This is a genomic window from Amycolatopsis sp. NPDC023774 (assembly GCF_040639695.1).
Lineage (GTDB): Bacteria > Actinomycetota > Actinomycetes > Mycobacteriales > Pseudonocardiaceae > Amycolatopsis.
The window spans coordinates 55,185-100,698 of sequence record NZ_JBFAAJ010000027.1; the positions used below are offsets into that span (position 1 = coordinate 55,185).

At 70.4% G+C, this 45,514-nt stretch carries 41 protein-coding genes (1 of these 41 running past the window's edge); 15 read left to right on the forward strand and 26 right to left on the reverse strand.

What is annotated here, in order from left to right:
* On the forward strand, positions 1 to 1,545 hold the 3' portion of the coding sequence (locus tag AB0F91_RS36650; RefSeq protein WP_360605232.1) for a prolyl oligopeptidase family serine peptidase. Its footprint begins 465 nt before the window's first position; the window shows 1,545 of its 2,010 coding nt (coding positions 466-2,010); its start codon lies beyond the left edge, outside the window; the stop codon is at positions 1,543 to 1,545.
* A 31-nt stretch (positions 1,546 to 1,576) separates the two neighbouring features.
* On the opposite strand, the gene AB0F91_RS36655 is transcribed toward AB0F91_RS36650, so the two are convergent.
* Together AB0F91_RS36655 and AB0F91_RS36660 are read right to left on the reverse strand one after the other, a co-directional pair.
* Positions 1,577 to 1,702 carry a hypothetical protein gene (locus AB0F91_RS36655; RefSeq protein ID WP_360605234.1) on the reverse strand — a complete coding sequence of 42 codons (126 nt, stop codon included), beginning with the start codon at positions 1,700 to 1,702 and terminating at the stop codon, positions 1,577 to 1,579.
* Complete coding sequence (locus AB0F91_RS36660; RefSeq protein ID WP_360605236.1) at positions 1,699 to 1,932, reverse strand: hypothetical protein; 234 nt, start codon at positions 1,930 to 1,932, stop codon at positions 1,699 to 1,701. The genes AB0F91_RS36655 and AB0F91_RS36660 overlap by 4 nt, the downstream gene beginning before the upstream one ends.
* Before the next feature lie 70 nt (positions 1,933 to 2,002).
* On the opposite strand from AB0F91_RS36660, the gene AB0F91_RS36665 reads away from it, so the two are divergent.
* A complete protein-coding gene (locus AB0F91_RS36665; protein WP_360605239.1) occupies positions 2,003 to 2,647 on the forward strand; it encodes a TetR family transcriptional regulator C-terminal domain-containing protein in 645 nt (214 codons plus the stop codon).
* Here the strand turns inward: AB0F91_RS36665 and AB0F91_RS36670 are convergent.
* The 4 genes from AB0F91_RS36670 to AB0F91_RS36685 form a co-directional block, all read right to left on the reverse strand.
* Positions 2,613 to 3,347 carry a ferritin-like domain-containing protein gene (locus AB0F91_RS36670; RefSeq protein WP_360605313.1) on the reverse strand — a complete coding sequence of 245 codons (735 nt, stop codon included), beginning with the start codon at positions 3,345 to 3,347 and terminating at the stop codon, positions 2,613 to 2,615. The genes AB0F91_RS36665 and AB0F91_RS36670 overlap by 35 nt on opposite strands.
* Before the next feature lie 326 nt (positions 3,348 to 3,673).
* The gene (locus AB0F91_RS36675; RefSeq protein ID WP_360605241.1) at positions 3,674 to 6,493 is read right to left on the reverse strand and encodes a vitamin B12-dependent ribonucleotide reductase; all 2,820 of its coding nucleotides are present in this window, start codon (positions 6,491 to 6,493) and stop codon (positions 3,674 to 3,676) included.
* 39 nt (positions 6,494 to 6,532) lie between these two features.
* Positions 6,533 to 7,024 (reverse strand): transcriptional regulator NrdR, encoded by a 492-nt coding sequence (gene nrdR / locus AB0F91_RS36680; protein ID WP_360605243.1) that lies wholly within the window; start codon positions 7,022 to 7,024, stop codon positions 6,533 to 6,535.
* A 309-nt stretch (positions 7,025 to 7,333) separates the two neighbouring features.
* Complete coding sequence (locus AB0F91_RS36685; RefSeq protein WP_360605245.1) at positions 7,334 to 7,837, reverse strand: LysM peptidoglycan-binding domain-containing protein; 504 nt, start codon at positions 7,835 to 7,837, stop codon at positions 7,334 to 7,336.
* Between the two features lie 349 nt (positions 7,838 to 8,186).
* Here AB0F91_RS36685 and lexA point away from each other — a divergent pair, with 349 nt between their 5' ends.
* Positions 8,187 to 8,903 carry a transcriptional repressor LexA gene (gene lexA, locus AB0F91_RS36690; RefSeq protein WP_360605247.1) on the forward strand — a complete coding sequence of 239 codons (717 nt, stop codon included), beginning with the start codon at positions 8,187 to 8,189 and terminating at the stop codon, positions 8,901 to 8,903.
* A 270-nt stretch (positions 8,904 to 9,173) separates the two neighbouring features.
* Here lexA and AB0F91_RS36695 read toward each other — a convergent pair whose 3' ends face one another.
* From AB0F91_RS36695 to AB0F91_RS36705, 3 genes are read right to left on the reverse strand one after another with little or no spacing between them, the layout of a single operon-like run.
* On the reverse strand, positions 9,174 to 10,199 hold the full coding sequence (locus tag AB0F91_RS36695; protein WP_360605249.1) for a hypothetical protein: 1,026 nt from the start codon (positions 10,197 to 10,199) through the stop codon (positions 9,174 to 9,176).
* 53 nt (positions 10,200 to 10,252) lie between these two features.
* Positions 10,253 to 11,686, reverse strand: a complete 1,434-nt coding sequence (hflX, locus tag AB0F91_RS36700; protein ID WP_360605251.1) for a GTPase HflX — start codon at positions 11,684 to 11,686, stop codon at positions 10,253 to 10,255.
* A 42-nt stretch (positions 11,687 to 11,728) separates the two neighbouring features.
* Positions 11,729 to 12,232, reverse strand: coding sequence for a helix-turn-helix domain-containing protein (locus AB0F91_RS36705; RefSeq protein WP_360605253.1), 504 nt, complete (start codon positions 12,230 to 12,232; stop codon positions 11,729 to 11,731).
* Between the two features lie 63 nt (positions 12,233 to 12,295).
* On the opposite strand from AB0F91_RS36705, the gene AB0F91_RS36710 reads away from it, so the two are divergent.
* Complete coding sequence (locus AB0F91_RS36710; protein ID WP_360605255.1) at positions 12,296 to 13,549, forward strand: MFS transporter; 1,254 nt, start codon at positions 12,296 to 12,298, stop codon at positions 13,547 to 13,549.
* Positions 13,550 to 13,558: 9 nt separating this feature from the next.
* The gene (gene valS, locus AB0F91_RS36715; RefSeq protein WP_360605257.1) at positions 13,559 to 16,087 is read left to right on the forward strand and encodes a valine--tRNA ligase; all 2,529 of its coding nucleotides are present in this window, start codon (positions 13,559 to 13,561) and stop codon (positions 16,085 to 16,087) included.
* Positions 16,088 to 16,145: 58 nt separating this feature from the next.
* On the opposite strand, the gene dapF is transcribed toward valS, so the two are convergent.
* Complete coding sequence (dapF, locus tag AB0F91_RS36720) at positions 16,146 to 16,973, reverse strand: diaminopimelate epimerase (protein WP_360605259.1); 828 nt, start codon at positions 16,971 to 16,973, stop codon at positions 16,146 to 16,148.
* A 10-nt stretch (positions 16,974 to 16,983) separates the two neighbouring features.
* Positions 16,984 to 17,904 carry a tRNA (adenosine(37)-N6)-dimethylallyltransferase MiaA gene (gene miaA, locus AB0F91_RS36725; RefSeq protein ID WP_360605261.1) on the reverse strand — a complete coding sequence of 307 codons (921 nt, stop codon included), beginning with the start codon at positions 17,902 to 17,904 and terminating at the stop codon, positions 16,984 to 16,986.
* A 217-nt stretch (positions 17,905 to 18,121) separates the two neighbouring features.
* On the opposite strand from miaA, the gene AB0F91_RS36730 reads away from it, so the two are divergent.
* Positions 18,122 to 19,435, forward strand: a complete 1,314-nt coding sequence (locus AB0F91_RS36730; protein ID WP_360605263.1) for a DUF349 domain-containing protein — start codon at positions 18,122 to 18,124, stop codon at positions 19,433 to 19,435.
* Positions 19,436 to 19,834: 399 nt separating this feature from the next.
* Here the strand turns inward: AB0F91_RS36730 and AB0F91_RS36735 are convergent, their stop codons facing one another.
* From AB0F91_RS36735 to miaB, 3 genes are all read right to left on the reverse strand, one after another.
* A complete protein-coding gene (locus tag AB0F91_RS36735; RefSeq protein WP_360605265.1) occupies positions 19,835 to 20,167 on the reverse strand; it encodes a hypothetical protein in 333 nt (110 codons plus the stop codon).
* Positions 20,168 to 20,301: 134 nt separating this feature from the next.
* On the reverse strand, positions 20,302 to 20,778 hold the full coding sequence (locus tag AB0F91_RS36740; protein ID WP_360605267.1) for a hypothetical protein: 477 nt from the start codon (positions 20,776 to 20,778) through the stop codon (positions 20,302 to 20,304).
* Positions 20,775 to 22,268, reverse strand: a complete 1,494-nt coding sequence (gene miaB / locus AB0F91_RS36745) for a tRNA (N6-isopentenyl adenosine(37)-C2)-methylthiotransferase MiaB (protein ID WP_360605269.1) — start codon at positions 22,266 to 22,268, stop codon at positions 20,775 to 20,777. The genes AB0F91_RS36740 and miaB overlap by 4 nt, the downstream gene beginning before the upstream one ends.
* Before the next feature lie 365 nt (positions 22,269 to 22,633).
* On the opposite strand from miaB, the gene AB0F91_RS36750 reads away from it, so the two are divergent.
* The gene (locus AB0F91_RS36750; RefSeq protein WP_360605271.1) at positions 22,634 to 23,563 is read left to right on the forward strand and encodes a TAXI family TRAP transporter solute-binding subunit; all 930 of its coding nucleotides are present in this window, start codon (positions 22,634 to 22,636) and stop codon (positions 23,561 to 23,563) included.
* On the opposite strand, the gene AB0F91_RS36755 is transcribed toward AB0F91_RS36750, so the two are convergent.
* On the reverse strand, positions 23,560 to 24,957 hold the full coding sequence (locus AB0F91_RS36755; RefSeq protein ID WP_360605273.1) for a HAMP domain-containing sensor histidine kinase: 1,398 nt from the start codon (positions 24,955 to 24,957) through the stop codon (positions 23,560 to 23,562). The genes AB0F91_RS36750 and AB0F91_RS36755 overlap by 4 nt on opposite strands.
* Positions 24,958 to 24,960: 3 nt before the next feature.
* Positions 24,961 to 25,629: a response regulator transcription factor gene (locus tag AB0F91_RS36760; protein WP_220238098.1), complete on the reverse strand. Its 669-nt coding sequence runs from the start codon at positions 25,627 to 25,629 to the stop codon at positions 24,961 to 24,963.
* 344 nt (positions 25,630 to 25,973) lie between these two features.
* Here AB0F91_RS36760 and AB0F91_RS36765 point away from each other — a divergent pair, with 344 nt between their 5' ends.
* The 5 genes from AB0F91_RS36765 to AB0F91_RS36785 all read left to right on the forward strand — a co-directional run bounded on the left by AB0F91_RS36765 (position 25,974) and on the right by AB0F91_RS36785 (position 30,120).
* Positions 25,974 to 26,702 carry an amino acid ABC transporter ATP-binding protein gene (locus AB0F91_RS36765; RefSeq protein WP_360605315.1) on the forward strand — a complete coding sequence of 243 codons (729 nt, stop codon included), beginning with the start codon at positions 25,974 to 25,976 and terminating at the stop codon, positions 26,700 to 26,702.
* A gap of 79 nt (positions 26,703 to 26,781) precedes the next feature.
* Positions 26,782 to 27,696: a glutamate ABC transporter substrate-binding protein gene (locus AB0F91_RS36770; protein WP_360605275.1), complete on the forward strand. Its 915-nt coding sequence runs from the start codon at positions 26,782 to 26,784 to the stop codon at positions 27,694 to 27,696.
* A gap of 84 nt (positions 27,697 to 27,780) precedes the next feature.
* Complete coding sequence (locus tag AB0F91_RS36775; protein WP_360605277.1) at positions 27,781 to 28,428, forward strand: amino acid ABC transporter permease; 648 nt, start codon at positions 27,781 to 27,783, stop codon at positions 28,426 to 28,428.
* On the forward strand, positions 28,425 to 29,318 hold the full coding sequence (locus tag AB0F91_RS36780; RefSeq protein ID WP_360605279.1) for an amino acid ABC transporter permease: 894 nt from the start codon (positions 28,425 to 28,427) through the stop codon (positions 29,316 to 29,318). The genes AB0F91_RS36775 and AB0F91_RS36780 overlap by 4 nt, the downstream gene beginning before the upstream one ends.
* A gap of 130 nt (positions 29,319 to 29,448) precedes the next feature.
* Complete coding sequence (locus tag AB0F91_RS36785; RefSeq protein ID WP_360605281.1) at positions 29,449 to 30,120, forward strand: class I SAM-dependent methyltransferase; 672 nt, start codon at positions 29,449 to 29,451, stop codon at positions 30,118 to 30,120.
* A 69-nt stretch (positions 30,121 to 30,189) separates the two neighbouring features.
* Here the strand turns inward: AB0F91_RS36785 and AB0F91_RS36790 are convergent, their stop codons facing one another.
* The 6 genes from AB0F91_RS36790 to AB0F91_RS36815 all read right to left on the reverse strand — a co-directional run bounded on the left by AB0F91_RS36790 (position 30,190) and on the right by AB0F91_RS36815 (position 36,524).
* Positions 30,190 to 30,972, reverse strand: a complete 783-nt coding sequence (locus AB0F91_RS36790) for a DUF4037 domain-containing protein (protein ID WP_360605283.1) — start codon at positions 30,970 to 30,972, stop codon at positions 30,190 to 30,192.
* 78 nt (positions 30,973 to 31,050) lie between these two features.
* The gene (locus tag AB0F91_RS36795) at positions 31,051 to 32,160 is read right to left on the reverse strand and encodes an amidohydrolase family protein (RefSeq protein ID WP_360605285.1); all 1,110 of its coding nucleotides are present in this window, start codon (positions 32,158 to 32,160) and stop codon (positions 31,051 to 31,053) included.
* Positions 32,161 to 32,682: 522 nt separating this feature from the next.
* The gene (locus AB0F91_RS36800) at positions 32,683 to 33,429 is read right to left on the reverse strand and encodes a succinate dehydrogenase/fumarate reductase iron-sulfur subunit (protein ID WP_360605287.1); all 747 of its coding nucleotides are present in this window, start codon (positions 33,427 to 33,429) and stop codon (positions 32,683 to 32,685) included.
* Positions 33,426 to 35,345, reverse strand: coding sequence for a fumarate reductase/succinate dehydrogenase flavoprotein subunit (locus AB0F91_RS36805; RefSeq protein WP_360605289.1), 1,920 nt, complete (start codon positions 35,343 to 35,345; stop codon positions 33,426 to 33,428). The genes AB0F91_RS36800 and AB0F91_RS36805 overlap by 4 nt, the downstream gene beginning before the upstream one ends.
* Before the next feature lie 64 nt (positions 35,346 to 35,409).
* Complete coding sequence (locus AB0F91_RS36810; RefSeq protein WP_360605291.1) at positions 35,410 to 36,240, reverse strand: hypothetical protein; 831 nt, start codon at positions 36,238 to 36,240, stop codon at positions 35,410 to 35,412.
* Positions 36,237 to 36,524, reverse strand: a complete 288-nt coding sequence (locus AB0F91_RS36815; protein WP_326569655.1) for a hypothetical protein — start codon at positions 36,522 to 36,524, stop codon at positions 36,237 to 36,239. Before AB0F91_RS36815 ends, AB0F91_RS36810 begins: the two co-directional genes overlap by 4 nt.
* A gap of 366 nt (positions 36,525 to 36,890) precedes the next feature.
* On the opposite strand from AB0F91_RS36815, the gene AB0F91_RS36820 reads away from it, so the two are divergent.
* The 3 genes from AB0F91_RS36820 to eda all read left to right on the forward strand — a co-directional run bounded on the left by AB0F91_RS36820 (position 36,891) and on the right by eda (position 40,857).
* Positions 36,891 to 38,117, forward strand: coding sequence for a cytochrome P450 (locus tag AB0F91_RS36820; protein ID WP_360605294.1), 1,227 nt, complete (start codon positions 36,891 to 36,893; stop codon positions 38,115 to 38,117).
* A 191-nt stretch (positions 38,118 to 38,308) separates the two neighbouring features.
* Positions 38,309 to 40,234, forward strand: a complete 1,926-nt coding sequence (gene edd, locus AB0F91_RS36825) for a phosphogluconate dehydratase (RefSeq protein WP_360605295.1) — start codon at positions 38,309 to 38,311, stop codon at positions 40,232 to 40,234.
* A complete protein-coding gene (gene eda, locus AB0F91_RS36830) occupies positions 40,231 to 40,857 on the forward strand; it encodes a bifunctional 4-hydroxy-2-oxoglutarate aldolase/2-dehydro-3-deoxy-phosphogluconate aldolase (protein ID WP_360605297.1) in 627 nt (208 codons plus the stop codon). The genes edd and eda overlap by 4 nt, the downstream gene beginning before the upstream one ends.
* A gap of 151 nt (positions 40,858 to 41,008) precedes the next feature.
* Here eda and AB0F91_RS36835 read toward each other — a convergent pair whose 3' ends face one another.
* From AB0F91_RS36835 to AB0F91_RS36850, 4 genes are all read right to left on the reverse strand, one after another.
* Entirely contained in the window at positions 41,009 to 41,536 is a 528-nt protein-coding gene (locus AB0F91_RS36835) for a regulatory protein RecX (protein ID WP_360605317.1), read from the reverse strand.
* 308 nt (positions 41,537 to 41,844) lie between these two features.
* Positions 41,845 to 42,894: a recombinase RecA gene (gene recA / locus AB0F91_RS36840; RefSeq protein WP_360605299.1), complete on the reverse strand. Its 1,050-nt coding sequence runs from the start codon at positions 42,892 to 42,894 to the stop codon at positions 41,845 to 41,847.
* Between the two features lie 244 nt (positions 42,895 to 43,138).
* A complete protein-coding gene (locus AB0F91_RS36845) occupies positions 43,139 to 43,333 on the reverse strand; it encodes a DUF3046 domain-containing protein (RefSeq protein ID WP_360605301.1) in 195 nt (64 codons plus the stop codon).
* 75 nt (positions 43,334 to 43,408) lie between these two features.
* Positions 43,409 to 45,253 (reverse strand): Hsp70 family protein, encoded by a 1,845-nt coding sequence (locus tag AB0F91_RS36850; RefSeq protein ID WP_360605303.1) that lies wholly within the window; start codon positions 45,251 to 45,253, stop codon positions 43,409 to 43,411.
* Positions 45,254 to 45,514: the final 261 nt, after the last annotated feature.

Consider the following 45,514-nt stretch of genomic DNA (forward strand, 5'->3'; position numbering starts at 1 on the left):
TACTTCCTGGCCGAGGCGAAGAACCGCGTCGGCTGGATCGACGAGGACCGCGTGTACGTGGGCACCGACTTCGGCCCGGACACGCTCACTACGTCCGGCTACCCGCGGCTGACGAAGGAATGGCGCCGCGGCACGCCGCTCGAATCGGCGGAACTGGTGTTCGAGGGCAAGCCCGACGACGTCGCTGTGGTCGCGTTCCACGACCCGACCGAAGGGTTCGAGCGCGACTTCGTGCACCGCTCGATCGACTTCTACCGCACCGAGGTGTTCCTGCGGACACCGTCCGGAATGGAGAAGCTCGACCTGCCCGACGACGTGGAGCTGTCGGTGGAGCGCGAGTGGCTGTACGTGCAGCCCCGAACGCCGTGGACCGTCGGAGCCACGGTGCACCCGGCCGGCGCGCTGCTCGTGATCGGGTTCGACGCGTTCCTGGCGGGCGAGCGCGACTTCACCGCCCTGTTCACGCCGGACGCGCACACCTCGCTCGAGTACTACACGTTCACCCGCAACCACGTGCTGCTCGCGAAGCTGCGTGACGTGAAGACGGAACTGGTCGCGCTCACCCCCGGCCCCGACGGCTGGACGGAGGCGCCGCTGGGCGGGGCGCCGGAGTTCGGCAGCGCGGACATCGTGGGCACCGACCCGGACGAGAGCGACGAGTACCTCGTGGACTCGTCGAGCTACCTGCAGCCGTCGACCCTGAGCCGGGGCGAGGTGGGCGGTGAGATCGAGGTGCTCAAGCAGGCGCCGGGGTTCTTCGACGCGGCCGGGATCGAGGTCGCGCAGTACTTCGCGACGTCGGAGGACGGTACGAAGATCCCGTACTTCGTGGTGCGCCCGCCCGGCGCGCAGGACGGCCCGACGCTGCTCAACGGCTACGGCGGCTTCGAGGTTTCGCTGACGCCCGCGTACAGCGGCGTGATCGGCCGCGGCTGGGTCGCGCGCGGCGGCACGTACGTGGTCGCGAACATCCGTGGCGGCGGGGAGTACGGCCCGGAGTGGCACGCGCAAGCCGTGAAGGAAAACCGGCACAAGGTCTACGAGGACTTCTCCGCGGTCGCTCGCGACCTCGTCACGCGGGGCATCACCACGGCCGCGCGGCTCGGCATCCTCGGCGGCAGCAACGGCGGGCTGCTGATGGGCGTGATGCTGACGCGGTACCCGGAGCTGTTCGGTGCCGTGGTGAGCCAGGTGCCGCTGCTCGACATGAAGCGCTACCACCTGCTGCTGGCGGGTGCGTCGTGGATGGCCGAGTGGGGCGACCCGGACGTGCCCGAGGAGTGGGAGTACATCGCGAAGTACTCGCCGTACCACAACGTCCACAAGGGACGGACGTACCCGCCGACCCTGTTCGCCACGTCCACCAGGGACGACCGCGTGCACCCGGGCCACGCCCGCAAGATGATGGCGCGGATGCTCGAACAGGGCCACGACGTGCGCTACTACGAGAACATCGAGGGCGGCCACGGAGGCGCGGCGGACAACGCGCAGCTGGCGTTCAAGTGGGCGCTGGTGTTCGAATTCCTGTGGTCGCGGCTGTCCTGACGTGAAGGGGGCGCCTTGACCGGCGCCCCCTTCACCTCCCCGCCTTGCGCCAGATCACGACGGCACCGATCACCAGCATCACCACCGCGCCGAGGCCGATCAGGCCCTTGACCAGCAAATCCATCAGCAAGTGGCGCAGCAGCTCGTCGCCGTTCACCGGTCGTCGAACCGGTTGAGCGCTTCCCTGGTCACGCGGTTCCCGAGCCCGCGCCGGGTCCCTCGCTCGTCCAGCACGCGCGCGACGAACCGCGCCGCGGTCGTCACGTGGTGTCCCTTTCCCCGGCGGCGCAGCGTGACGACCAGCGCGAACACCACCAGGCCGAGCACCGCCAGCCCGGCCGCGATCAGGCCGAACCGGATCAACAGCACGTCGAGCACCGTCTCCATCGTCTCCCACCTCGTTCCTATCACGACTGTGACATAAACATTGGTATCACAGGTGTGATAGAAAGGTTCAGTGCCCAAGCAGGTAGACGGTGAGCAGCGGCGCGCGGACATCGCGGACGCCGTGCTGCGCCTCGCCGCGCGCGACGGCTTGCCGGCCGTGTCGCTGCGCTCGGTGGCCGCGGAGTCAGGCCTGAACATCGGCTCCGTCCGTCACTACTTCGACGGCCAGCGCGACCTCATGCGCTTCGCCATGCGCTCGACGATCGACCGCGTCACGGCCCGTCTCGAGAGCCGCCGCGCGTCACTTCACCCCTTCGCGGAGCTTTCGCCCGACGAGGCGGCCGACCAGATGACGGACTTCCTGGCCGAACTACTCCCCCTCGACGCCGCCCGTCGCGCCGAAGCCACGGTCCTCGTGGAGTTCCTCGTCGCGGCCCGCGTGGACACCGACCTCACCGAACTGGCCCACGAAGCCCTGCGCGGCACCCTCACCCTGGCCCGCCGAATCACCGACGCGATGACCCGTCGGTCACTGTTGCCACCGGGCGTCGCGGACCTGGAGGCCGAGCGCCTGGCCGCTCTGCTGGACGGCCTTACGTTCCGCTCCGCCCTGCAACCGGAAGCCACCACACCCGAGGTGTGCCGGGCGGTCCTGCGGGCCCACCTGGCGTCGCTGCGCGTCAGAGCAGATCCCGCGGCCGCGCCCGACGCGTGAACGGCCTCGTGCACACCGGGCGGGTCCGTCCAACGTGGACATCCACGACCACTCGCTCGAACCGCCCCAACACCCCGGCCGCGAACGCGAGCCGCGTGACCCCGAGCGTTCTCAACGCCCGCCCGTGATCCACGAGGACGACGGACAACGCCCCCAACACCAGGATCCGCCACCCACCGGCGACGAGTTTCCCCTTCGCCCCGGGGAAAGCTCCTCGGAGCTGATCACAGTGGAACGGCACATGGCGCTCCTCATCCGCCAGAATCCTCGCCGCGACCTCGCGGGTGAGGGGATCACTGGTGCCGTCCCGCAGTGTTCTGTAGTAGCTCAGCGCCACGACCTCGGCGATCAGCAGCACCATCAGCTCGAGCCTGAGCCCGAACGCCCGCCTCAGCCACACGAACACACTGTCGGACCAGTGTTTCGCGATCGTCGTACTTCCCGCCGCTTTCAGCAGCTCCTCCAGCAACCTGGCGTGGTTCTGCTCCTCGGCCACGAACAACTCGACAGCGGGCCGGTACCGCGGATCCGCCTTGGCGATCAGGTTGGCCCCGTCCCCCGACTCCCCCACCTGGAAGCGCTGCACACTCCGCACCACCGCGGGGTCCAGCCGCGCCCCGCGCCCCCACTCCGGCTCCGGCCGCACCCGCCGCCGTTGTGCTTCTTCCCTGAACTCCCTGATCCACTCCACGCGCCCGATGCTGTCGCACCGATGTGCGCACGGAACGGAGGACGTGTGGAGATCTTGTGGTGAAATCCAGGCTCACTCCTGGTCCGCGCCCTTGAAGGACGACGACGAGCGCCTGCTGAGACCGATAACGACCTCCTTCCCCAGTCACACCGGAAACCCAGGCTGGTGGTGCACGACATTCACCACACCGGAAGCACGAGGACAGGACACCCGCAGGCGAGCCGGCGCCAAGACCGTCTGGGGTTTGGTAGCAGCGTGGAACTTCCGGATCTGTCGGCCGCAAAACAAAGCGGGGAGCCGGAAACCCGGCTCCCCGCTTCACCACTTCAGAACGATCAGCTGCAACCCGACGTAGCCCCACACCCTTCACAGGCGTAGCACGACCCCGCAGGCCGCATCTTCGTGCCGCACGTCATGCACAACGGCGCGTCGGCGGCTTTGCCGAGGTGGAGTTCCATCAGTTCGGCCGTGGAGTGCGCGTCCGAGGTGGCCGGTTCCGGAGCGGGGGCCGAAGGAGCCGAAGCCGAGGTGGAGTCGACGCTGGTGCGCAGTGCCTCGAGGTCCATGTTCTGGCCGCCGTAGTTGGATTCCACTTCGGCGGAGCGTTCGTCGGCGGTGAAGATGCCGAGCTGCGAACGCTTCTCGTACGGCAGGTAGTCGAGGGCCAACCGGCGGAACAGGTAGTCCATCACGCTGGTGGCGATGCGGATGTCCGGGTCGTCCGTCATGCCGGCCGGTTCGAAGCGCAGGTTGGAGAACTTCGAGACGTAGAACTCCAGCGGGATGCCGTGCTGCAGGCCCACGGAGATGGACATCGAGAAGGCGTCCATCACGCCCGCGAGCGTGGAGCCCTGCTTGCCGAGCTTGACGAAGATCTCGCCGAGGCCGTCGTCCGGGTAGGAGCCCGCGTGGAGGTAGCCCTCGGCGCCGCCGACGGTGAAGGACACGGTCTGGCTCGGGCGCTTCTTCGGCAGGCGGCGGCGCACCGGGCGGTACTCCACGACCTTTTCCGGCTCCGGCTCGGCTTCCTTCTTCTTCGCCGTGGACAGCGGCTGGCCGACCTTGCAGTTGTCGCGGTAGATCGCCAGCGCCTTGAGGCCCAGCTTCCAGCCCTGGAAGTAGATCTCCTCGACCTCTTCGACGGTCGCCGTCTCCGGCATGTTCACCGTCTTCGAGATCGCGCCCGACAGGAACGGCTGCACCGCGGCCATCATCCGCACGTGGCCCATCGGCGCGATGGAGCGCTCGCCGACCGCACAGTCGAACACCTCGTAGTGCTCCGGACGCAGGCCCGGCGCGTCGACGACGTGGCCGTGCTGCGCCACGTATTCGACGATCGCCTCCACCTGCTCGTCCTGGTAACCCAGCACCTTCAGCGCGCGCGGCACGGTCTGGTTCACGATCTGCATCGACCCGCCGCCGACGAGCTTCTTGAACTTCACCAGCGAGAAGTCCGGCTCGATGCCCGTGGTGTCGCAGTCCATCATGAAGCCGATGGTGCCGGTGGGCGCGAGCACCGAGGCCTGCGCGTTGCGCCAGCCGTGGCGCGTGCCGAGTTCGATGCCGCGCTGCCACTCCTCGGTGGCCAGCGCGCGGACGGCCGCGTCGTTGGAGTGGTACGTGCGCACCAGCTCGTTGGCCGCGGCGTGCTTGCGCATCACACGCTGGTGCGCCTCGGCGTTGCGCGCGTAGCCCTCGTACGCGCCGACGACCTTTGCCAGCTCCGCCGAGCGCCGGTACGACACGCCGGTCATCAGGGACGTGATCGCGCCGGCGAGCGCGCGGCCGCCTTCGGAGTCGTACGCGTGGCCCAGCGCCATCAGCAGCGCGCCCAGGTTGGCGTACCCGATGCCCAGCTGACGGAACTTGCGCGTGGTGTCGGCGATCGGCTCGGTCGGGAAGTCGGCGAAGCAGATGGAGATGTCCATCGCCGTGATCACGAACTCCACGGCCTTCGCGAACAGCGGCGCGTCGAACGTGCCGTCCTCCGACACGAACTTCAGCAGGTTCAGCGACGCGAGGTTGCAGCTGGAGTTGTCGAGGTGCATGTACTCGCTGCACGGGTTCGACGCGCTGATGCGGCCGGACTCCGGGCAGGTGTGCCAGTCGTTGATCGTGCCGTCGTACTGCACGCCCGGGTCGGCGCACTCCCACGCGGCCTGCGCCATGGTGCGGAACAGCTTCTTCGCGTCGGTGCGCTCGATCACCTCGCCGGTGAGGCGGGCACGCAGCCCGAACTCCGTGCCGTTCTCCACGGCCTGCATGAACTCGTCGGACACGCGCACGGAGTTGTTGGCGTTCTGGTACTGCACCGAGGCGATGTCGGCGCCGGAGAGGTCCATGTCGAACCCGGCGTCGCGCAGGACCTTGATCTTCTCCTCTTCGCGCGCCTTGGTCTCGATGAACTCCTCGATGTCGGGGTGGTCGACGTCGAGCACGACCATCTTCGCCGCGCGCCGCGTGGCGCCGCCGGACTTGATGGTGCCCGCGGACGCGTCGGCGCCGCGCATGAACGAGACCGGGCCGGACGCGGTGCCGCCGGAGGTGAGCAGCTCCTTCGAGGAGCGGATGCGGGAGAGGTTGAGGCCCGCGCCGGAGCCGCCCTTGAAGATCAGGCCCTCCTCGCGGTACCAGTTCAGGATCGACTCCATCGTGTCGTCGACGGACAGGATGAAGCACGCCGAGACCTGCTGCTTCGAGGACGTGCCGACGTTGAACCAGACCGGCGAGTTGAAGCTGAAGACCTGGTGCAGCAGCATCCAGGTGAGCTCGTGCTCGAAGATCTCCAGGTCGGCTGCGCCGGCGAAGTAACCGTGGTCCGCGGCGGCCTTCACGTACGTCTTCACCACGCGGTCGATGAGCTGCTTGAGGCTGCTCTCGCGCTGCGGGGAGCCGACGGCGCCGCGGAAGTACTTGCTGGTGACGATGTTGGTGGCGTTCACCGACCAGAACCCGGGGAACTCGACGCCCCGCTGCTCGAAGTTGACGCTGCCGTCGCGCCAGTTGGTCATCACGACGTCGCGCTGCTCCCACGCGACTTCGTCGTACGGGTGCACGCCTTCGGTCGTGAAGACCCGCTTGACGGCCAGACCGCCGCTGGTCTTCTTCTTGCTCCGGCCGGCGGCCGCCGCGCCGGTTCCCACGGTTTCGGTCATCGGGTCTCGTCCCTCGCTCCCGCGCGGCGCAGGCGACACTCAGTCGTCTCCGGCGCGCTCGCTTCCTTCGTCCGCGGCAGTACCCGCCATGGCTTCCCGCAGGTCGGCGATCTCCTTCTCGAAGTCCTCGACCGAGGAGAACGAGCGGTAGACGCTGGCGAACCGCAGGTAGGCGACCCCGTCGAGTTCCCGCAAGGGACCGAGGATGGCCAGACCGACCTCGTGGCTCGGGATCTCCGCCAGACCGGCGGAGCGGATCGACTCCTCCACGCGCTGCGCGAGCTTCTGCAGCGCGTCGTCGTCGACCGGCCGGCCCTGACAGGCCCGCCGCACGCCGTTGACGACCTTGTCCCGGCTGAACTGCTCGGTGACGCCGGACCGCTTGACGACGGCGAGCACCATCGTCTCCGACGTGGTGAAGCGCCGGCCGCACTGGGCGCACGAGCGCCGCCGCCGGATCGCCTGACCTTCATCCACCTCTCGGGAGTCGACGACCCGAGAGTCCGCATGCCGGCAGAACGGGCACCTCATCCGCCGATCACCTTCCCCTCAACGCCGGCCGAGTCCATCCACGCCGGCCCCTACCGCCACGCTACGGCCTGGACCACGACCACCCCGCACGGACCCGTGCCTGGTGATCGACTTGTGGACAACCGGTGGGTGAACACCGCCCCAGCTGTGGACAACTGGTCTCCAGTCTACCCCTACCTGTGGACCAACTACAGCGGTGTAACTACCAGATGTAGGGGTTGACCATAGATTGCCCGGACGGCCCACGCAAGCGACACAAGCGGGTGAAGAAGGCACCGATTCGGGGTGCGGTCGAGCGCATCCCGACGGTCACGAACCGAACCCGGCCACCTCCGACGAGACCGGCACGGTGAGCGGCAACCCGGGCACGAGAACGGCGTCGTCGAGGTGGTTGAGCTGTTTGATGCGGTCGACCACGGCGGCCTGGTCGGACTCGGGTGCGAACCGGGCGGCGATCGCGGTCAGTGTGTCGCCCTGCTGCACGGACACCGACGCCGTGCGCTCGGGAACCGCGCCACCCGGCGTGCCGGACCCGAAAACACCCAGAACGGTGACCACCAGACAGGCGGCGACGGCGATCGCGGCGAGCCACGGCCACCGCACGGCGGGCCGGCGCGGCTCGGCACACGTGGCCGGCGCGATCCGATTCCCCGCGACCACCCGGGCGCGCGTCGGCGGCCGCAGCGGCTCGCCACGACGCTCGCGAGTACCGCGAACGGGTGCGGCGGGACCCGAGGGAACCCGAGCCGGAGCGGCGACCTGCCGGACGGGCCGGAGCGGGCGGACGATCCCGCGGTCTGCCAGAATCGACATGGCGAACCTCCTTCTGACCTGCTGATCGGTTCGATCCGAGCCCGGCCCGGTGCTCTCACCGGCGACAATGCGGTTCAGGTCGAACAGGCGTTCTATCGAACGTCCGTGCGAAGGTCTACCACCCCGCACCGACAAAATCGAGAGGACACGGCGTGTCGATCGAACAGATGTTTGAAATCGTCACGCTCGGTGGGCTAACGTCGGTGACCAGGACATCTGCCGGGCAGATGTCGCCGGCGAGGGCACCCGCGTCCGCGGGAGCCGGCCGGCGCACGCGCAACACGCGGGACGCCGGCGAGGCGACCGCGAAACATCTGGGAGGCGACGCCCAGTGGGGAGAGGACACACAGTGGCGAAGGAGAGCAAGGCGGGCACCACGCCCGGTGGCTCGGGCAAGGTGACTGCCCTGCCCGAGGTCTACGACGTGGACGAGACGCTGACCGTGCGGCAGCAGCAGGTGCTGGACGTGATCCGCACCTGGGTGGCCCGGTTCGGCTACCCGCCGAGCGTCCGCGAGATCGGCGAGGCCGTGGGGCTCACGTCGACCTCGTCGGTGTCCCACCAGCTGCGGGCGCTGCAGCGCAAGGGATACCTGCGCCGCGACGCGAACCGGCCGCGGGCCGTGGGCGTGCTCTCGACGACGGACGACAACCCCATGGGCATCGACATCGCCCAGCAGCCGTCCATGCCCAAGGCGGCGTATGTGCCGCTCGTCGGCCGGATCGCGGCCGGTGGCCCGGTGCTGGCCGAGCAGGCGATCGAGGACGTGTTCCCGCTGCCGCGCGAGATCGTCGGCGAGGGTGAGCTCTTCCTGCTCAGCGTCACCGGCGACTCGATGGTCGACGCCGCGATCACCGACGGCGACTGGGTCGTGGTCCGCCAGCAGCCCGCCGCGGAGAACGGCGACATCGTGGCCGCCATGATCGACGGCGAGGCGACGGTGAAGACGTTCAAGCGCAAGGACGGCCACGTCTGGCTGATGCCGCACAACGAGGCGTACGAGCCGATCCCCGGCGACGACGCCACCATCCTCGGCAAGGTCGTCGCGGTCCTCCGGCGCCTCTAGACCAGGAAGCCCACCCACGCGGCCGCGGGCCGGCGACGAGGATGCCCGGCCTCGATCGTCCCCGCGCCGCGGGCGGGACCTTCCCGGTGTCCGATGTGGACGGTGCCCGGTGTCCGGTGTGGACGGTGCCAGGCGGCCTGCTGCGCGTGGACCCTGCGTCGTGTAGACCCTGTGTCGCGTGGTCTTCCCACTGTGCGTGCCACGCCCGGTTGCCTCCCCGGGGCGGACCTCAGCGGCCAGGACCCGGCAGTCAAACCCAGCGGTCAGAACTCAGCGGCGCGGGCGGCGACGCAGCCGGCTGAGCAGGAACCAGCCGATCAGCACCGCGACCACCGCGATGCCCACCACCGGCAGCAGCGGCGGACCGGACGAGTCGTCCGATCCGCCGGTCGCACCCGAAGCGGCGGGCTTGGGCGCCTCCCGTTGCGGCGCGGCGGCGCCCGCCACCAGAGCCATCGCGTTTTTCACCGCCCGGATGGGCTGGCCGACCCCTTCACCGCCTGACAGCAGCGTGCCGTCGGGTTCGAAGGCGAGCGCTTCGCCCTGCTTCTCGTTCGGCAGCGGGATCCGCACGGGGTTGCGTTTGAGCGCCTCGAGCACGTCGCCGTCCGGGGCCGGGTACAGGTACGCGTCGGTGTAGGTGCGCAGGGCCACCACGCTGCCATCGGCGCTGGTGGCACCGCCCGTGACCAGCACGGACCCGAACGCGCGCACCGGCCCGCCCACCGTGTCGGTGTCGTGGATGGTCAGCGAACCGACCTTCTCCAACGCAGTCGGCCCCGGCGTGGCCAACGGACCGGTCGGCCGGTAGACGGCCGCGTCGCCCAGCACTTCCTTGGTGATCAGGTACGGCGTGCCCGAGCGGTCGAGCAGCAGGGCCTCGGTGTCGTGCGGCCCGTCGGGGTAGGTCAGGCGGTGCAGCGTCACGCTGCCGCCCGAAGGTTTCAGCTCCATCAACGCGACGGTCGTGCGCTTGTGGCTGTTGTCGCCGGTGTCCGAGAGCCACAGCGTGCCGTCGGCCGCGCGCGCGAGGTCCTCGACGTCGTACGGGTCGGTGCTCGCGGAGAGCACCTTCTGCACCTTGCACGAGTGGTCGAGGACGAAGACCTGCACCTTCGTGCCGCCGTCGTTGATCGCGTACCAGTGCTCGCCGTCGGAGACGAGGCCGGAAAGCTCCCCCAGCCGCGAGTCGGTGACCTTGCACAGCGATTCGGGCGCGGGTAGTGGTGCCGCGGCAGCAGCGGGCACAGCGCCCAGCACCAGCAAAATCGCCGTCACCGCGAGGACGACCCGCACCAGCTCACCTCCGTAGTGTGCGGCCCGGTCCGGCCGCACACTACGGAAGACGTTCAGAGCGCCGAGGAGTTGGTCTCGTACCGGCGCAAAGCCGCCGCGAGGTCCGGGTGGACCCGGACGACCAGCCTCGTGCCGTCGGCGACGTGTTCCTCCTCGAGCACTTCGCCGTCCGCATGAGCGCGGGCCACGAGCTCGCCGCGCGAGTACGGGACCAGCGCCTCGACCGCGACCTGCGGCCGCGGCAGCCGGTCGCCGAGCACCTCGGCCAGCTCCGGGATGCCGGCGCCGGTCCGGGCGGACACCAGCACGGCACCCGCCAGCTGGTGGCGCAGCCGCGCCAGCGTGACCTGATCGGCCGCATCGGCCTTGTTGATCACGAGCAGCTCGGGCGGCAGCGGCTCCTTGCGGGTGCGGGTGATCTCGCCGAGCACCTCGCGCACGGCGTTCACCTGCTCCTCGGGCGCCGGGTCGGCCCCGTCGACGACGTGCAGCAGCAGGTCGGCGTCGGCCGCCTCCTCCAGCGTCGAGCGGAACGCGTCCACCAGCTGGTGCGGCAGGTGCCGCACGAACCCGACGGTGTCGGTGAGGGTGAACGTGCGCCCGTCGGCCGTCTGGGCCCGGCGCGTGGTCGGGTCCAGGGTGGCGAACAGCGCGTCCTCCACCAGCACGCCCGCGCCGGTCAGCGCGTTGAGCAGGCTCGACTTGCCGGCGTTGGTGTAGCCGATGATGGCCACGCTGGGCACCTCGTTGGCCACGCGCCGGCCGCGCTTGGTCTCGCGGATCGTGTCCATCGACGCGATCTCGCGGCGCAGCTTCGCCACGCGCTTGTTGATCCGCCGGCGGTCGGTTTCGAGCTTCGTCTCACCGGGACCGCGCAGGCCCACACCGCCGTTGGCGCCACCGGCACGGCCACCGGCCTGCCGGGACAGCGACGCACCCCAACCGCGCAGCCGCGGGATGAGGTACTGCAGCTGGGCCAGCTCCACCTGGGCCTTGCCCTCCTTGGAGCGGGCGTGCTGCGCGAAGATGTCGAGGATCAGGGCGGTCCGGTCGATCACCTTGACCTTGACCTTCTCCTCGAGCTGGCGCAGCTGGCCGGGCGAGAGCTCGCCGTCGCAGATCACCGTGTCGGCGCCGGTCGCCACGACCACGTCGCGCAGCTCCCGCACCTTGCCGGAGCCGACGTAGGTGGCCGGGTCGGGCTTGGCGCGCCGCTGGACGAGGCCCTCGAGCACCTCGGAACCGGCGGTCTCGGCCAGCCTCGCCAGCTCGGCGAGGGAAGCTTCCGACTGCTCGGCGGTGCCTTCGGTCCACACGCCGACCAGCACGACGCGCTCCAGCCGCAGCTGGCGGTATTCGACCTCGGTGACGTCCGTGAGTTCGGTCGACAGGCCTGCGACGCGGCGGAGCGAGGCGCGGTCCTCGAGCTCCATCTCACCGGTCGACGGGTCGTCGTCGTACAGGTCTTCGTGTGTCAGTTCTGTCATCGTGCCTCCATGCTCCCACGATTCGGCGCGGGAGCCGAGTGATTACCTGCTGGGATAGATCGATACGTAGATGGCGGTCCGCTCGGCACCGGGCTCCGGGGGCCGTTCCCGGAACTCGTCGAGCAGCTGCGCGAGCCGGTCCTTGAACTCGGCGACCTCGGCCGGCGCGACCTGGAAGACGAGCCGGCTGGAGTCGACCTCGGCGGCGTCGGCCTCCCCCATCTCGGCGAGGTAGGCCTCGAGCATGGCCTGGCCGACGCTCGCGACCGCCGCGCCGTTGTCGAGCTGCCAGGACAGGCCGGTGGACCGGTACGGGATCTCCTTGGCGCCACGAGCGCCGCGGCGCTCTTCCAGCGGAGTGAGAAAACCCGTCTCGACCAGGCGCCGCACGTGGTGCAGCGTGGTCGCCGGGTCGCGGCCGAGCCGCTCGGCCAGCTCCTTGTTGGTCATTGCCTCGAAGGAGGTCAACCGGATGATGCGCAGGCGTATTCCGGACGCGAGCGCGGCGGCCTCGGCCTCCGTCGAAGGGCGTCGTGGGGTCGGCACCCGCACAGCCTAGGCACGACAAAGTGATTGACACTTTCCAATCACTCGCCGACACTCCATCGGGTGAACCGGGACTCCCTCCTCTTCCACGCCGACTTCCGCCGGCTGTTCGCCGGCGACGCGGCGAGCCAGCTCGGCACGTTCGTCGGTGTCACGGCGATCCCGCTGCTGGCGGCGGTGACGCTCGCGGCGACGCCGATCGAGATGGGCCTGCTGACCACGGCCGAGACGCTGGGCTTCCTGCTCATCGGCCTGCCGGCGGGCGTGTGGGTGGACCGGTTGCGCAAGCGGCCGGTGATGCTCGCGGCCGACCTGGCCCGCGCGGCGCTGATCCTGAGCATCCCGCTGACGTGGTGGGCGGGCGGGCTGACGATGGTCCAGCTCATCGTGGTCGTGCTGTTCGTCGGCATCGGCACGGTGTTCTTCGACGTCTCCTACCAGGCCTACCTGCCCGCGCTCGTGGGCCGGGACCGGCTGCTGGAGGGCAACGCGAAGTTGCAGGGCGTGCAGTCCTCGGCCCAGATCGCGGGCCCGAGCGCGGCGGGCGTGCTGGTGCAGTTCGTCGGCGCGGCGAGCACGGTGCTGGTCACCGGCCTCGGCTACCTCGCCTCTGCGTTGTGCCTCTGGCGGATCCGCACGGTCGAGCAACTGCCCGAGAAGACCGGGCACGAACGCCTGGTGCCGCAGATGATCGAGGGCCTGAAGTTCGTGTTCACCGACAAGCCGCTGCGCGCCATCGTCGCGTGCACCGCCACCGCGAACCTGTTCGGTGCCGCCGCGCAGGCCGTGCAGGTGCTGTTCCTGACGCGCACGGCCGGGCTCCCGCCCGCGGCGGTCGGCGCGCTGCTCGCCGTCGGCGGCATCGGCGGGATCCTCGGCGCGCTCTTCGCCGGCGCGATCATCCGGCGCGTCGGGCAGGCGCGCTCCATCTGGCTCCTGCCCATGCTCGTGTGGCCGGGCAACCTGCTCGTGCCGCTCGCGGGGCCCGGCTGGCGCGTGCCGCTCGCCGGCTTCGGCCTGGCGGTGGCCGGGTTCGGCGTGATCCTCTACAACGTCGCGCAGGTCTCCTACCGCCAGGCGATCACACCCGACCGGCTGCTGGGGCGGATGAACGCGAGCGTGCGGTTCCTCGTCTGGGGCACGATGCCGCTCGGCGGGCTGCTGGGCGGTGCGCTCGGCGAGGGCCTCGGGCTGATGGGTGCCCTGTGGACGGCGGTGATCGGCCAGCTCGCCGCCGCGCTGTGGGTGGTCTGCTCGCCGCTGCGGCACATGCGTGACCTGCCGGTGGGCGAGAAAGCGGTGGCGGCGCCCGCCTAGAGTTGGTTCATGAACGCAACCCCGCAGCCCAGCCCTCGTGTCCCGGACAAGGTCGGTGTCGACGGTCTGGAGGCCAAGTGGGTAGCGGTATGGGAGCGCGACGGCGTCCACCGCTTCGACCGCACGAAGCCACGCGAAGCCGTCTACTCGATCGACACCCCGCCGCTCACGGCGAGCGGTTCGCTGCACATCGGGCACGTGTTCTCCTACACGCACACCGACGTCCTCGCGCGCTACCAGCGCATGCGCGGGCGCGAGGTGTTCTACCCCGTCGGCTGGGACGACAACGGCCTGCCCACCGAGCGCCGCGTACAGAACCACTACGGCGTGCGCTGCGAGCCGGCACTGCCCTACGACCCGTCGTTCACACCACCGGAGAAGCCCGGCAAGGAAGTGATCCCGGTGTCGCGCCGCAACTTCGTGGAGCTGTGCCGAACGCTGTCCGAACAGGACGAGAAGGTGTTCGCCGACGTCTGGCGCCGCGTCGGGCTGTCGGTGGACTGGACGTTGGCGTACCAGACCATCGACCCGGCCACCACGGAGATCTCCCAGCGCGCCTTCCTGCGCAACCTCGCGCGCGGCGAGGCCTACCAGGCCGAGGCGCCGACGTTGTGGGACACGACGTTCCGCACCGCCGTCGCTCAGGCCGAGCTGGAGGACAGGGAGCGGCCCGGCGCGTACCACGACCTCGTGTTCCACGCGGGCGAGAACGAGGTGCTGATCTCGACCACGCGGCCCGAACTGCTGCCCGCGTGCGTCGCGCTGGTGGCGCACCCGGACGACGAGCGGTACCGAGACCTCGTCGGCAAAACCGTGCGCACGCCGGTGTTCGGCGTCGAGGTGCCGGTGCACGCGCACCACCTCGCCGATCCCGAGAAGGGCACCGGCATCGCGATGGTCTGTACCTTCGGCGACACCACCGACGTCACGTGGTGGCGCGCGCTGCGGCTTCAGACTCGCCCGGTGCTGGGGCGCGACGGCCGGTTCCTGCCCGAGCCGCCGCGCGGGGTGCCCGCCGAGGCGTACGCGCCGCTGGCCGGCAAGACCGTCCACACGGGACGGCAGCTGCTCGTCGAGGCGCTGCGGGCCGAGGGGTCGCTGCGCGGTGAGCCGCGGGCGATCACGCACGCGGTGAAGTTCTACGAGAAGGGCGACCGGCCGCTCGAGATCGTCACGAGCCGCCAGTGGTACCTCACCAACGGCGGGCGCGACGAGGACCTGCGCGCGAAACTGCTCGAACGCGGCGGCGAGCTCAACTGGGTGCCGCCGCACATGGAGGTTCGCTTCCGCGCCTGGACCGAGGGCCTCACGTCCGACTGGCTCGTGAGCCGCCAGCGGTTCTTCGGCGTGCCGATCCCCGTCTGGTACCCGCTCGACGAGCACGGCGAGCCCGACCACGAAGCCGTGCTGGTGCCCTCGGACTCGGCCCTGCCCGTGGACCCGAGCACCGACGTGCCGCCGGGCTACACCGAGGCCCAGCGCGGGAAGCCCGGCGGGTTCGCGGGTGAGGTGGACGTGATGGACACGTGGGCCACGTCGTCGCTCACGCCGCAGATCGCCGGACGCTGGAGCCTCGACGACGACCTGTTCCGCCGCGTGTTCCCGTACTCGCTGCGGCCGCAGGCGCACGAGATCATCCGCACCTGGCTGTTCTCCACGACCGTGCGGGCCGAGCTGGAAGAGCACGTGCTGCCGTGGCGCGACGCCGTGATCTCCGGCTGGGTGCTCGACCCGGACCGCAAGAAGATGTCGAAGTCCACGGGCAACGTCGTCACGCCGGCCGCGCTGCTGGACCAGTTCGGGCCCGACGCCGTGCGCTACTGGGCGGCGAGCGCGCGCCCCGGCGTCGACACGGCCGAGGACCAGGGCCAGATGAAGGTCGGACGGCGCCTGGCGACGAAGCTGCTCAACGTGAGCCGGTTCGTGCTCGGCCTCGGCCTGCCCACGCCGGGCGCCGCCGTGACGGAACCGCTGGACCGGTCGGTGCTCGCCGCGCTCGCGCGCGTGGTCACCGAGGCGTCGGCGGCGTTCGAAGGCCTGGACCAGGCGCGGGCGTTGCAGGTGACGGAGACGTTCTTCTGGACGTTCTGCGACGACTACGTCGAGCTGGTCAAGGCCCGCGCGTACGGCGATCGCGGCGAGGCGGCAGCGGACTCGGCCCGCGCCGCGCTGACGACCGCGCTTTCGGTGCTGGTGCGGCTGTTCGCGCCGGTGCTGCCTTACACGGCCGAGGAGGTCTGGTCGTGGTGGCAGGAGGGTTCGGTGCACCGCGCGCCGTGGCCGGAGGCGCCGGAAGTCGACGGCGACGCCGCCCTGCTGCCGCTGGCGGGCTCGGTGATCGCGGCCGTGCGGCGGGCCAAGACGGACGCGAAGGTGTCGATGCGCTCGGCCGTCGAAACCCTCACGGTGAGCGCGTCCGACGACGTGCTCAGCGGGTTCGCCGCGGTGTCGGACGATGTGCGCGCGGCCGGGGTGATCTCCGCCGTGACCACGCGCCCGGGTGACGGGGAGCTGGCCGTCGAGGTGACGGTGGGCTGAGAGCGCCCCAATGTGGCGTTCGATGCGTTCAACGCACCCAACGCCACATTGGGGCGCATCATGCTCGGGCGGCGGCCCACCAGGCTTCGTCGAGCTCGCCGCGCGCGACGATCTCCGCCGGGCCGGTGAGCGTGGCGGCGCCGCGTCCGACGGTGACGACCACGCGGCCACCGGGGATGTCCACTGTGGACTTCCCCGTGTCGGTGCCGGCCAGGTGCAGTGCGGCGGCGACGGCGGCCACCGTGCCGGTGCCGCACGAGCGCGTCTCCCCCACGCCGCGCTCGTGGACGCGCATGCGCAGCGCACCCTCGCCGAGCAGGTTCACGAATTCGAGGTTCACGCCGGTCGGGAACACGTCGTGATCGAAGTCGGGCTGCTCGCGCAGGTCCAGGTCGGCGACATCGTCGTCGAGCACCGACACCAGGTGCGGGTTGCCGACGTCCACGGCCACGCCGGAGAACGGGCTCCCGGCCACCACCGTCACGGAGGTGCCGGTGATCGTGGCCGGGCCCATGTCCACCGTCACCGAGCGGTCGGGGTGGACCACCACCGGCCGGTCGCCCGCGCGGGTGCCGACGGTGAAGCGGCCGTCGCCCGCCAAGCCGGCGTCGACGAGGTAGCGGGCGAACACGCGCACGCCGTTGCCGCACATCTCGGCGATCGAGCCGTCGGCGTTGCGGTAGTCCATGAACCACTCGCCGTCGGAGGCCTCACCCACCGCGTTGGCGCGCACCACGCGCAGCACGCCGTCGGCCCCCAGGCCGCGCCGGCGGTCGCACAGGGCCGCCACGCGCTCCGCTGTGAGGTCGAGACGGCCGGACGCGTCGGGCAGCAGCACGAAGTCGTTCTGCGTGCCGTGGCCCTTGAGAAACTCGATGCCGCCCATGGGAACAAGATTACTGCGCCAGGGCGTCGAGCACGCGCGCGGCCAGGTCGGGGGAAGCACCGTCGAACCACTGGATCCGCTTGTCGCGGCGGAACCAGGACCGTTGCCGCCGGACGAAGCGGCGGGTGGCCTGAGCGGTCGCGGCGGCGGCGGCCGCGAAGTCGCGTTCGCCGTCGAGCTCGGCGAGCACCTGCTGGTAGCCCAGCGCCCGGGACGCCGTTTTGCCCTCGCGCAGGCCGCGGGCTTCGAGTTCCCGCACCTCGTCGACGAGCCCGGCTGCGAACATCCGCTCCACGCGCAGGTCGACGCGCTCGTCGAGCTCGGCGGCCTCGCGGTCGATACCGATCAGCGCTGTGCTGTAGCGGGGCGGGCCGGGCTTGGGCAGGTTCGCGGAGAACGGCTCCCCGGTCAGCTCGATGACCTCCAGCGCGCGCACGATCCGGCGGGTGTTCGTGGGCAGGATGGCGGCGGCCGCGGCCGGGTCTTTTTCGGCCAGGCGCGCGTAGAGGGTCGCCGTGCCCCGTTCGCCGGCCTCCGAGTCGAGCCGGGCCCGGACTGCCGCATCGGTCCCGGGGAACTTCAGGTCGTCGAGCACGGCCTGCACGTACAGGCCCGAGCCGCCGGTCAGCACGGGCACGCGGCCAGCGGCGAGGAGGTCCTCGATCACGCGGCGGGCGTCGCGCTGGTAGGCGGCGACGGACGCGGTCTCGGTGACGTCGAGGACGTCGAGCAGGTGGTGGGGCACGCCGCGCCGCTCGGCTTCGGTGGCCTTGGCCGTGCCGACGTCCATGCCGCGGTAGAGCTGGAGCGCGTCGGCGTTCACGACCTCACCGCCGAGGGCGAGGGCGAGCTCCACGGCCAGCGCCGTCTTCCCGGTGGCCGTGGGACCGACGACGGCCACCGGACGAGGCGGCTGAGCAGGGCTGATCACGCTGGTCGAGGGTACCTGGACGGGGAGGACGCCGACACGGAGCGTCAAGGAGAAGTAGGATCACTGGCTTCAGGTGGCTCATCCAGTACCACAGCAGGCGCTGAGCTGCTTGAATGCCGCTGGGGCCCCATGCCCCCGGAAGCACCACCGCGTAACCCGGCCCCGCAGCACGCGGGGCGCCCGCACCAGCGGGCGTACAGGCGATAAGGAGCCTGCGATGGCCCAGGAGAACACGTCCAGCGGCACCCCGGCACCGCACCCGGTGCCCCACGCGCCCGGCAGCGCCCAGACCGCACCCCCGGTGCCGGCCGCCGAGCCCAGCCCGTCCACCTGGGGCCGGGTCGACGCCGAGGGCACCGTCTTCGTCTTCACCGCCGACGGCGAACGCGCGGTCGGGGTCTGGCAGGCGGGCACGCCCGAAGAGGGGCTCGTGCACTACGCCCGCCGCTTCGACGACGTACGCACCGAGGTCGAGCTGCTGGAAACCCGGCTGGCCTCGGGCGTCGGTGACCCGAAGCACGCGCTGTCGAACGCCACGCAGATCCGCGACGGGCTGGCCGAGTCGGCGGTGGTCGGTGACCTCGCCGCGCTGGCCGCACGCGTCGAGTACGTGATCGCCGCCGCGGAGAAGGCGCTGGGCAAGGTCAAGCAGGAACGTGAGGAGGCCCGAGCGGCCGCCGTTTCGCGCAAGCAGGAGCTGGCCGAGGAGGCGGAGAAGATCGCCGCCGACTCCACCCAGTGGAAGGTCGCGGGCGACCGGCTGCGCACGATCCTGGACGAGTGGAAGACGGTCAAGGGCGTCGACCGCAAGACCGACGACGAGCTGTGGAAGCGGTTCTCCAAGGCCCGCGAGGCGTTCAACCGCCGCCGCGGCTCGCACTTCGCGGAGCTGGACAAGCAGCGCGCGAGCGCCAAGCACCGCAAGGAAGAGCTCATCGCCGAGGCCGAGGCCCTCGCCGAGTCCGACGACTGGGGCGCGACCGCCGGCCGCTACAAGGAGCTTATGGCCGAGTGGCGCGCCGCGGGCCGCGCACCCAAGGACAGCGACGAAGCCCTGTGGCAGCGCTTCCGCGCGGCCCAGGACGCCTTCTTCGCCCGCCGCTCGGCGGTGTTCACCGAGCGCGACGCCGAGTTCGCCGGCAACGCCGCCCGCAAGGAAGAGCTGCTGGTCGAGGCGGAGAAGATCGACGTCGCCGCCAACCTCGACGCCGCCAAGTCCGCGCTGCGCCGCATCCAGGAACAGTGGGACGAGATCGGCAAGGTCCCGCGTGAACGCATCCGCGAGCTCGACGGCCGGCTCAAGGCCGTCCAGGACGCCGTCAAGTCCGCCGAGGACAGCCGCTGGCGCCGCACCGACCCGGAGGCCCAGGCCCGCGCCGCCCAGTTCCGCGAGCGTGTCGAACAGTTCGAGTCGCAGGCCGCCAAGGCCCGCGCCGCGGGCGACGAACGCCGCGCCAAGAAGGCCGACGAGCAGGCCGCTCAGTGGCGCGAGTGGATGGAAGCGGCTGAGGCCGCGGTGGCGGATCGCTGATCGGTGGGGTTTTGGAGAGGGCCGCTCGCCGGGTTTCGCCCGGGAGCGGCCCTTTTCGATCGTTCGGGTAGTGCGTGGTCGCGATGGGTGATCAGCCGACTGGCTCGCTGCGCGCGGGGGGACGCCTCGGGCTGAAGGGTCGGTTCACGCACTCCGCCGCCCGACCCTCTTGGTCGTCCGACAAATGAATGGCGACCTCGGATGTCGGAACCGTCGGAACGAGCAGCCGCCGTGGTCGGTCAGGCCAGGTGGCGGTAGGTGGTTCAGTCGAGGTTGTGCGCCTTGCGCAAGGCGTTGCCCGCGTTGACGGCTATGACGAGATGCCCCGTGGCAAGGTTTGTCAACGCTCGGCGCAACCACCGAGGGTCTGGGCCGGAACCGGCGACAAGGAGTCGGCGCTCAAGATCGGCGTGCGAGGTTGTCCAGGCGTGACTGCCCGGGGAACCGGTCGTGCGGTACGACCTCGAGTCGGGTGGTCACCTCCTGCGCGAACCGCCCGGACTCGGCTAGACCGTGTGCGAGGTCCAGAAGTAGCTTGATCTCTTTCTTGACACCCTCACGGTGCAGGTTGACCCGCCATGCGAGCGCTGCGGCCACGTGTTTCGCGGCGAGGGCGAGATCGTCGGGGTGTGCGAGTGAGTGCTGCAGACCGAGGCAGGAGATCGCGTGCGCCGCAGCGCTGAAGGTCTTCCTCGGCTCCGTCGTGTCCGCGGTTATCGGCTCAGTCCTCATCGGAGGACCGCCTCACCGCCCCTGCTTTCGACTCTCTCGTTCCGGCTCGACAACCCCACCACGAGCAGCCCTACGGGGACCGCCGCACCGTCGAATCAAGTCACGACGAGGCTTTCCCCGGCGAGCGCCCGGCCTCAGGCCCGCGAGAAAGCCGTCCTCATCCACATCGTCGCCAGGACGATCGTGGCGACCCACGCGACGATCATCCCGATCCCCGGCCCGCCGCCGACGGCGCCGTTCGCGTGGGCCGACTGCTGGGACCACACCGACAGCAGCCCGTCCACCGAGGCGAACCAGCCGCCCGCCGCGCAGCACCACGCGACCCACCAGCGGCGCGTCGCCACGCCCACCGCGCCGGCGAGGACGCCGACGCCCGTGGACGTCGCGGCGAACAGCTGCGGGATGCCGCCGCCGGCGCCTTGGAGGACCTGGTAGCCCGCGTGGTCGCCGACCCAGGGCAGGACCTGCGCCACGAGCAGCACGACGATGAACACGGCGATGTAGAAGCCGCGGCGGCCCAGCTCCACCGTGCGGGACGCGCGCGCTCCCGCCTTGTCGATCTGGTCGGTCAGCTCCTCGTCGACCTCGGCCGGCGTTCCTGGCTCGCTCACAGCGCACACCCACTCACCGGGGCCGGCTCGACGGCCGGGGCTCCGAAGCCCGGCAGTCCCAGCGTGACCCCGCTCGTCTTGGGCCGAAGACCCGCTTCGGCGTTGTCGCCCGCCCGCGTGCGGCGGTGCGTCAGAAGATCGCCGTCGGCGACCAGGTGGTGCGGGGCGCCGTAGGTGATCACCGTCTCGACGACGTCACCCGGCCGCACCGCGCGGTCCACAACGGACCCGGACGGCGTGAAGTGCACGAGCCGCCCGTCGCGCGCGCGGCCGCTCATGCGGCGTGTCTCGGCGTCCTTGCGGCCCTCGCCCGCGGCCACGAGCAGCTCGACCTTGGTCCCGACCAGCTTCTTGTTCTCCACCCAGGAGATCTCGTTCTGCAGCTCCACGAGCCGGTCGTAGCGCTCCTGCACGACCTCCTTGGGCAGCTGGCCGTCCATCGTCGCGGCCGGCGTGCCGGGGCGCTTCGAGTACTGGAACGTGAATGCGCTGGAGAACCGCGCCTCGCGCACGACGTCGAGCGTCGCCTGGAAGTCTTCCTCGGTCTCGCCGGGGAAGCCGACGATGATGTCGGTGGTGATCGCCGCGTCGGGCATCGCCGCGCGGACCTCGTCGAGGATCTTCAGGTACCGCGCGGAGCGGTAGGAACGCCGCATCTCGCGCAGCACCCGGTCCGAACCCGACTGCAGCGGCATGTGCAGCTGGTGGCAGACGTTGGGCGTCTGGGCCATCGCGTCGATCACGTCGGAGGTGAACGCGGCGGGGTGCGGCGAGGTGAACCGCACGCGCTCCAGACCGCTGATCCCGCCGGTCGCGCGCAGCAGCTTGCCGAATGCCAGGCGGTCGCCGAACTCGACGCCGTAGGAGTTCACGTTCTGCCCCAGCAGCGTCACCTCGAGCACGCCCTCGGCCACGAGCGCCTCGACCTCGGCGAGGATCTCGCCCGGGCGGCGGTCGCGTTCCTTGCCCCGCAACGACGGCACGATGCAGAACGTGCAGGTGTTGTTGCACCCCACCGAAACCGATACCCAGCTCGCGTACGACGACTCGCGGCGCGCGGGCAGCGTCGAGGGGAACGTCTCGAGCGACTCGAGGATCTCCACCTCGGCCTCCGCGTTGTGCCGGGCGCGCTCCAGCAGCGTCGGCAGCGAGCCGATGTTGTGCGTCCCGAACACGACGTCGACCCACGGGGCGCGCTTGACGATCTCCCCGCGGTCCTTCTGCGCCAGGCAGCCGCCGACGGCGATCTGCATGTCCGGGTTGGCGACCTTGTCCGGGCGCAGGTGGCCCAGGGTGCCGTACAGCTTGTTGTCCGCGTTCTCCCGCACGGCGCAGGTGTTGAACACGACCAGGTCCGGCTTCGCCTCCGCGCTCGCGGGGACGTACCCGGCCTCCTCGAGCTGACCGGCGAGCCGTTCCGAGTCGTGCACGTTCATCTGGCAGCCGAAGGTGCGGATGCTGTACGTCTTGGGCTGCTGGTTCTCGGTCATCACCACACAGGGTAGACCGGCTGCCACCTGGTACTCCCTGGCGCCCTTGCTCGTGCAGGACCTTTCGACCACGGTGCCCGAACCGTCAGAACCTTTCGACCACGATGCCCGAACCGTGATGTCGTCAGCGACGATTCCCCGGGAGACCGGCAGCGACTGCCGAGACGGCGACATCGGCCCACTGCGCACCAGGATCGTGTCCCGCATACGCCGCGCTGCTACGAGCGCGCCGGTTTTCACGGTCGGCTCCCACCGCCGCCTTCCCGCCGACCGCGGGCGAGCCGCCGTCCACCTGGCCCGGTGGGGACGATGCAGTGCACCTGAGCCGTGAACACCCGGGGCGCTCGTCTGGCACGATCCACTCCATGGGGTGGCAGCGGAGGCTCACGGCGGTGCTCGTCGCGGTGCTCGTGGCGGGCCTCACGGCCGCGTGCGGGCCGAGCTTCGAGGGTCTGCACCTGCGGATCGCCACCGGCGCGGTCGGCGGCGTGTACAACGATCTCGCCCGGCCGCTCGCCGACGCGTGGGCCAAGGACCTGGGCATCGCCCGGCCGGAGGTCCTGGCGACACAGGGCTCGCGCGACAATCTCAACCGCGTGCGCTCCGGGGGTGCCGACGTGGCCTTCGTCGCAGCCGACCTCGCCGCCGAAGCCGCCGCGCAGTACCCGGGCCGGCTGACCGCGCTGGCGCGCATCCACGACGACTACCTGCACATCGTCGTGCGCGCCGACTCGCCTTACACGTCGGTGTCGATGCTCGAGGGCCGCCACATCGCGGTCGGCTCGCCCGAGTCCGGGGTCGAGTACATCGCCAACCGCGTGCTGGCCGTCGCCGGGCTGACCGACTCCGTGAGTGTGCAGCAGCTGGGCCTCGAAGACTCCCTCAAGGCCCTCGAAAACCACCGGCTCGACGCCCTGTTCTGGTCCGGCGGCCTGCCGACGCCGCTGATCACGCAGTACACGCAGAAGGTCGGCCTGCGCCTGCTCGACATGGCCAGCCTGCAGGAGGGCATGCAGGCCTACAGCCCCGTCTACAGCACCGCCACCATCCCCGGCAGCACCTACAACCAGGCCGGCCCGGTGACCACGCTCGTGGTCCCCAACTTCCTCGTCGTCCCCGCGAAAATGGCCGACGACGTCGCCGAAGCACTCACCCGCGGCCTCTACGACGCCCGCCCCGCCCTCGCGGAGGCCAACCGCGCGGCCCTGTCGATCGACGTCCACCCGGGCATCGAGACGGAGCCGCTCCCCCTGCACCCGGGCGCGCTCACCTATTACCGCAGCCTCAAAGTCTAAGGCGCGACCCGCAGGTCCAGTTCGATCCGCAGCCCGCCGCCGTCCGGCAGGGACAGGCGCATGTCGCCGCCGGAGTGACGGACGATCTCGCGCACGATCGCGAGCCCCAGGCCCGAGCCGGGCACGTTCTGGTGCGCGCTGCTGCGCCAGAAGCGGTCCACGGCCCGTTCCAGCTCGTCCTCGCGCAAGCCCGGCCCGTGGTCGCGCACAGCCAGGGTCACCCGATCACCGCCGTTCACGGCCGACACGTGCACCGAAGTGCCCTGGCCGGTGAACTTGAGCGCGTTGTCGATCAGCGCGTCCAGGATCACTTCGAGCCCCCGCGGCGGCAGCAGGACCCGCGTGCCGTTGACGTCGGCGTCGGTTTCCAGCGCGACGTCACGCGCCGCACCCACCACACTCCAGTCGGTGACCCGGTCGGCCACCACCGCGCCGAGGTCCTCCGCCACGAGCTCGCCGCCCGCCGACTCCGCGCGGGCCATCGACAGCAGCTCGTCGAGAATCTGGTTGAGCCGGCCGGCGTCCACCCGGGCAGCGTCGAGGTCGGCGGCCGCGGCCTCGTCGTCCACGTGGCCTTCGAGGTTGCCCAGCCTCAGCTTCAACGCCGTCAGCGGGTTGCGCAGCTGGTGGGAGGCGTCGGCGACGAATGCCCGTTGCGCGGCCAGCGCCTCCGACACGCTCGCCGCCATCCGGTCGAAGGAACGGCCGAGTTTCCGCAGCTCAGGGGGCCCACCGCTCTCCCCCACCGGTTCGGCCTCGCGCCCGCTCACCACGGCCGCCACCAGCGCGCCCGTCGCTTCGTCGAGCCGGCGCACGGGCCGCAGCGTCCAGCGCACCACCGGGATCGCGACCAGCAGCGCGAGCCCGAACGCCACCACCGCACCCGCCGCGAGCACGAGCCACTGCCACAACAGCCGCGTGCGCACGTGGTCGGTCGAGGATTCCGTGACGACGACGCCACGCACCTCGCCGTCGATGAGGATCGGCTCGGCCAGCACCAGCGGGGCCGTCGTCCACGGCATCAGCAGCGGACCAGGCTCCGGGTGACGGCCGGCGAGCGCCTCGTTGACGGGCGCCGCGATGGCCGAGCGGTCGATGCGCGCCGCGTCGGTGCCACCCAGCGAGCTGAGCACCGCGACGCCGTCCTGGTTGACCACCACGACCTTCACGCCGTAGACCTCGGTGTAGCGGCGCAGCTCCGGCTCCAGCAGCGCGGGCCGGTTGTCGATCAGCGGCCGTTGCGCGAGCGAGGCGAACCGCGCGGTGTCGGTGAGCCGGTCGAGGAAGAGGTTCTGCTGAAGACTGCCCGCCATCGTCAGCGCCAGGGGGATACCGAGCCCGAACACCAGCAGCGCGACGAGCGTGACCACGATCCCCTGGAGGCGGACGCGCACGGCTCAGCCCCGCCCGCCGCCGAGGCGGTACCCGACGCCGCGGACGGTCTCGATCAGCGCCGGACGCCCCAGTTTCGTGCGCAGCGTGGCCACGTGGACGTCGAGCGAACGGCTCTCCGCCGCGCCCCGATGGCCCCAGACCTCGGTGAGCACGTGCTCGCGCGAGCAGACCGAACCGCGCGCGCCCGCGACGAGCGCGAGGACCTGGAACTCTTTGCGGGACAAGGCGATCGACTGCCCGGCCACAAGCACCTCGTGGCGCGCGAGGTCGATACTCACGTCGCCGACCTCGATCACCGGCGCGGGCCCGTCGGTGCGTTCGCCACGACGGCGTCGCACGGCTTCGACGCGCGCGAGCAGCTCCTCCACGTCGTAGGGCTTCACGAGATAGTCGTCGGCACCCGCGCGCAGCCCCTGCACCCGGTCGTCCACCTCGCCGCGCGCCGACACCACGATCACGGCGACGTCGCTGACCGCGCGGATGCGCCGGCACAGCACCACGCCGTCGACGTCGGGCAGCCCCAGGTCGAGCAGCACCACGTCCACGTCGTGCACGCGGTCCAGCACGCCGGCACCCGAGGCCAGCCGTTGCATCTCCAGGCCGCGCCGCGTCAGAGCGGGCACGAGGGCGCCCGCGACCCGGTCGTCGTCCTCCACCAGCAGCACCCGCACCGCTCGCCTCCCCGGTGATCCAGCCCACGGTAGCGAGGAACTCTAGGGGGCACCCGACCACGACCACGACCGGGCACGAAGGATGACCCTCCGTCACCCGTCCGGCCCGCATCGCATGCTCACAGGATGTGGTCATGGCTGGGCTGAGCAGCACGGAAGGCCGCCGACCAGCCCGGACGGCGCCGGAAGTCGATACGTACTTGAAACCCTAAGTATTGCTCAAGCCGCCTTTACAAAGGGTCCGACGGGAGTAGGTTTCCGCCATCGACGGGGGATCCGGTCCCGCAGATGCCGGTGGTGAAGGAGCTCTGGAGGCCAAGATGACCGCGGAGGTGGCGGCGCCGATGATCAAGGCGACCGCCGTGAACAAGTTCTTCGGCGACCTGCACGTGCTGAAGGAGATCAACCTCGAGGTGCCTCGCGGCCAGGTCGTGGTGGTGCTCGGGCCGTCCGGGTCCGGCAAGTCGACGCTGTGCCGCGCCATCAACCGGCTGGAGCCCATCAACGCCGGCGAGATCGCCGTCGACGGCGTGCCCCTGCCTGCCGAGGGCAAGGCGCTCGCGGCCCTGCGTGCGGACGTCGGCATGGTCTTCCAGTCGTTCAACCTGTTCGCGCACAAGACGATTCTCGAGAACGTAATGCTGGCGCCGGTGAAGGTCCGCAAGGTCTCCTCCGCCGACGCGCGCAAGACCGCGATGGAGCTGCTCGAGCGGGTCGGCATCGCGAACCAGGCGGACAAGTACCCGGCCCAGCTCTCGGGCGGCCAGCAGCAGCGCGTGGCCATCGCCCGGGCGCTCGCGATGCGCCCCAAGGTGATGCTGTTCGACGAGCCCACCTCGGCCCTGGACCCGGAGATGGTCCAGGAGGTGCTCGACGTGATGACCGGCCTAGCCAAGGACGGCATGACCATGCTCGTGGTCACCCACGAAATGGGTTTCGCCCGCCGGGCAGCCGATCGGGTGATCTTCATGGCCGACGGCGAGATCGTCGAGGACACCAAGCCGGACGAGTTCTTCACCCAGCCGAAGAGCGACCGGGCGAAGGACTTCCTCGGCAAGATCCTCACCCACTGACGATTACCGGATTTTCCCCGGCACCTGCCGTACCCGGTGGCCGCATCGGCCATCCGACGACAGATACAGGAGACATGCAATGAGGATCCGCACCCTCGCGGTAGGGCTGCTCGCCGGCGGCCTGCTGCTGACCGCTTGTGGCAAGGAAGGCACGCCCGCGGCCCCCAGTGGCGACGCCACTGGCGCGAACACCGCCGCTCTGCCGACCTACGCCGTGGCGCAGAACGTCGACCTGGCCGGCTCGCCCACCTTCGCCAAGATCAAGGCGGCCGGCACCGTCACCGTCGGCGTCAAGGACGACCAGCCGGGCCTCGGCCTGAAGGACCCGACCACCGGCAAGTTCGAAGGCTTCGACATCGAGATCGCCCGGATGATCGCCGCCGGCCTCGGCGTCAGCCCGGACAAGATCAAGTTCACCACGGTCGACTCCGCCGCACGTGAACAGGCCATCTCCAACGGCCAGGTCGACTACTACGTCGGCACCTACACGATCACCGACAAGCGCAAGACCCAGGTTTCGTTCGCCGGCCCGTACTTCGAGGCCGGTCAGGACCTGTTGGTGCGCAAGGACGACACGTCGATCACCGGTCCGGAGACGTTGAAGGGCAAGAAGGTCTGCTCGGTGACCGGGTCGACCCCGATCCAGCGCGTGCGTGACCAGGGTCTGACGGAGCCGGGCAACATCGTCGAGTTCCAGAAGTACTCGCAGTGCGTGGACAAGCTGAGCACCAAGGAGGTCGACGCCGTCACCACCGACGACGCGATCCTCAAGGGCTTCGCCGCCCAGGATCCCGACTCGTTCAAGGTCGTCGGCAAGCCGTTCTCGCAGGAGCCCTACGGCATCGGCCTGAACAAGGACGACAAGGTGCTGCGCACGAAGATGGACGACCTGCTGCAGGCCAGCCTCGACGACGGCACCTGGCAGAAGATCTACGACGCCACCCTCGGCAAGTCCGGTGCGACCGCGACGAAGCCGACGATCCAGCGCTACTGATCCAGCTCGACGGCCGGTGGACGGAGTCTTCGTCCACCGGCCGCTCCACGTAAACTTCCGTCCCACGGACGCGGGGAAGGCTCCATGGACGTCCTGCTCGACAATCTGGACCTGTTCGGTCCGTTCTTCCTTCGCACGATCGAACTGTTCCTGATCGCCGGCGTCGGCAGCCTGGTGTTCGGCACGATCCTGGCGATGCTGCGGGTGAGCCCGGTTCCGGTGTTCCGCGCGATCGGCACGGTCTACGTCACCGTCGTGCGCAACACACCGCTCACGCTGGTGTTCGCGTTCTTCGTGTTCGCGTACCCCTTGCTCAACATCGTCGCCCTCGACTACTTCACGTACGCCGTGGTTGCTCTGACGGTGTACACGTCGGCCTTCATCTGCGAGGTCGTGCGCTCGGGTATCAACACCGTGCCGGTCGGCCAGGCCGAGGCGGCCCGCGCGCTCGGCCTCACCTTCGGCCAGATCCTCGGCCAGATCGTGTTGCCGCAGTCGCTGCGCTCGGTCGTCCCGCCGCTGATCAGCACGCTGATCGCGCTGCTCAAGAACAGCACGATCGCCAGCGGGTTCTCGGTCGCCGAGGCGGGCGCGATCCGCCAGTACATCTCCGAGCGCGGCGACAGCCAGCTGATCGCCCTCCTCTGGGTGGCGCTCGGTTTCATCATCCTGGTCGCCGTGCTGTCCCTGGTTCAGCGCAGCCTGGAGAAGCGCTGGAGTGTGGCCCGATGAGCAGCGTCCTGTTCGACCTTCCCGGCCCGAAGTCGCGGGTGCGGCACCGGATCTACGCGGCGATCGGCATCCTCGCGGTCATCGCCCTGATCGCGTTCGTGGGCTACAAGTTCTACGAGAGCGGCCAGTTCACCGCGCGCAAGTGGGAATGGCTGCAGTACTCGCAGGTGCAGTCGGACCTCGCCAACGCCGTGCTCGCCACGCTCGAAGCGTTCGCCCTCGGCGCGGTGTTCGCCCTGATCTTCGGCGCGGTGTTCGCGGCCGGCCGGCTGTCCGAACGCGTTTGGCTCCGGGGGATCTCCACGTTCATCGTGGAGTTCTTCCGTGCGATCCCGCTGCTGATCCTGATGTTCCTCTTCTACTACGGTCTGCCGGCCGTGGGCGTGGACACCTCGCCGCTGTTCGCCGTGGTGCTGGGCTTGACGCTGTACAACGGTTCGGTGCTCGCGGAGGTGTTCCGCGCCGGCATCAACTCGCTGCCGAAGGGCCAGTCGGAAGCGGCGTACGCGCTGGGCATGCGCAAGACGCAGGTCATGTTCACAGTGCTGCTGCCGCAGGCGATCCGCGCGATGCTGCCGACGATCATCAGCCAGCTCGTGGTGCTGCTCAAGGACACCGCGCTCGGCTTCCTGGTCACGTATCCCGAACTGCTCTACTACGCGCGCTACATCGGCTCGCAGGGCGTGTTCGGGCGACCGATCGTGCCGTCCACCCTCGTGGCGGCCGGCATCTACATCGTGCTGTGCCTGCTGCTCACCGCACTCGCGACGTGGGTCGAGAAGCGCAACCGGCGGAGCAAGAAGCACATCGAGACCACGGACACCAAGGCGGAGCAGGTCGTGCTCGGCAACGCCGCGGGCGGTGGTGCTTTCGGCGGCGGCGGCACCTGACGCTCCGGTCGTTCGAAAAAGGCCCCCGCACCCGCGGGGGCCTTTTTCGCGCGCTGCTCCGGATGCACCTGTCGGGTCGCCGTGCCGCGGATTAGCGTCGAGGGCACAGCCGCCAAGCAGGAGCCCGCCCGTGCCGGATCTCCCCGAACGCCACGAAGTGGTCTACCACAGCCCCGTCGGCATCGCCGAGACCTCGACCGTGGTGGCGGCCGCCGGGCCCCTCGCGGGCCGCTGGGTGCTGGTTGTCGGCGGCGGCACGGGCTTTTACCCCCGGCTCTTCCGTTCGGCCGGCGCGTCGCGGGTGGTCGGGGTCGACGCGGACCGCTCGTTGATCGCGTACGCCCAGCGGCAGGAGGAACGCGATCCGCTGGGGATTTCCTACGAGGCGCACTCGCCGCTGAAGTTGCCAATGATCGGTGACTTCGACGTGGTCACGGCCCTCGGCGTCGCGGGGCCGCTCGACGTGGTGGTCGCGGGGCTGGCGGCGAACGTCCGGCCGGGTGGGCTGCTCGTCTTCGCACACCTGACGCCGGCCGCGCTCGCCGGCACCGTACCGGGTTTCACCGTGACGCCGGACTTCGAGGAAGCTGATGGCACACGGGTTACGGTCCGCGTGGAGGCCGATCCGCCGGTGTCGTTCGAGTCGTTCGTCCGGGCGCCGGGGACGGTCGAGGCGGCCCTCGCTGCCGAGGGTTTGCGCTCGATCGAACAGCAGCCGGTGAGGGTGCCGGCTGACGACGAGTTCTGGCGAGCGCTCGTTGCGAATCCGCCGTTCGCGGTGCTGACCGCGCGGCAACCCTGAGGTTTCCGTTGCGGGGATCACGTGAGGCTCGGTAGGGCGGCTGTGGAAGCCGCAGGCCGATTGGCTCGGTCAGGCCGAGGTGGTCGTGTTGCGCCGCAACGGTTTCGGCGGCAGTTGCCAGGTGTGTTCCCCGCTCGCGCCCCGAGGTGGCGGCCAGGTGCCGACGAGGTGCAGCCGCGCGAACGCGTTGCCGAACCACTTCGAGTACGGCGGGTACCGGCGCGCCACCAGCAGGCACAGGCGCATGAGGTCCCGCACGAGCCGCGCGGCGACGATGGCGGACCCGAACTCGTCGCCGACCTCGCCGCGGCGGCCGACGAACGCCTCTTCCTGGGCGATGCGCCACCACCGCCCGGCGCGGACCTCGCGCCACACGTCGTCGGGATACCAGGTCAGAGTGGCCCGGACAGCGTCGAGGCGGCCGAGGCCGTCGTGGAAGACCGCGCCGCCGGTGAGCTCGGCGAGGGTCTGCGTCGGAGTGGTGAGCCAGTCGTCCCGGGACACGGCTTCGCCGGGCAGGAAGCCGATCCGGGCGGTGAACCCCGTGTCGACGTCGGCGATCTCCACGGCGCGACGGACCGCGCCGTCGTCCGCGACCATGCGTTTCGTCCGGTCGCCTTCGTCGTCGGCGAAGTACGTGGAGTAGCCCGGGAATCCGCGGGGCAGCTCGTGAACGAGCAGGTCGTCGAGGCCGCCGGGATCCGGGACGAGCAGTTGCGGACGCGGATCCCGGTTGTGGTCGGTGGAGCATTCGGTGTCGAAGCCGAGGCCTTCGGAGCCGGGGCCGATCAACGCGGCGGAGTACGTGAGCCCGCGGCGTTCGAGGATCGGGTGCACGGCATCGACGTGCATCGGCGGACGAGCTCGATACCGGGCAGGCAGGCCACGCCGGCGAGTATGTCGCGCCCGGCCGCCGCTTCGCGAGCGGTTTCAGCCGCGCACTCGGTGCCCGGCTTGCCAGACAGCACGGATGCGACCGGCGAGGTCGGTGACGTCCACGGCGGCGCCGTCGAGCAGCACGAGGTCGGCGCGCAGCCCCGGGGCGACGCGGCCGCGGTCGTCGAGGCGCAGGAGGCGGGCGGCGTCGCTCGTGGCGGCGCGCAGTGCGCCCGCGGGGCCGAGGCCGGCGGTGGCGAGCAGGCGCAGCTCGGTCAGCAAGTCGACATGCGGCCGCGGTGCGAGGTCCGAGCCGGCGGCGATCGGAAGGTCCGCTTCGACGGCGAGGGCGAGGGAGCGGCGGTGGACTGCACCGTGCTCGGCCGGGATCGGGGCGAGCGTGGGCACGTACCAGCAGCCGTGTTCACGCATCGCGGCGACGGCTCGTTCGTCGAGGAACACCCCGTGTTCGATACTGCGCACGCCGGCGCGGGCGGCGGCTGTCGCCGCTGGGGCCGTGTGCGCGTGGGCCATCACGTCGCGGCCGGCGCGACGGGCTTCGTCGGTGACGGCGCGAAGCTCTTCGTCGGTGGGGCGGACGTCGCGCCCTTCGACCAGGGCCGCCATCGCGCCACCGGCGCCGAGCTTCACCCAGTCTGCGCCCGCGCGCACCATGCGCCGCACGGCCGAGCGCGCCTGGTCCGGGCCGTCGAACACGGCGTCGGGCAGGGCAGGATCGTCGATGCGGTCGAAGCGGCCGGTGTCCGCGTCCCACCAGTCGCCGAGCCCACCCGTCGGCGACAGCTGGCGGAGGCTGACGAGCAGGTCAGGGCCTTCGATCCAGCCGTTGTCGAGGGCGTGCTTGAACCCGGCGTCCGCACCCCAGGCGTCGCGGACGGTCGTGATGCCTCTCGCTCGCAGACGCCGCAGCGTGGCAACGGCTTCGAGGATCCGCGCACTGCGGGGAAGTCCTTCGCGGCCGGGGAAAGCGATGTGGGCGTGGCAGTCGATCAAGCCGGGGATGAGGAGTCCGCCGTTGCCGTCGTAGGACTCCGGACCGTCCACATCGGATCCGACTGCGGTGATTCGGTCGTCGACGAGGACGTTCGCCGCTTCGGTGGTGCCGGAATCGGGGTCGAAAACCCGGACGTTCTTGATGAGCACGCTACCGACCCTAAGCACCGAGGTCCGCCACAGCCACCGCGATCGTCTCCTCTGCCAACGGCAAGAGCTCCGGTTCGCGTCGTCCGGGCGGTCGCGGGCGGCGGCTTGATCGCGCAGAGGGCGTTGGCCAGGGCGCTCGCCGGGCGGGACCACTCGTCTTCGCGGGCGTGCACGGCGGGGTCGCCGGGGCCGGGCCCGGGGACCGCCGAGGCCTCCCGCACCGGCAGGTCCAGGCGTCAGAACGGCGGCACCCCCGCGAACCGGACGAACAGCAGCCGCCGCTGTGGTGAGTGGAAGAAGTCGGGCGAGGTGCGCACGGCGGCGACCGGGCGCACGCGGTCCAGGACCGCCCGGACGTCGGCCGCACGGCGGGGACGCGGCCGTCGGACACGACCCACCCCACGTCGATGTCGCTGAACGCGTCGGTGGTGCCGGCGGCGAGCGAGCCTGGTAGGCGGGCGACCGACGAAGGGCACGCAGCAGCCGGCGCGGTGACCACGGCGTCGGCCGGCCGCGCCCGCGTCACCTGCGGAAGAGCTTGTTGCCCAGCCACACGATCGGGTCGTACTTCCGGTCGGCGACCCGCTCCTTCATCGGGATCAACGCATTGTCCGTGATGTGGATGCCCTCCGGGCAGACCTCACTACAGCACTTCGTGATGTTGCAGTACCCGAGCCCGTGCTCCTCCTGCGCCGCGTCACGTCGGTCGGCCACATCCAGCGGGTGCATTTCCAGCTCGGCGATGCGCATCAGATACCGCGGCCCCGCGAACGACTCCTTGTTCTCCTCGTGGTCGCGCACCACGTGGCAGGTGTTCTGGCACAGGAAGCACTCGATGCACTTACGGAACTCCTGCGAGCGCTCGACGTCCACCTGCTGCATGCGGTACTCCCCCGGCTTCAGATCCGGGGGCGGCGTGAACGAGGGGATCTCGCGCGCCTTGGTGTAGTTGAAGGACACGTCCGTCACGAGGTCGCGGATCACGGGGAACGTGCGCATCGGCGTGACCGTGATGACCTCGTCCTCGGGGAACGTCGACATGCGCGTCATGCACATCAGGCGCGGTTTGCCGTTCACCTCGGCCGAGCAGGAGCCGCACTTGCCCGCCTTGCAGTTCCAGCGCACGGCGAGGTCGGAGGCCTGCGTGGCCTGCAAGCGGTGGATGATGTCGAGGACCACCTCGCCCTCGTTCACCTCCACCTTGAAGTCCTGCAGCTCGCCACCGGTCCCGTCGCCGCGCCACACCCGGAAACTGGCCTTGTAGCTCACGTGTTCCTCCCGGAGTGGTTCTCCAGTTCGGCGTCGGTGAAGTACTTCCCGAGCTCGTCGAGCTCGAACAGCTCGAGCAGGTCCTCCCGGATCGGGATCTGCTCCTTCTCCACCACGTCGACGTCCGGTACCACAGGATTGTCCCCCGCCTTCGCCGAGCACACCAGCAGCTTGTGCCGCCAGTCGGCGTCCATGCTGGGGTAGTCGTCGCGTGTGTGGCCGCCGCGGCTTTCGGTACGCAGCAGTGCCGCGCGGGCGACGCACTCGCTCACCAGCAGCATGTTGCGCAGGTCTACGGCGAGGTGCCAGCCGGGGTTGAACTGCCGGTGACCCTCCACCGTCACCTGCGCCATGCGCTGCCGGATCTCGCCGAGCTTCTCCAGCGCCTGGCGGATCTCGTCGGCCTTGCGGATGATGCCGACGAGGTCGTTCATCGACTGCTGCAGCTCGGTGTGCAGCGTGTACGGGTTTTCGGCCACGCCCTGAGCCGGCGGGTCGAACGGCGCCAGGGCCAACTTCGCGGCGGCGTCCACATCGGACTCCGCCACGGCCGGACGCGAGTCGCCGAGACCGTTCACATAAGATGCGGCGCCGAGGCCCGCCCGGCGGCCGAACACCAGCAGGTCGGACAGCGAGTTGCCGCCGAGCCGGTTGGAGCCGTGCATGCCGCCGGAGCACTCCCCCGCCGCAAACAGGCCGGGCACGCTCGCCGCGCCCGTGTCCGGGTCGACCTCGATGCCGCCCATCACGTAATGGCAGGTGGGCCCGACCTCCATGGCCTCCTTGGTGATGTCGACGTCGGCCAGCTCCTTGAACTGGTGGTACATCGACGGCAGCCGGCGCCGGATCTCCTCGGCGGGCAAGCGGCTCGCGATGTCGAGGTAGACACCGCCGTGCGGGGAACCGCGCCCCTCCTTAACCTCGGAGTTGATCGCGCGCGCCACCTCGTCGCGTGGCAGCAGGTCGGGCGTGCGGCGGTTGTTGTCGGCGTCGGCGTACCAGCGGTCGGCCTCGTCCTCGCTGTCCGCGTACTGGCCCTTGAACACGTCGGGCACGTACTCGAACATGAACCGCTTGTCGTCGGAGTTCTTGAGCACGCCGCCGTCCCCGCGCACGCCTTCGGTGACGAGGATGCCCTTCACACTCGGCGGCCAGACCATCCCCGTGGGGTGGAACTGCACGAACTCCATGTTGATCAGCTTCGCGCCCGCGCGCAGGGCGAGCGCATGGCCGTCGCCGGTGTACTCCCACGAGTTCGACGTGACCTTGAACGACTTGCCGATGCCACCCGTCGCGAGGACCACGGCCGGCGCGTCGAACAGGATGAACCGCCCGCTCTCGCGCCAGTAGCCGAACGCGCCGGCGATCTTGCCGTCGGTCCGGAGCAGCTCCGTGACGGTGCACTCGGCGAAGACCTTGATCCGGGCCTCGTAGTCGCCGTACTTCGCGAAATCCTCCTGCTGCAGCGAAACGATCTTCTGCTGCATCGTGCGGATCAGCTCGAGCCCCGTGCGGTCACCGACGTGCGCGAGGCGCGGGTAGGTGTGGCCGCCGAAGTTGCGCTGGCTGATGCGCCCGTCGGCCGTGCGGTCGAACAGCGCGCCGTAGGTCTCCAGCTCCCAGACGCGGTCCGGGGCCTCCTTGGCGTGCAGCTCGGCCATGCGCCAGTTGTTGAGGAACTTGCCGCCGCGCATGGTGTCGCGGAAGTGCACCTGCCAGTTGTCGTTCGGGTTCGCGTTGCCCATCGACGCCGCGCAGCCGCCTTCGGCCATCACGGTGTGGGCCTTGCCGAACAAGGACTTGCACACGACGGCGACGCTGAAACCGCGTTCGCGGGCCTCGATCACCGCGCGCAGACCGGCGCCGCCGGCACCGATCACCACCACGTCGTAGCTGTGCCGTTCGACCTCGGTCATGAATAGAGCCACCTCGGAGCTTGGACGCCGTTGTCTTACTACTGCCGGAGACTGGGTGCCGACGCTAGCCGACGAAACGCAGATCCGCGATGGCTCCGCTCGACACGAGCATCACGTAGAGGTCGGTCAGCACCAGCGTGCCGAGCGTCGTCCACGCGAGTTCCATGTGCCGGGTGTTGAGCTTCGAGACCTGCGTCCAGACCCAGTACCGGACGGGGTGTTTCGAGAAGTGCTTCAGCCTGCCGCCGGTGACGTGCCGACACGAGTGACAGGAGACCGTGTACGCCCAGAGCAGCACCACGTTGGCGACGATGATGATGTTGCCCAGCCCGAAGCCGAACCCGCTCGGGCTCTGGAACGCGACCACGGCGTCGTAGGTGTTGACCAGCGACACGATCACCGCGACGTAGAAGAAGTAGCGGTGCACGTTCTGGACGATCAGCGGCAGCTTCGTCTCGCCGGTGTACTTCCCGTGCGGCTCGGCCACGGCGCACGCGGGCGGCGAGAACCAAACCGAGCGGTAGTACGCCTTGCGGTAGTAGTAGCAGGTCAGGCGGAAGCCGAGCAGGAACGGCAGGACCAGCGCACCGAGCGGGATCCAGCTCGGGAAGTCGCCGAACCAGTGCCCGAAGTGGCTCGAGCCTTCGACGCAGGAGGTGGACACGCACGGCGAGTAGAACGGCGTCAGGTAGTGGTAGTCGGGCACCCAGTAGGCGGTGCGCACGAACGCCCGGACCGTCGCGTAGACGATGAAGGTCGCCAGCCCCAGCACGGTGAGCAGGGGCTGCAGCCACCAGCGGTCGGTGCGCAACGTCCGGTCGGCCACCAGCGCCCGCCCCGGGGAGCTGACGCCGGTGCCGGCCCGGCTGACGTCGTTGTCAGCGGGGGCGCTCACCGCTGGTCGCGCTTGTAGCCGCCAACACCCTCGTCGTCGGCGCCTTGCCAGAGCGCCGGATCGTACGGTGTGTCCGGGACGGGCACGCGATCCACGGGTTTCGCCTGCGCCGGCACGGCCTGCGGGTGGCCGTCCAGCTCCGCGGTGTCGATGTCGAGGCGCTCGACATCGTTGGCCAGCCGGCGCACCGCCGACGCGTCGCCGTACCGAGAGCGCAGGGCGCCCACGCACTGCCGCAACTGGCCGATGGTGCGCCGCAGTTCGGCGAGCTCTGTGGTGGACATCGGGAGCCTCCCTGTTCGGTGGGGCTGACAGGAACCGGGTGGCGATCACTTTCGCCACGTACGACTCTGCCTCGCGTTGTGCTATGTGACAAGTAGCACATTCGCTAGCGTATTGCCTCTTGACCTTGGGAGTCGACCCCTCTCGGGGCACGTCTTGGCGCTGAGGCCGTGGGGACGCTGGTCAGACCGATGGTGAGGCCGAGTTTCAGTCGGGACACGCTCTCGTTCGCCGCCGGTGACCCGCTGCCCGTCCTCGACGACGTCGGCGCCGGATTCGAAGCACCAAGCCGGTGTCAGAGCGGTATCAGAGCCGTGTCAGCCGGGCTCGCCAGAGTGGTCCCCACGACCACCACGAGAGGAAGTCCCATGAGCCAGACGGTGTCCGTCCCGCAGGGGTTGCCGATGGAGCGCGACGCGGGGCCGTTCGATCCGCCGCGGGAGATCACGCGGTTGCGGGAGGCGCGGCCGGTCAGTCCGATGCTGTTCCCGGACGGGCACGAGGGCTGGCTGGTCACCGGTTACGACGAGGTGCGGCAGCTGCTGGCGGACACGAGGTTCAGCTCGCGGCAGGACCTGGGGGTCATGCACGTGCCCTACGAGACGCCCGGCATTCCGGTCGCCACGGAGCCGTCGCCGCAGGTGCCCGGGTTGTTCATCGCGATGGATCCGCCGGAGCATCCACGGCTGCGGCGCAAGCTGACGGGCGCGTTCACCGTCAAGCGGATGAAGCAGCTGGAGGACCACATCACCGAAGTCGTGGAGCGGCAGCTGGATTCGATGGCACGGCTGACGCCGACGGTCGACCTCGTCAAGGAGTTCGCGCTGCCGGTGCCGTCGCTGGTGATCTGCGAGCTGCTGGGTGTGCCGTACGAGGACCGGGCCGATTTCCAGGCCAACTCGGCCAAGTTCCTGGTCAAGGAGCAGGAGCTCGAGGAAAAGATGGCGGCCTACGGCGCGCTCACCACGTACCTCGGCACTCTGGTGGCGGAGAAGCGCGCCGAGCCCGGTGAGGACATCCTGTCCGACCTGGCCCGGCAGGACGATCTCAGTATCGAGGAGCTGACCGGCATCGCGTTTCTGCTGCTGCTCGCCGGCCACGAGACCACCGCCAACATGCTGGCGCTCGGCACGTTCGCGCTGCTGGAGCACCCCGAGCAGCTGGCCGAGCTGGGCGCCGACCCGGAGCTGCTGCCGGGGGCCGTCGAGGAGCTCATGCGGTACCTGTCGGTGGTCGACATCAACTTCCGCTACGCCACGGAAGACCTCGAGCTCGGCGGCGAGACGATCCCGGCCGGCTCGACCGTCGTCGTCTCGACGCTGGCCGCCAACCGCGACCCGCGGCGCTTCGAGAACCCCGACACGCTGGACCTGCGCCGCAACTCGCGCGGCCAGCTGGCGTTCGGCCACGGCGTGCACCAGTGCCTCGGCCAGCAGCTGGCCCGCATGGAGATGCGCGCCGGGTTCGTGGCGCTGCTGCGGCGCTTCCCGACGCTGCGGCTCGCCATTCCCGCCGACCAGGTCAAACTCCGGACGGACATGAACATCTACGGCGTCCACGAGCTGCCCGTCACCTGGACGACCACGACCGCGTGAACCCGGAAACGGGCGTGCCGTGCCCGGGACACCGGTGCGGCACGCTGTTTTCCACGATTTACTGAATCGATTTTGATAACCCCGCCGACACCCGCTACCGTGGTGGCCGTCACGTTCCTGAGACGCCAGTGCTGCCGTCCCGCGGACCCCACCACGCAGGACCCCACCACAGAGTGAGCCGGGAGCCGGACATGAGCAGCACACCCGACACGACGGTGCATCCCGTCGTCGCCGAGGTCACCGCCCGCATCGTCGAACGCAGCGCGCGAACGCGCGCCGCCCACCTCGCGCGCAGCGCCGCGGCCCACGAAGAAGGCCCGGTGCGCCGCGGTCTCGCGTGCAGCAACCTCGCGCACGGGTTCGCCGCCATGGACGGCGTGGACAAGGCGGCGCTGCGCGAGCTGCGGGCGCCGGGTGTCGCGATCGTGTCGTCCTACAACGATCTGCTGTCGGCGCACCAGCCGATGCAGGAGTACCCCGCGTGGCTGAAGAAGTCGGTGCGCGCGGCGGGCGGCGTGGCGCAGTTCGCGGGCGGCGTGCCCGCCATGTGCGACGGGGTGACGCAGGGGCGGCCGGGCATGGAGCTGTCGCTGTTCAGCCGCGAGGTGATCGCGATGGCGACGGCGATCGCGCTGTCCCACGACCTGTTCGACGCGTCGCTGCTCCTGGGCGTGTGCGACAAGATCGTACCCGGGCTGCTGATCGGCGCGCTGTCGTTCGGGCACCTGCCGGCGATCCTGGTGCCGGCCGGGCCGATGAACTCCGGCTTGCCCAACAAGGAAAAAGCCCGCGTGCGCCAGCTGTACGCCGAGGGGCTCGCGACGCGCGAGGACCTGCTCGACGCGGAGGCGGCGTCGTACCATTCGGCCGGCACGTGCACCTTCTACGGCACGGCCAACTCGAACCAGATGGTCGTCGAGGTGATGGGCCTGCACCTGCCGGGCGCGAGCTTCGTGCCGCCCGGTACGCCGCTGCGCCGGGCACTCACCGAGGAAGCCGGCCGGCGCGTGGTCGAGCTGTCGCGCGGCGAGTCCTACACGCCGGTTTCCCTGGTGCTGGACGAAAAAGCATTCGTCAACGGCATCGTCGCGCTGCTCGCCACGGGTGGTTCGACCAACCACACGATGCACCTCGTCGCGATCGCCGCGGCGGCGGGCATCCAGCTGACGTGGGACGACTTCTCGGACCTCTCGGCCGTCGTGCCGCTGCTGGCGCGCGTGTATCCCAACGGCAGCGCGGACATCAACCACTTCCACGCCGCCGGCGGCATCCAGTTCCTGGTCGGCACACTGCTCGACGCCGGGTTCCTGCACGAGGACGTTCACACCGTCGCCGGGTTCGGGCTGCGGCGCTACACGCAGGAGCCGATCCTGTCCGACGGCGAGCTGGTGTGGCGCGACGTGCCCACGCGCAGCCTCGACGAGGACGTGCTGCGCCCAGTGTCGCGGCCGTTCGCGCCGGACGGCGGGCTGCGCATGGTCGCCGGCAACCTGGGCCGGGCCGTGACGAAGGTGTCGGCGGTGGCGCCGGAGCACCGCGTGGTGCAGGCGCCGGCGCGGGTGTTCACGTCGCAGGAGGCGTTCGCGGTCGCGTTCGAGTCCGGCGAGCTGGACCGCGACGTCGTGGTGGTGCTGCGGCAGCAGGGACCACAGGCCAACGGCATGCCGGAGCTGCACGGCCTCACCCCGGCGCTGGGCGTGCTGATGGACCGCGGTTTCCAGGTCGCGCTGCTCACCGACGGACGTATGTCGGGCGCGTCGGGCAAGATCCCGGCGGCCATCCAGGTCACGCCGGAGGCCGCGGTGGGCGGGCCGATCGCGCGCATCGCCGACGGTGACGTCGTGCGCTTCGACGCCCGCTCCGGCACACTCGACGCGCTGGTGGAGGCGGACGAGTTCGCGCGCCGTGATCTTCTGGACGCACCGCCGGCGTTCGTCGAAGGCACCGGACGGGAGCTGTTCGGCGCGCTGCGCCGCGCGGTGGGTCCCGCCGATCAGGGCGCGAGCGTCTTCGGCCCGCTGACGGCCGAGCTGGACCTGCTCCGCGAAGCGCCCGGCGGGCGAGGCACACTCGGACTGCCGTTGCACACCTTGGAAACCCAGGAGGTCGGTCAGTGACCACCGGTTCGGACCTGCTCGCCCTGTCGCCCGTGATGCCCGTGGTCGTGATCGACGACGTCGACGACGCCGTGCCCACCGCGCGCGCGTTGCTCGCTGGCGGGATCGGGGTGATCGAGCTGACCCTGCGCACGCCCGTTGCGCTCGCGGCGATCGAGCGGGTGGCCGCGGAGGTGCCGGACATCGTCGTGGGCGCGGGCACCGTGACGTCACCGGCGCAGGCCGCGCAGGCCGCCGACGCGGGCGCGAAGTTCCTGGTGACGCCCGGTTGCACCGACCCCGTGCTCGACGCCTGCTTCGCCACGGGCCTGCCGTTCCTGCCCGGCGCCGCGACGGTGTCCGAGGCGATGCAGCTGGCGGAGCGTGGCCTGACCGCGCTGAAGTTCTTCCCGGCGGAGGCCAGCGGCGGCGTGGCTTACCTGAAGTCGCTGACGGGTCCGTTGCCGGACTTGCGGTTCTGCCCGACCGGTGGGATCACCGTGGACTCGGCGCCTTCGTACCTGGCACTGCCGAACGTCGGCTGCATCGGCGGCTCGTGGCTGACGCCGGCGAAGCTGTTGGCGGCCAAAGACTTCGGGACGGTCGAGAAGCTGGCCGCGCAAGCCGCGGCGCTGCGCGGCTGAGGACTGCGCCGCTGAGTTTTGGCGGCTGAGTATTTGGCAGCTGAGTATTTGGGCGGCTGAGTACTGCAAGGCTGAGTCTCGCTCTGCCGTTCCCGCCGCGGGGTGGGAACGGCAGGGCCGCGCTCGTCGGAACGGGTAGTTCCAGGCCGGATCAGTCGATGGTGGCGTCGTCCAGCAGGCTGGATTCGGCGCCGAACTCGCGGAGCTCGTCGCGGATGACGGTGTAGGCGAGGCCCTGCGGGTAACCCTTGCGGCCGAGGAAGCCGAGGAGGCGGCGGATGGCCGTCTGCTCGTCGACGTTGCCGAGGGAGCCCAGGCGTTTGCGGACGAGCTCGCGGGCCCGCTGTTCCTCCGCCTCGCGGTCGACCTCGCCGGCGGCCTGCGTGGCGATCTCGTCTTCGACGCCCTTGCGGCGCAGCTCGGCGACGAGCGCCGTACGGGACAGTCCCTGGCCGGCGTGCCGGGCCTTGACCCACATCTCGGCGAACTCGGCGTCGTTGACGAGTCCGGCGCGGTCGAGCTTGCCGAGCAGGGTTTCGATCGTGTCGTCGTCGAAACCCTTGCGCCGCAACGTCTGCCGCAGCTCGTCGACGGTTCGCGCGCGCGCTGCCAGGAGATCGAAGCAGATCTCCTTGGCTTTTTTGGCCCGCTCTTCCGGCGGCAGCTCCGCCGGCTCCACCTTCGGCGCCCTCGCCACTACGCCCTTCCTCCCTCATGCACTTCCGCCGGGCCGGGCCCTCTCCGCCCGACGCCGCGCCACCACACCCCACGGACAGGCTCACCTGCACCGGTGAACACGGCGCAAGCACACCACGCTGCTTCCTTACCCGGCCATCTCACCGGGCAAGGTCAGCTCACCAACGCAACCCCGCCGGGGGTCCAGGGGGCTTGCCCCCTGGCGGGTGGGGGGTCCGGCCCCCACCGGACACCAGGGAAAGGGATCGGCGAGCGTTCTTCGCGAGCACACTCCGCCCGTCCCCTGCCCGCTCAGAAGTCGACGGGAGCCGGAACCGCAGCTTCGGCGACCTCGGCGTCGATCTGCGGGCCGATGCCCAGCTTCTCCTTGATGCGCTTCTCGATCTCGTTGGCGATGTCCGGGTTGTCGCGCAGGAACTTCCGCGCGTTCTCCTTGCCCTGGCCGAGCTGGTCGCCCTCGTAGGTGTACCAGGCGCCGGACTTGCGCAGGATGCCCTGGTCGACGCCCATGTCGATGAGCGAGCCCTCGCGGGAGACACCGTGGCCGTAGAGGATGTCGAACTCGGCCTGCTTGAAAGGCGGGGCCATCTTGTTCTTCACGACCTTGACGCGGGTGCGGTTGCCGACCGGCTCGCCACCGTCCTTGAGCGTCTCGATGCGGCGCACGTCGAGGCGGATCGAGGCGTAGAACTTCAGCGCCTTACCACCGGTCGTGGTCTCCGGGGAGCCGAACATGACGCCGATCTTCTCGCGCAGCTGGTTGATGAAGATCGCGGTGGTGCCGGAGTTGTTCATCGCACCGGTCATCTTGCGCAGCGCCTGGCTCATCAGGCGGGCTTGGAGGCCGACGTGCGAGTCACCCATCTCGCCCTCGATCTCCGCGCGCGGCACGAGCGCGGCCACGGAGTCGATGACCAGGATGTCGAGCGCGCCGGAGCGGATCAGCATGTCCGCGATCTCCAGCGCCTGCTCACCGGTGTCCGGCTGGGAGACCAGTAGCGCGTCGGTGTCCACGCCGAGCTTCTTGGCGTACTCCGGGTCCAGCGCGTGCTCCGCGTCGATGAACGCCGCGATGCCGCCGTTCTTCTGCGCGTTGGCCACCGCGTGCAGGGCGACCGTGGTCTTACCGGAGGACTCCGGGCCGTACACCTCGATGACGCGGCCGCGGGGCAGCCCCCCGATGCCGAGCGCGACGTCGAGGGCGATCGCGCCGGTGGGGATCACGGCGATGGGCGTGCGGCCCTCTTCGCCGAGGCGCATCACCGAGCCCTTGCCGTACTGCTTGTCGATCTGCGCAAGGGCAAGCTCGAGCGCCTTGTCCTTGTCGGGTGCTGCTGGCATGGGGTCCACCTCGCTGGTTGGCCTGTGTGGCTTGTTCGGTTGTCCAGATCAAGCTCTGTCCGGTCCGACGCTACGGGGAGGGACCGACAATTCCCGGCACGGCGACCGATCTGTGGATCGCCGGCCCCCGGTGTGCACAACACTGTAGACGAACAGGTGTTCGAGGGTTGCGGCGACACGCCGTCCGCTAGGATTTTCCGCCCTTCCGAGCTCCCTTCCCCGGGACGAACCAGTGAACCGCAGGTCAGCGCCGTTCCGGCGGGATGTCGAAGGCTTCGCACACTTCACGCCAGATCTGCTTCGCCGGGATCCCCGCCGCCAGAGCCTGGTCGACGGTCCTCCCGCCGAGCCCGCTCAGCACGTGGTCCTGGGCCAGGACCTCGGCCCGCCCGGGGCCGAACTCGTCCGCCATGAGCCGCCGGAACACCGTGATACGCATCGGCCGAATGCTAGCTCGCGGCCTCCCCTGCGGCGCGAACGGCCCGTTCGCGCCGCGGCAGCGAACAAAACCCTCTCACTCGCCGGGCTGCACGCTCTGCTCGAAGTAGTCCGCCAGCGGCCCCGGGGTCGGCGCGGCGCCCTGACCTGCGGAATTGACCTGGTAGATGAACCCGACGAGCGGCCGGTCGGACACCGTGAACACCAGCACCGCCGCGTTCTGCCCCGCCGCCGACGAGCAGTGGCCCTCCAGCCCGTTGCCCTTCCACGCCGCCTCGACGCGGTCTCCGCCGGCAGAGGCGAGCAGCCCGTCCGTGTACTGCTTCAGCACGGCGGCCGACGTGCCCTGCACGTACGTCACCTGCGAGCCGGCGCGGCCGGGCGCCGCGCACGTCGAGGTGGCGCCGAGGCTCTGCGCGGGCGCGGCGGGGCCGTTGCCCATGCCCGGGCGGCAGCCGCCGGTGTCGGCGATCTTCCCCGCCAGCTGGCGCAGGCACCCGGTGAGACCCTCGGCGTCGGCCGGCCCGGGGGTGCGGCACTGGTCCGCGGTGTAGGTCTGCACCGAAGAAGACGACGTCAGGAACACCGTGAGCCCCGCCGCGAGGACCACGACCACCGCCACCGCGACGCCGATCCACAGCTTCGTACGGCTCTTCTTCGCCGGCGCGGCGGCAGCGGTGGCGGAGGCCGGCGAGTACGTCGGGAAGTTCGACGGCGCCGGCCCCGCCGGGAACGACGGCTGCGCGTACCCGGCCGGAGGCTGCTGCGGGGGCGGCGGATACCCACCGGGCGCATACGCGGGCACACCCGCCGCGACCTGGCCTTCCACGTTCTGCGTCCGCATCGACAGCCCGTCGCGCGCCACGTGCTGCGCGCCCAGCGCCACGGCCGTCTCCGGCTGGTCGAGGCTCGCCGGCACGACACCGAGCTTCTCCGCGATCATCGAGCCGACCAGCGGCAGCCGGCTCGAGCCACCGACCAGGTAGATGCCGGCGAGACGGTCCGGCGTCAGCCCGGCCGTCCGCAGCGTGCGCGCGAGCAGCTCCACGCTGCGCAACATCGCCGGGCGCACCAGTCCTTCGAGCTCGCCGCGCGTGACCAGCACGTCCTTGAACGGCTCCGGCATCGGCACCTCAGTCTGCGGGTGCCGCGACAGCGCCTCCTTGGCCGCCTTCACGTCCTCCTGCAACGCCCGCCGCGTGCGCCGGTCCGCGGTGGACTCCGGCCGCAGGAGACGTTGCCAGCGCTGGGGATCCGAGTGCGACACCTCGCGCCCGACGTGCACCATCAGCGCTTGGTCGACGTCGAGGCCGCCGAGGTCGGGCAGGCCGTCCTCGGCGAGCACGACGTAGCCGTTCTGCGTCGCGCCGACCACAGCGACGTCGAAGGTGCCCGCCCCCAGGTCGTACACCGCGAGCGCCTGCCCGGGGGCGAGCCCCTTGCCCGGGAACGACGCGAAGTGCGCGGCCGCGGCGACGGGTTCGGGCACCAGGACCACGCTCGCACCGATGCCCGCGAGCCGTGCGGAGGACAGCAGGACGTTGCGGCGCACCGGCCCCCACTGCGCGGGGTGCGTGAGGCGGACCTCGTCGGGCTGCTCGCCGCCGAGCTGGCGCGTGGTCTCGTCGAGCACGCGGCGCAGGATCGCGGCGAGCGCTTCGGTGACGGGCACGACGTCGGTGCCCAGCAGCAGCGTCTGCTCGTCGATACGGCGCTTCGGGTTGGGCTCGAAACGGGTGGGATCCAGGCGTGCGCGGCGTTCGGCGTCGCGGCCCACCATGATCGTGCCGTCCTCGCCCGCGAAGATCGCCGAAGGCATGTTGGCCGATCCGTCCACCTCGACGACCCGCGGCGGCCGGCCGTACGCGGAGAGCACGGCGACCGTGTTGGACGTCCCCAGGTCCACCGACAGGATCCGCACTTCCAGTCCCCCTTGCCGTAGCTGCGCCAGCGTGATGCTCCCACGCGAAGCGCCACCGCGCGGGCGGACCCACGGAACTGGTCGCGCCGGCCCCCTGCCCCAACCCACGCCCTACGCAACCCACGCCCGTACCCAACCCACCATCACCACCCTCACCACCCAACCCACCCGCGAGATCGCGCCGGCTTCCGGATGGGGCGGTGCGATCGGCCCCGGCCGATCCGACCGCCCCATCCGGAAGCCGGCTCAACGGCGATCTCG

Excerpts from the sequence above, each read along its gene's own strand:
- AB0F91_RS36660 (WP_360605236.1), bottom strand. The coding sequence starts at position 1,932 with ATGGAGACGGTGCTCGACGTGCTGTTGATCCGGTTCGGCCTGATCGCG.
- AB0F91_RS36675 (WP_360605241.1), bottom strand. The coding sequence starts at position 6,493 with ATGACCGAAACCGTGGGAACCGGCGCGGCGGCCGCCGGCCGGAGCAAG.
- nrdR (WP_360605243.1), bottom strand. The coding sequence starts at position 7,024 with ATGAGGTGCCCGTTCTGCCGGCATGCGGACTCTCGGGTCGTCGACTCC.
- AB0F91_RS36685 (WP_360605245.1), bottom strand. The coding sequence starts at position 7,837 with ATGTCGATTCTGGCAGACCGCGGGATCGTCCGCCCGCTCCGGCCCGTC.
- hflX (WP_360605251.1), bottom strand. The coding sequence starts at position 11,686 with ATGACAGAACTGACACACGAAGACCTGTACGACGACGACCCGTCGACC.
- valS (WP_360605257.1), top strand. The coding sequence starts at position 13,559 with ATGAACGCAACCCCGCAGCCCAGCCCTCGTGTCCCGGACAAGGTCGGT.
- dapF (WP_360605259.1), bottom strand. The coding sequence starts at position 16,973 with ATGGGCGGCATCGAGTTTCTCAAGGGCCACGGCACGCAGAACGACTTC.
- AB0F91_RS36730 (WP_360605263.1), top strand. The coding sequence starts at position 18,122 with ATGGCCCAGGAGAACACGTCCAGCGGCACCCCGGCACCGCACCCGGTG.
- AB0F91_RS36735 (WP_360605265.1), bottom strand. The coding sequence starts at position 20,167 with ATGAGGACTGAGCCGATAACCGCGGACACGACGGAGCCGAGGAAGACC.
- miaB (WP_360605269.1), bottom strand. The coding sequence starts at position 22,268 with ATGACCGAGAACCAGCAGCCCAAGACGTACAGCATCCGCACCTTCGGC.
- AB0F91_RS36750 (WP_360605271.1), top strand. The coding sequence starts at position 22,634 with ATGGGGTGGCAGCGGAGGCTCACGGCGGTGCTCGTCGCGGTGCTCGTG.
- AB0F91_RS36765 (WP_360605315.1), top strand. The coding sequence starts at position 25,974 with ATGATCAAGGCGACCGCCGTGAACAAGTTCTTCGGCGACCTGCACGTG.
- AB0F91_RS36770 (WP_360605275.1), top strand. The coding sequence starts at position 26,782 with ATGAGGATCCGCACCCTCGCGGTAGGGCTGCTCGCCGGCGGCCTGCTG.
- AB0F91_RS36775 (WP_360605277.1), top strand. The coding sequence starts at position 27,781 with ATGGACGTCCTGCTCGACAATCTGGACCTGTTCGGTCCGTTCTTCCTT.
- AB0F91_RS36780 (WP_360605279.1), top strand. The coding sequence starts at position 28,425 with ATGAGCAGCGTCCTGTTCGACCTTCCCGGCCCGAAGTCGCGGGTGCGG.
- AB0F91_RS36790 (WP_360605283.1), bottom strand. The coding sequence starts at position 30,972 with ATGCACGTCGATGCCGTGCACCCGATCCTCGAACGCCGCGGGCTCACG.
- AB0F91_RS36805 (WP_360605289.1), bottom strand. The coding sequence starts at position 35,345 with ATGACCGAGGTCGAACGGCACAGCTACGACGTGGTGGTGATCGGTGCC.
- AB0F91_RS36815 (WP_326569655.1), bottom strand. The coding sequence starts at position 36,524 with ATGTCCACCACAGAGCTCGCCGAACTGCGGCGCACCATCGGCCAGTTG.
- AB0F91_RS36820 (WP_360605294.1), top strand. The coding sequence starts at position 36,891 with ATGAGCCAGACGGTGTCCGTCCCGCAGGGGTTGCCGATGGAGCGCGAC.
- edd (WP_360605295.1), top strand. The coding sequence starts at position 38,309 with ATGAGCAGCACACCCGACACGACGGTGCATCCCGTCGTCGCCGAGGTC.
- recA (WP_360605299.1), bottom strand. The coding sequence starts at position 42,894 with ATGCCAGCAGCACCCGACAAGGACAAGGCGCTCGAGCTTGCCCTTGCG.
- AB0F91_RS36845 (WP_360605301.1), bottom strand. The coding sequence starts at position 43,333 with ATGCGTATCACGGTGTTCCGGCGGCTCATGGCGGACGAGTTCGGCCCC.